55 protein-coding genes (2 of these 55 only partly in view) are annotated in these 55,962 nt (G+C 68.9%); 33 read left to right on the top strand and 22 right to left on the bottom strand.

What is annotated here, in order from left to right:
• The 3 genes from FHY09_RS12555 to lldD all read left to right on the top strand — a co-directional run.
• Positions 1-178, top strand: partial view of an SDR family oxidoreductase gene (locus FHY09_RS12555; RefSeq protein ID WP_166927208.1) — the 3' end only. The gene continues 578 nt to the left of window position 1, outside the view; only the last 178 of its 756 coding nucleotides appear in the window; its start codon lies off the left edge, out of view; its stop codon occupies positions 176-178.
• A gap of 89 nt (positions 179-267) precedes the next feature.
• On the top strand, positions 268-720 hold the full coding sequence (locus tag FHY09_RS12550; protein WP_166927207.1) for an MgtC/SapB family protein: 453 nt from the start codon (positions 268-270) through the stop codon (positions 718-720).
• Between the two features lie 48 nt (positions 721-768).
• On the top strand, positions 769-1,911 hold the full coding sequence (lldD, locus tag FHY09_RS12545; RefSeq protein ID WP_166927206.1) for an FMN-dependent L-lactate dehydrogenase LldD: 1,143 nt from the start codon (positions 769-771) through the stop codon (positions 1,909-1,911).
• Between the two features lie 26 nt (positions 1,912-1,937).
• Here lldD and FHY09_RS12540 read toward each other — a convergent pair whose 3' ends face one another.
• Positions 1,938-2,513: a hypothetical protein gene (locus FHY09_RS12540; protein ID WP_166927205.1), complete on the bottom strand. Its 576-nt coding sequence runs from the start codon at positions 2,511-2,513 to the stop codon at positions 1,938-1,940.
• A 151-nt stretch (positions 2,514-2,664) separates the two neighbouring features.
• Here FHY09_RS12540 and FHY09_RS12535 point away from each other — a divergent pair, with 151 nt between their 5' ends.
• From FHY09_RS12535 to FHY09_RS12525, 3 genes are all read left to right on the top strand, one after another.
• A complete protein-coding gene (locus FHY09_RS12535; protein ID WP_166927204.1) occupies positions 2,665-3,078 on the top strand; it encodes a hypothetical protein in 414 nt (137 codons plus the stop codon).
• A gap of 147 nt (positions 3,079-3,225) precedes the next feature.
• On the top strand, positions 3,226-5,754 hold the full coding sequence (locus FHY09_RS12530) for an ATP-binding protein (RefSeq protein WP_166927203.1): 2,529 nt from the start codon (positions 3,226-3,228) through the stop codon (positions 5,752-5,754).
• Between the two features lie 39 nt (positions 5,755-5,793).
• Complete coding sequence (locus FHY09_RS12525) at positions 5,794-9,171, top strand: response regulator (RefSeq protein ID WP_456362804.1); 3,378 nt, start codon at positions 5,794-5,796, stop codon at positions 9,169-9,171.
• Between the two features lie 31 nt (positions 9,172-9,202).
• Here the strand turns inward: FHY09_RS12525 and FHY09_RS12520 are convergent, their stop codons facing one another.
• Positions 9,203-9,856: a response regulator transcription factor gene (locus FHY09_RS12520; protein ID WP_166927202.1), complete on the bottom strand. Its 654-nt coding sequence runs from the start codon at positions 9,854-9,856 to the stop codon at positions 9,203-9,205.
• A 115-nt stretch (positions 9,857-9,971) separates the two neighbouring features.
• Between FHY09_RS12520 and FHY09_RS12515 the strand changes: the two genes are divergently transcribed.
• From FHY09_RS12515 to FHY09_RS12495, 5 genes are all read left to right on the top strand, one after another.
• The gene (locus FHY09_RS12515) at positions 9,972-10,685 is read left to right on the top strand and encodes a response regulator (protein WP_166927201.1); all 714 of its coding nucleotides are present in this window, start codon (positions 9,972-9,974) and stop codon (positions 10,683-10,685) included.
• A gap of 85 nt (positions 10,686-10,770) precedes the next feature.
• Positions 10,771-10,992, top strand: coding sequence for a hypothetical protein (locus FHY09_RS12510; RefSeq protein ID WP_166927200.1), 222 nt, complete (start codon positions 10,771-10,773; stop codon positions 10,990-10,992).
• A gap of 51 nt (positions 10,993-11,043) precedes the next feature.
• A complete protein-coding gene (locus FHY09_RS12505) occupies positions 11,044-11,970 on the top strand; it encodes a M14 family metallopeptidase (protein ID WP_166927199.1) in 927 nt (308 codons plus the stop codon).
• Between the two features lie 224 nt (positions 11,971-12,194).
• The gene (gene betT, locus FHY09_RS12500; RefSeq protein WP_166927198.1) at positions 12,195-14,174 is read left to right on the top strand and encodes a choline BCCT transporter BetT; all 1,980 of its coding nucleotides are present in this window, start codon (positions 12,195-12,197) and stop codon (positions 14,172-14,174) included.
• Between the two features lie 153 nt (positions 14,175-14,327).
• On the top strand, positions 14,328-16,814 hold the full coding sequence (locus tag FHY09_RS12495; RefSeq protein WP_456362803.1) for a methyl-accepting chemotaxis protein: 2,487 nt from the start codon (positions 14,328-14,330) through the stop codon (positions 16,812-16,814).
• 54 nt (positions 16,815-16,868) lie between these two features.
• On the opposite strand, the gene FHY09_RS12490 is transcribed toward FHY09_RS12495, so the two are convergent.
• The 3 genes from FHY09_RS12490 to fabR all read right to left on the bottom strand — a co-directional run bounded on the left by FHY09_RS12490 (position 16,869) and on the right by fabR (position 19,339).
• Positions 16,869-17,846, bottom strand: coding sequence for a zinc-binding dehydrogenase (locus FHY09_RS12490; RefSeq protein ID WP_166927197.1), 978 nt, complete (start codon positions 17,844-17,846; stop codon positions 16,869-16,871).
• Complete coding sequence (locus FHY09_RS12485) at positions 17,846-18,535, bottom strand: type 1 glutamine amidotransferase domain-containing protein (protein WP_166927196.1); 690 nt, start codon at positions 18,533-18,535, stop codon at positions 17,846-17,848. Before FHY09_RS12485 ends, FHY09_RS12490 begins: the two co-directional genes overlap by 1 nt.
• A gap of 150 nt (positions 18,536-18,685) precedes the next feature.
• Positions 18,686-19,339, bottom strand: a complete 654-nt coding sequence (fabR, locus tag FHY09_RS12480) for an HTH-type transcriptional repressor FabR (RefSeq protein WP_166927195.1) — start codon at positions 19,337-19,339, stop codon at positions 18,686-18,688.
• 91 nt (positions 19,340-19,430) lie between these two features.
• On the opposite strand from fabR, the gene FHY09_RS12475 reads away from it, so the two are divergent.
• The 3 genes from FHY09_RS12475 (at position 19,431) to FHY09_RS12465 (ending at position 22,785) form a co-directional block, all read left to right on the top strand.
• Entirely contained in the window at positions 19,431-20,498 is a 1,068-nt protein-coding gene (locus FHY09_RS12475; protein ID WP_166927194.1) for a ferredoxin reductase, read from the top strand.
• A gap of 13 nt (positions 20,499-20,511) precedes the next feature.
• A complete protein-coding gene (locus FHY09_RS12470; RefSeq protein ID WP_166927193.1) occupies positions 20,512-21,636 on the top strand; it encodes a fatty acid desaturase in 1,125 nt (374 codons plus the stop codon).
• A gap of 150 nt (positions 21,637-21,786) precedes the next feature.
• The gene (locus FHY09_RS12465) at positions 21,787-22,785 is read left to right on the top strand and encodes a glucokinase (protein ID WP_166927231.1); all 999 of its coding nucleotides are present in this window, start codon (positions 21,787-21,789) and stop codon (positions 22,783-22,785) included.
• Here FHY09_RS12465 and FHY09_RS12460 read toward each other — a convergent pair.
• Positions 22,770-23,390, bottom strand: coding sequence for a hypothetical protein (locus FHY09_RS12460; RefSeq protein WP_166927192.1), 621 nt, complete (start codon positions 23,388-23,390; stop codon positions 22,770-22,772). The two genes, FHY09_RS12465 and FHY09_RS12460, sit on opposite strands and share 16 nt — an antisense overlap.
• A 295-nt stretch (positions 23,391-23,685) precedes the next feature.
• Here FHY09_RS12460 and FHY09_RS12455 point away from each other — a divergent pair, with 295 nt between their 5' ends.
• The 3 genes from FHY09_RS12455 to FHY09_RS12445 are packed head-to-tail and all read left to right on the top strand — an operon-like array spanning position 23,686 to position 26,026.
• Complete coding sequence (locus FHY09_RS12455; protein ID WP_456362802.1) at positions 23,686-24,237, top strand: DUF2975 domain-containing protein; 552 nt, start codon at positions 23,686-23,688, stop codon at positions 24,235-24,237.
• Positions 24,237-24,464, top strand: a complete 228-nt coding sequence (locus FHY09_RS12450) for a helix-turn-helix domain-containing protein (protein ID WP_166927191.1) — start codon at positions 24,237-24,239, stop codon at positions 24,462-24,464. The genes FHY09_RS12455 and FHY09_RS12450 overlap by 1 nt, the downstream gene beginning before the upstream one ends.
• Positions 24,465-24,496: 32 nt before the next feature.
• Positions 24,497-26,026, top strand: coding sequence for a TerC family protein (locus FHY09_RS12445; RefSeq protein ID WP_166927190.1), 1,530 nt, complete (start codon positions 24,497-24,499; stop codon positions 26,024-26,026).
• 46 nt (positions 26,027-26,072) lie between these two features.
• Here the strand turns inward: FHY09_RS12445 and FHY09_RS12440 are convergent, their stop codons facing one another.
• The 9 genes from FHY09_RS12440 to mdcA all read right to left on the bottom strand — a co-directional run bounded on the left by FHY09_RS12440 (position 26,073) and on the right by mdcA (position 34,354).
• Positions 26,073-26,792 (bottom strand): GntR family transcriptional regulator, encoded by a 720-nt coding sequence (locus FHY09_RS12440; protein ID WP_166927189.1) that lies wholly within the window; start codon positions 26,790-26,792, stop codon positions 26,073-26,075.
• Positions 26,793-26,880: 88 nt separating this feature from the next.
• Complete coding sequence (locus tag FHY09_RS12435) at positions 26,881-28,239, bottom strand: SLC13 family permease (RefSeq protein WP_166927188.1); 1,359 nt, start codon at positions 28,237-28,239, stop codon at positions 26,881-26,883.
• 90 nt (positions 28,240-28,329) lie between these two features.
• A complete protein-coding gene (gene mdcH, locus FHY09_RS12430; RefSeq protein WP_166927187.1) occupies positions 28,330-29,247 on the bottom strand; it encodes a malonate decarboxylase subunit epsilon in 918 nt (305 codons plus the stop codon).
• Positions 29,244-30,149, bottom strand: a complete 906-nt coding sequence (gene mdcB, locus FHY09_RS12425; protein WP_166927186.1) for a triphosphoribosyl-dephospho-CoA synthase MdcB — start codon at positions 30,147-30,149, stop codon at positions 29,244-29,246. The genes mdcH and mdcB overlap by 4 nt, the downstream gene beginning before the upstream one ends.
• Positions 30,146-30,781 carry a malonate decarboxylase holo-[acyl-carrier-protein] synthase gene (gene mdcG / locus FHY09_RS12420; RefSeq protein ID WP_166927185.1) on the bottom strand — a complete coding sequence of 212 codons (636 nt, stop codon included), beginning with the start codon at positions 30,779-30,781 and terminating at the stop codon, positions 30,146-30,148. The genes mdcB and mdcG overlap by 4 nt, the downstream gene beginning before the upstream one ends.
• Positions 30,782-30,784: 3 nt before the next feature.
• A complete protein-coding gene (mdcE, locus tag FHY09_RS12415) occupies positions 30,785-31,489 on the bottom strand; it encodes a biotin-independent malonate decarboxylase subunit gamma (protein WP_166927184.1) in 705 nt (234 codons plus the stop codon).
• Positions 31,486-32,373 (bottom strand): biotin-independent malonate decarboxylase subunit beta, encoded by an 888-nt coding sequence (locus tag FHY09_RS12410; protein ID WP_166927183.1) that lies wholly within the window; start codon positions 32,371-32,373, stop codon positions 31,486-31,488. Before FHY09_RS12410 ends, mdcE begins: the two co-directional genes overlap by 4 nt.
• Positions 32,370-32,699, bottom strand: a complete 330-nt coding sequence (gene mdcC / locus FHY09_RS12405; protein ID WP_166927182.1) for a malonate decarboxylase acyl carrier protein — start codon at positions 32,697-32,699, stop codon at positions 32,370-32,372. The genes FHY09_RS12410 and mdcC overlap by 4 nt, the downstream gene beginning before the upstream one ends.
• An 11-nt stretch (positions 32,700-32,710) precedes the next feature.
• Entirely contained in the window at positions 32,711-34,354 is a 1,644-nt protein-coding gene (gene mdcA / locus FHY09_RS12400; protein ID WP_166927181.1) for a malonate decarboxylase subunit alpha, read from the bottom strand.
• A gap of 163 nt (positions 34,355-34,517) precedes the next feature.
• Between mdcA and FHY09_RS12395 the strand changes: the two genes are divergently transcribed.
• Positions 34,518-34,811, top strand: a complete 294-nt coding sequence (locus FHY09_RS12395) for a DUF3817 domain-containing protein (RefSeq protein WP_166927229.1) — start codon at positions 34,518-34,520, stop codon at positions 34,809-34,811.
• Positions 34,812-34,833: 22 nt separating this feature from the next.
• Here FHY09_RS12395 and FHY09_RS12390 read toward each other — a convergent pair whose 3' ends face one another.
• Positions 34,834-35,988: an MFS transporter gene (locus FHY09_RS12390; protein WP_166927180.1), complete on the bottom strand. Its 1,155-nt coding sequence runs from the start codon at positions 35,986-35,988 to the stop codon at positions 34,834-34,836.
• 35 nt (positions 35,989-36,023) lie between these two features.
• Positions 36,024-36,806 (bottom strand): DeoR/GlpR family DNA-binding transcription regulator, encoded by a 783-nt coding sequence (locus FHY09_RS12385; RefSeq protein WP_456362801.1) that lies wholly within the window; start codon positions 36,804-36,806, stop codon positions 36,024-36,026.
• A gap of 206 nt (positions 36,807-37,012) precedes the next feature.
• On the opposite strand from FHY09_RS12385, the gene moaA reads away from it, so the two are divergent.
• From moaA to FHY09_RS12330, 11 genes are all read left to right on the top strand, one after another.
• Positions 37,013-37,993, top strand: coding sequence for a GTP 3',8-cyclase MoaA (moaA, locus tag FHY09_RS12380; protein WP_166927178.1), 981 nt, complete (start codon positions 37,013-37,015; stop codon positions 37,991-37,993).
• A gap of 8 nt (positions 37,994-38,001) precedes the next feature.
• Positions 38,002-39,000: a bifunctional molybdenum cofactor biosynthesis protein MoaC/MoaB gene (moaCB, locus tag FHY09_RS12375; RefSeq protein WP_166927177.1), complete on the top strand. Its 999-nt coding sequence runs from the start codon at positions 38,002-38,004 to the stop codon at positions 38,998-39,000.
• Positions 38,997-40,259, top strand: a complete 1,263-nt coding sequence (locus tag FHY09_RS12370) for a molybdopterin molybdotransferase MoeA (RefSeq protein WP_166927176.1) — start codon at positions 38,997-38,999, stop codon at positions 40,257-40,259. The genes moaCB and FHY09_RS12370 overlap by 4 nt, the downstream gene beginning before the upstream one ends.
• Positions 40,259-40,519, top strand: coding sequence for a MoaD/ThiS family protein (locus tag FHY09_RS12365; protein ID WP_166927175.1), 261 nt, complete (start codon positions 40,259-40,261; stop codon positions 40,517-40,519). The genes FHY09_RS12370 and FHY09_RS12365 overlap by 1 nt, the downstream gene beginning before the upstream one ends.
• Positions 40,520-40,521: 2 nt before the next feature.
• Positions 40,522-41,013 carry a molybdopterin synthase catalytic subunit gene (locus FHY09_RS12360; protein ID WP_166927174.1) on the top strand — a complete coding sequence of 164 codons (492 nt, stop codon included), beginning with the start codon at positions 40,522-40,524 and terminating at the stop codon, positions 41,011-41,013.
• On the top strand, positions 41,010-41,771 hold the full coding sequence (gene modA, locus FHY09_RS12355) for a molybdate ABC transporter substrate-binding protein (RefSeq protein ID WP_166927173.1): 762 nt from the start codon (positions 41,010-41,012) through the stop codon (positions 41,769-41,771). Before FHY09_RS12360 ends, modA begins: the two co-directional genes overlap by 4 nt.
• Before the next feature lie 4 nt (positions 41,772-41,775).
• A complete protein-coding gene (modB, locus tag FHY09_RS12350; protein WP_166927227.1) occupies positions 41,776-42,459 on the top strand; it encodes a molybdate ABC transporter permease subunit in 684 nt (227 codons plus the stop codon).
• Positions 42,449-43,123: an ATP-binding cassette domain-containing protein gene (locus FHY09_RS12345; protein WP_166927228.1), complete on the top strand. Its 675-nt coding sequence runs from the start codon at positions 42,449-42,451 to the stop codon at positions 43,121-43,123. Before modB ends, FHY09_RS12345 begins: the two co-directional genes overlap by 11 nt.
• Positions 43,124-43,244: 121 nt before the next feature.
• The gene (locus FHY09_RS12340; RefSeq protein WP_166927172.1) at positions 43,245-43,646 is read left to right on the top strand and encodes a response regulator; all 402 of its coding nucleotides are present in this window, start codon (positions 43,245-43,247) and stop codon (positions 43,644-43,646) included.
• Positions 43,647-43,756: 110 nt separating this feature from the next.
• Entirely contained in the window at positions 43,757-46,039 is a 2,283-nt protein-coding gene (locus tag FHY09_RS12335; RefSeq protein WP_166927171.1) for a PAS domain S-box protein, read from the top strand.
• A gap of 467 nt (positions 46,040-46,506) precedes the next feature.
• On the top strand, positions 46,507-46,821 hold the full coding sequence (locus tag FHY09_RS12330; RefSeq protein WP_166927170.1) for a thioredoxin family protein: 315 nt from the start codon (positions 46,507-46,509) through the stop codon (positions 46,819-46,821).
• Between the two features lie 51 nt (positions 46,822-46,872).
• Here FHY09_RS12330 and FHY09_RS12325 read toward each other — a convergent pair whose 3' ends face one another.
• Positions 46,873-47,043 carry a hypothetical protein gene (locus FHY09_RS12325; protein WP_166927169.1) on the bottom strand — a complete coding sequence of 57 codons (171 nt, stop codon included), beginning with the start codon at positions 47,041-47,043 and terminating at the stop codon, positions 46,873-46,875.
• A 145-nt stretch (positions 47,044-47,188) separates the two neighbouring features.
• Here FHY09_RS12325 and FHY09_RS12320 point away from each other — a divergent pair, with 145 nt between their 5' ends.
• Positions 47,189-48,352: a zinc-dependent alcohol dehydrogenase gene (locus tag FHY09_RS12320; RefSeq protein WP_166927168.1), complete on the top strand. Its 1,164-nt coding sequence runs from the start codon at positions 47,189-47,191 to the stop codon at positions 48,350-48,352.
• A 108-nt stretch (positions 48,353-48,460) separates the two neighbouring features.
• On the opposite strand, the gene FHY09_RS12315 is transcribed toward FHY09_RS12320, so the two are convergent.
• From FHY09_RS12315 to FHY09_RS12300, 4 genes are all read right to left on the bottom strand, one after another.
• The gene (locus tag FHY09_RS12315) at positions 48,461-48,682 is read right to left on the bottom strand and encodes a hypothetical protein (protein WP_166926984.1); all 222 of its coding nucleotides are present in this window, start codon (positions 48,680-48,682) and stop codon (positions 48,461-48,463) included.
• A 70-nt stretch (positions 48,683-48,752) separates the two neighbouring features.
• Positions 48,753-49,619, bottom strand: coding sequence for an SDR family oxidoreductase (locus tag FHY09_RS12310; protein ID WP_166927167.1), 867 nt, complete (start codon positions 49,617-49,619; stop codon positions 48,753-48,755).
• Positions 49,620-49,742: 123 nt separating this feature from the next.
• Complete coding sequence (locus tag FHY09_RS12305) at positions 49,743-50,138, bottom strand: sensory rhodopsin transducer (RefSeq protein ID WP_166927166.1); 396 nt, start codon at positions 50,136-50,138, stop codon at positions 49,743-49,745.
• A gap of 98 nt (positions 50,139-50,236) precedes the next feature.
• Entirely contained in the window at positions 50,237-51,046 is an 810-nt protein-coding gene (locus FHY09_RS12300; RefSeq protein ID WP_166927165.1) for a DUF1264 domain-containing protein, read from the bottom strand.
• Between the two features lie 314 nt (positions 51,047-51,360).
• On the opposite strand from FHY09_RS12300, the gene glgA reads away from it, so the two are divergent.
• The 3 genes in view from glgA to treZ are tightly spaced (at most 56 nt apart) and all read left to right on the top strand, a layout consistent with a single transcriptional unit that may run on beyond the window.
• A complete protein-coding gene (glgA, locus tag FHY09_RS12295; RefSeq protein WP_166927164.1) occupies positions 51,361-52,905 on the top strand; it encodes a glycogen synthase GlgA in 1,545 nt (514 codons plus the stop codon).
• Between the two features lie 56 nt (positions 52,906-52,961).
• The gene (glgB, locus tag FHY09_RS12290; protein ID WP_208407840.1) at positions 52,962-55,163 is read left to right on the top strand and encodes a 1,4-alpha-glucan branching protein GlgB; all 2,202 of its coding nucleotides are present in this window, start codon (positions 52,962-52,964) and stop codon (positions 55,161-55,163) included.
• Positions 55,160-55,962, top strand: the start of a protein-coding gene (treZ, locus tag FHY09_RS12285; protein WP_166927162.1) for a malto-oligosyltrehalose trehalohydrolase. It continues 952 nt past the right edge of the window; the window shows 803 of its 1,755 coding nt (coding positions 1-803); the start codon lies at positions 55,160-55,162; its stop codon lies beyond the right edge, outside the window. Before glgB ends, treZ begins: the two co-directional genes overlap by 4 nt.

Below are 55,962 nucleotides of genomic sequence, written 5' to 3'. Positions count from 1 at the left end.
CCCGTTGCTGCAGTCAATGCCGGCGAAGGCCCGCGCCACGCTGGAAGCTCGGCACGCATTGAAGCGCCTCGGCACCGGTGAGGAGGTCGCGGCGCTGGTGGCCTGGTTGGCCAGCGATGCGGCCTCCTTCGCCACCGGTGGCTACTATCCGATCGACGGGGGCTACCTGGCTGTCTGACCGGGCCGGCATCGAGGTCCCTTCACAGTCCGCCGACACGGCACAGGCAAGCCTTCGCGCCGTCATCAACACGGTGGGAGGACAGGCGGATGGACCTGGGATCGGATTTCAGCATCCTGCTACGGGTGGCCGCGGCGATGCTCTTCGGCGGCATCCTGGGCGTCGAGCGCGAGATCGGTCGGCATGCGGCGGGCCTGCGCACGCACATGCTGATCGCAGGCGCAGCGGCATTGATCGTCGGGCTCGGCGACTCGGTGGCCGAGCACTTCCAGCAGGATCAGTACCGTGACCTGCTGCAGGTCGATCCGATCCGCCTGATCGAAGCGGTGGTGGCGTGCGTGGGCTTCATCGCGGCGGGCACCATCCTGCGTGGCACGCGCGACGGGGAAGTCAGCGGATTGACCACCGCGACCTCGTTGCTGATGGCCGCCTCGATCGGCATCGCCGTGGGAATCGGCGCGTATGTGATCGCAACGGGCGTCACGCTGCTGTGCCTGCTGGTGCTCGTCGGCGTACGCCGCTGGGAGCGCCATCTGGCGTGATCTGGGGCACACTGGCTGCTCTGTCCGCGTGCTGCCGCAGGTTCAGCGATGATCATCTCCGCCTCGACCGATTACCGTATCGCCGCCCAGCGCAGGTTGCCGCCATTCCTGTTCCATTACGTGGATGGCGGGTCCTATGCCGAGCACACGCTGCGGCGCAACGTCGAAGACCTGGCGGACGTCGCATTGCGCCAGCGCGTGCTGCGCGACATGGGTGAGCTGAGTCTGCAGACCGAACTGTTCGGCGAGCAGCTGTCGATGCCGGTGGCACTCGCGCCGGTCGGCCTCACCGGGATGTACGCCCGACGCGGTGAGGTGCAGGCGGCGCGTGCCGCCGACAGCCGCGGCGTGCCGTTCACGCTCTCCACGGTATCGGTCTGCCCCATCGAGGAGGTGGCGCCGGCGATCAAGCGGCCGATGTGGTTCCAGCTCTACGTGCTGCGCGACCGCGGCTTCATGCGCAATGCGCTGGAGCGGGCGCGGGCCGCCGGGGTGACCACCCTGGTGTTCACGGTGGACATGCCGGTGCCCGGCGCGCGGTATCGCGACATGCATTCGGGCATGAGCGGTCCGGACGCCGCGCTGCGGCGGATGGCCCAGGTGCTGGGTCATCCGCGCTGGGCATGGGATGTCGGCCTGCGTGGACGTCCGCATGACCTGGGCAACATCTCACGGTACCGCGGAAACCCCACCGGGCTGGCGGATTACATCGGCTGGCTGGGCGCGAACTTCGATCCGTCGATCGCATGGAAGGATCTGGAATGGATCCGCGAGTTCTGGGACGGGCCGATGGTGATCAAAGGCATCCTCGACCCGGACGACGCGCGCGATGCCGTGCGCTTCGGTGCCGACGGGATCGTGGTGTCCAACCATGGTGGGCGCCAGCTGGACGGCGTGCTGTCCACCGCGCGGGCGTTGCCGGCCATTGCCGATGCGGTGCGCGGCGAGCTCAGGATCCTCGCCGATTCGGGGATCCGCAGTGGGCTGGACGTGGTGCGCATGATCGCGCTGGGCGCCGATGCGGTGCTGCTCGGGCGGGCCTTCGTCTACGCGCTCGCCGCGCGTGGCGAGGCCGGCGTGGCGCACATGCTGGACCTGATGGACAAGGAAATGCGCGTGGCGATGACCTTGACCGGCGCCCGTCGCATTGCCGATATCGGCCGTGCATCACTGGTTGGTACGAGCGGCTGACTCCGCGGACTGCGGCGCGGCGGGTCTCAGGGCAGCAGGTCGTCGCGGTAGCGTTCAACCACATAGCTGAACGCCTGTTGGTTTGGATCGAGCAGCAGCGCGTGCATCTGCAGGACGATCCGACCGTCAGTACCGGCCGAGGGAGGCCAGAAGGTCTGCTCGTGCAGCGTCAAGCGCTTGAACGCCAGCGGTGCCACCACCCGTCCGAACGGTTCGTCGGAGGTGTCGAGTACGACGTTCATGGCCGGTGTCAACCGGGCCGGGAGATACCAGTTGTCGGCCACGCTCAGCACGCGTTCGCCACAGGCAAGCTGCACGCGGCGATGCCGTAACGCGGTCCCGGCCGACGTCTGCAACGCGTCACGGATGGTCGTCGGCGCTTCCTGTGCGGTGACCGGCAGGGCCACGGCCCGCACGCGCGCGGGGATGGCGAGCGCATGCATCGCACACCAGTGTTCGAGCGTTGCCGTGGCACTGTGCCCTTCCAGCAACAGCTGCCGGAGTGTTCGCAGATGCGCCGCCCGCGCGCCATCGCTCGCGGCGGACAGCGCCGGGACATCGGCCTGCCAGCGCGGGCGGTCGGGGCGGTCGAACGGGTTCATGCAGATCCAGCGCCGGAACAAGGTGCAATTCTAGCGTGAAATGTCGTTTTTCCCTGCGCGGCCTGCGGCATGCGGAGGGACCGTCGCCTCTGCCGGTTGCAGGACGCACCAGCGTCATCCACGGTGGGGACCGGTGGGGGAGGGTGTGGTGATGCGCTTGGCCGTTGTCGTCTGGGTCGTGTTGATGGTGCAGGCCGCACAGGCCGCAGCGGCGCCCGCAGGCCGCATCGTGCGCTGCGAACAGGCGGGCGAGGTCATTTACCAGGACACGCCCTGCGCACGGGGCGCGGCGTCGCATGCCTGGCGACCACCGGTGGGGGAACGTGTGGTGCGTCGCCCGGCACATCGGCGGGGACGTGCGCCGGCCCGGGCGCGGCCCGCGGCCCGCACCCGGGCGCGCCGTGCCGTGCAGCGTCCGTTGGCGGTACTGATCCCGCTGCATGAAGATCCCAAGGGCTGTGCGCGTGCGAAGCGCCGGCAGGCCCAACTGCGCCAGGCACAGCCGCACCCCACACTGCTGCAGCAGCGCAGGTGGGACGACGCCGTGCGGGCGGCATGTCGCTGAGGCTCCGGGTTTCAGTCGCGTCCGATAGGGCGCCGTCGCCCGGCGTCCTATCGTGCTCGCTCTCCCGGTGGCAGCGTGCTGCCGGTCCCGTAGTGCACGCCGTGAGCGGTGCCAGGCCCGCACGTTGGCGGGTGGAGGTTTCCAATCATGATCCCCTTGATGCACCGGGTCCGCGCCGCGACCGTGCGCGGGCTGACGCCACTGCGTGCCTTGCGCGAGACCTGTTCGCGCCTGGGGCTGCCTGCGCGCCTGGCGCCGTGGATCACCCTGCTGGCGCTGGGCGTGGTCCTGCTGCTGGCCGATGGCGCATGGCTGGTGCACACCGCGCGCCAGCAGCAGCTTGATCAGTTCCTCCAGGAGCGTGATGCGTTGCAGTCGCACATGCTCCAGCAGCAGCAGGCGCTGATGCGCCTGGCAGATATCGCCGGCTATGGGGGAGCCACCCTTGCCCCTGTCCGGCGAGCCGAGGCGCTGCAGGACGGCGCGGTGTCGTGGGAGGCGCGGCTTCGACTCGCTCTACGCCGGGCTCCCCGCGAGGCGGTCCCTTCGGGCTGGATCGTCTGGGCGGCCATGGACGGTACGCGCGCCGACGTGATCGCCGACACGGCGGTGCCTTCGCTGTCCGAGCCTTCCGGTCCGCCTCCCAGCGAGACGGAGCTGCTGGACATCGCTGCGCGGCTGGCCGCACGTGACGCCTCGCCGGACACCGATCAGATCAACGCTGACGGTCTTGTCGTGGACACCAGCGCAGGCCCGGTGCTGGCGTACCGGCGCACCCTCTGCCCCGGCGGAAAGGGGGGCGCGGTGCTGGTCATCGAACCCCTGCAGGCCGTACTGGAACGCGCGCTGGGCACCGGGTTCCAGCGCAAGGGCCGCATGGTGGCCGAGGCCGACGCGCCGCGCTGGCTGCGCAGTGCCGACGCCGCACAGGTACTGGCTCTGCCGGACCGTGCCCTGGGCCAGTGGCACGAGGGGCGCTGGTGGCTGGCCGCGCGCGTGCAGGGCTGCGATGCGCTGCTGCTGGCGAGCCATCCCTGGAGCGCGCCGTTGCGCAATGACCCGCGCCGGGTGGTGCACGCGCTGGTGCGCTGGGCGATCGTGATGAGCCTGCTCGGCCTGCTGCTGGTGGTGCTCGAGCGCCGCGTGTTGGCGCCGGCGCGCGAACGGGCCGAGCGCCTGCGCGCCAGTGAAGCGCTGGGACGTTCGGTGCTGCACCTTACGCCGGTGGGGTTGTGCCTGCTGGATGCCGAGCGCGGTGTCCCGGTGCTGCAGAACGATCTGCTGCTGCGGCATGTGGCCGCGGCCGAACGTGGCGGGGTGTCGCTCTACGCCGCGCTGTTGCAGGGCTACCAGGCCCGCATGGCCGAACTGCATGACGGGGTGCAGGATATCGAGTTCGACGTCAGCCACCCGGTGCCTGGCAGTGACGGCGATGGGGCAAGCCAGCGCCATCTGCTGGTGCGCATGGCCCGGGGCACGTACCTGCAGCGTCCGGTGCTGCTCTGTGTCGTGCAGGACCTGACCGCTCGCATGGTGCTGCAGGCACAACAGGCGCAGCTGCGCGAAGAAGCTGAAGCGGCCAGCCGGGCCAAGTCACGCTTCCTCGCCACGATGAGCCACGAAATACGCACACCGCTGCACGGCATCCTCGGACACCTGGAGCTGTTCGCCCAGTCCGGCCTCGACGAAGGCCAGCGGGTGCGACTGCGGCGCATGTCGCAGGCGGCGCAATCCCTGCTGCAGATCATCAACGACGTGCTTGACCTGGCACGTATTGAATCGGGCCAGCTGGAAATCGACGTGGGGGTGGTGGGCTTCGAGCCGGTCAGTCTGCTCGAGCGCGTGGCGTTGCTGTACTCGCCGCTGGCCCTGGCCAAGGGCGTGGACCTGGATTTCAGCGTGGATGCCGCCGTCCTGCCGCGTTACCGTGGCGCGCTCACCCGCATCGAGCAGGTACTGCGCAATCTGGTCAGCAATGCGGTGAAGTTCACCTCCTCGGGACGGATAGAACTGCGCGTGCAGCCGGGCAGCCAGGCGGCGCGGCTGCGTTTCATTGTCACCGACTCGGGTGCCGGGCTTACGCCCGCACAGGTGCAGCGACTGTTCCGGCCGTTCATGCAGGCCGATCCGTCCATCGCCGATCGCTACGGCGGCAGCGGCCTGGGTCTGTCGCTGTGCCGGGAACTGTGCCAGCTGATGGGCGGGGACATCGATGTGCACAGCACGCCGGGCGTTGGCAGCCGCTTCGCCTTCGAGGTGGACGTGTCGCCCGCGCGCGAGGGCGGGGGCGAAGCGTGGCGCCCCTTGGCGGGACGTCGGGTCCTGCTGCGCTCGGCCGTACCACCATGGCGCGACGAACTGTGCCGCCGGTTGCGCGCCTGGGGCGCCGATCCGGTCGTGCTGGACACCGATACCCCGGCGGAGCTGGAGGCGGCGCTGGCCGACGGCCCCTTGCCGCTGGTGCTGTTCGAGCGCAATCAGCCGGTGCTGAGCGACCCCGCGCTGCAGGGCTGCGAACGGGTGATCCGGGTGCGTGCCGATGCGCCACTGCAGGGGGTCGAGCGGGACGGGCAGTGGTGGGTGTCCTGCTATGCCGGTCATGCGCTGCTGGATGTGCTGTTGGCGCCAGCCCGTGACCCAACCGCCGACAGGGACGCCCGACGCGCGTTAAGCTAGGCGTCCGCGCACACCGCGCCGGGTCGACAAGGACGCATCGTGGATGGAATTCCTCCAGCGCCGACAGGCGTACCGCCACGTGCGCAGCTCTCCGCGCTGCGCCGTCATCAGCGCCGCCTGCTGTGGGGCGGCGGCGGGCTGATCTCGCTGCTCGTCCTGCTGACGCTGCTGGTCGCGCTGGCGTCGGAAGTCAACGCCTTCCACGAGTCGCAACGGGAGCGTTTCGCGCAGGCACGCGCGTCGATCAATTATTTCCTGTTCCAGCGCGACCGCGCTTATGCCACCAGCATCAACACCAACGATGCGCTGTGGGCCAGCCAGCAGCCGATGCTGCGTGCGCGCGGCGCGGCGCTCGCGGCGCGGCTGCAGGCCCAGGACGGCCAGGTGCTGGTGCGCGATGCAGGACCCACCGCCGTACCCTGGCTGGTGCTGGTGCGTCAACCGCAGGCCCTGCCACTGCCGACCCTGGAGGCCTATCTGGGCATGGTGGCGGAGTACTCCACCTATACCGCTGCCAATGTGTCCGCTCTGCGTTCGGAAGGCCGCGCAACCCTGTATGGCTATGAGCCCGAGGGGCGCCTGATCGCCGTGGCCGGGGTGACCGACGAAGCGCAGCTGCTGCGTGCACTGGGCGTGGGCACGCGCGAGGCGGCCTTCAGCCGGTTGATGGCCATGGAGCCGGCCGCGCGGGCGCGCGAGGTCGGGCCCGGACCGGTGCAGAGCGCGGTCGCCAGCGGCCGCACACTGTCCTACTTCGACACCAGCCCCACCACCGGACAGCCGTCCCTGGTGGGCGTGCAGACCATGAGCGTGGGGCGCGTGCCCTACTTCCGCCGCGTGGTCTTCGAGCCGGTCCAGGGGATCCTGGAGCGCCTGGATGCGCACGATGCCGGCCAGCTGGTGGTGCTGACCGCCGACGGTCGCACCGTGCTGCGCACCGGTGGCATGCCGGTGCCGCGCCTGGACCCGAAGCCGCGCAAAGCGGCGGGGGCCGATGGCGAACCCGTGCGCAGTTACCGGGACGGCCGGTTCCTGCTCAGTGGGCCGCTCGTCGGCGTGGACTGGATGTTGGTAAGCGGCTACGACTGGCACGATCTCTGGGTCGCGCGTGGCGCGCGCATGCTGGCCCAGGCGCTGGCAGCGATATCCATCCTCACACTGCTCTGGTGGCTGCTGCTGCGGCTGCAGCGGCGGGTGTTCGCTCCTGCGCTCCAGGATGCGTCGCAGGTGTATGAGAGCGAGGCCTTGAGCCGGGTGATCATCGATACCTCGCCGATCGGCCTGGTGCTGATGGCGCACGAGAGCGGCGAGCTGCTGCTGGAGAACGCGCTGGCACGCCAGCTGGCCGGCACGCCCGGTGAAAGCGGGGACGCCGATGTCTATGCGCGGCTGCGCACGCACGCCCGCGCTCACGCCACCGACGCCACGCACGAGTTCGCCTGTACCACCACCACTGCCAACGGCGGACTGCGCCGGCTGCAGGTGGCGATGGCGTTGGCCAGCTGGCATCAGCGCCGCGTGTGGGTCTGTGCGCTGCGCGATGTGACCGCACAGGCGGAGCTGGAACGCACCCTGCGGCATGCCCGGCGCGATGCGGAGCGTGCCCGTGCGGCGGCAGAGTCGGCCAGCCTGGCCAAGACGGCCTTCGTGGCCACCATGAGCCATGAAATCCGCACGCCGCTCAACGGTGTGCTGGGACACCTGGAGCTGCTCGGCCGCTCGCCCCTGGCGCCGTCCCAGCGCGAGCGGCTGGACCGCATCCGCCTGTCGGCCGATTCACTGATGGGCATCATCAGTGACGTGCTGGACTTCTCCAAGATCGAAGCAGGGCAGCTGGACATCGTCGCCGCGCCGTTCGCCGTGCGCCCGCTGGTGGAACAGGCAACGCTGCTGTTCTCGGCGCAGGCGCTGCGCAAGGGCGTGAAGCTCTACTACGCGATCGATCCTGCCCTGGAGCAGCCGCTGGTGGCCGACGTACACCGCATCCGGCAGATCCTCAACAACCTGCTCGCCAATGCGGTGAAGTTCACCGAGTCCGGGCGCATCGTGGTGCGTGCGCGCTGGTTGGCCGCCACGGAGGAGGCGCCGGCGCGACTGTCCCTGCAGGTGGTGGATTCGGGCATCGGGTTGAGCGAGGACCAGAAGGCCCAGCTGTTCCAGCCGTTCCAGCAGGCCGACAACAGCATCTCGCGGCGCTACGGGGGCAGCGGGCTGGGGTTGGCGCTGTGCCAGCAGCTGGCGCAGCTGCTGGGCGGGGTGATCACGGCCGACAGCACACTGGGCGTCGGCAGCGTCTTTACGCTTGAGGTGCCGGTCACGCCGGGCGACGCGCGGACCGATGAGCCGGCGGCGCAGGACACGCCGCTGCGGGGGCAACGCATCACGCTGTTGTCCGCCGCTTCGGAATGGCGGACCGAGATCGGGCAGCTGCTGCGACGCTGGGGCGCGGAAGTCACGGTGATCGAACAGCCGCGCCAGGTCACGGACGTGTCGGCAGGCACCACTCTGCTGCTGTACGGCGAACGGCGCGCCTGGGACGTGGAGGAAGAGGACAGCCTGGCAGAGCGCCACGCGCGCACGGTACGCGCACTCCCGCACGGACCGTTGTCGCCGGAAGTGCGCGCCGACGGCGTGCATGTAAGCGCGTACGCCAGCACCGCGTTGCGCGCGGCGCTGGCCGACGACTGGGTGCCGGACGCGGATGCACAGGCGCTGCCGACGCGGCCCGGGCATCGCGGTGACGTGCTGCTGGTAGAGGACAATCCGGTCAACCGCGAGCTCATCCAACAGCAGCTGGAGGAGCTGGGCTTCGTGGTGGAGTCGGCCGGCAACGGCCAGGAGGCCTTGACGGTGTGGCAACCCGGTCGCTTCCAGGCGGTGCTGACCGACATCAACATGCCGGTCATGGATGGCTATCAGTTGTCGATGGCATTGCGCTCCCAGGGCGCCTCCCTGCCGATCCTCGCTGTCACGGCCACTGCGCTGGCCAGCGAACGCGAGCGCTGCCGCCAGGCCGGCATCACCGATCTGCTGCTCAAGCCGCTCAATCTGCTGGCGCTCTCACGCGCGTTGACCCAGCACCTCGGGGAGGCGCCCGCCGCGGAGGTGCCCGACGCCGCGGCCGCCGCGCCGTCCTTGCCGGACAAGCTCAGGCGCACGTTCGTGGACAGTACCCGGGTGGATATCGATGCGCTGGTGCGTGCCGATGCGTCCGGCGACCGGCAGGCGCTGCTGGATCGGTTGCACGCGCTGAAGGGCGTGCTGATGATGGTCGGGGAACGCGAAACGGGGAGCGTCTGCGGGCAGATGGAGGCCCGGTTGCGCGAGGGCCAACCGGCGCTGCCGCTGGCCGGCCTGGATGCGCTGGTGGCGCGCCTGGAGCAGGTGCTGGCCCGGCACGCGGCGCGGCTAGACTGACCCAGGCCCCATTGCGAAGGGGGCAGGGCGCTCAGTCGCCCGTGCCGTCGTCCAGGCCGTGCTCGAGTACGTACTTGTAGAGGTCGGCATCGCGCTCAATCGCCAGCTTCGCCATGGCGTTGACCTTCTGCGTGCTGATGGTCTGCTTGCGACGGCCCAGCCGCTCGGCCACCTCGTTGACGGTCAGGCCGGTGGCCAGCAGGGCGACCACCTCGCGCTCGCGGGGGCAGAGCGCGGGGCTACCGCGCTGGCTGCCGCGTGCGGGGATGAGTGGCAGCACCGACGGTGAAAAGTAGCGACGGTTGACGTAAGCCGCCTGCACCGCATCACCGATCAGTCGATGATCATCGGACTTGCTGACGATGTGGTCGATTCCCGCGGCGTGGATCTCCCGGATCATCGCCGGCTGGTCCAGGCCAGTCACGACCACGATCCGCAGCGCCGGCCAGGTGCGACGCAGCAGCGCGATCAGTGCCAGGCCGTCGCCGTGCTCCCCGCCCGGCATGGCGTAGTCGGTCACCACGACATCGCAGGGATGGGCGTGCAGCAGGGCCAGCAGTTCATCGGAGTTGGCGGCCGAACCCACCAGCGCGTGCGTCGGCGACTGATCCAGCACCGCTTCCATGCCCATCCGGATCACCGGATGATCGTCTGCCACGATTACCTGGATAGGTCTATCCGCCATGAACACTTCCTGTTGTAGGGTCCTTGCAGCTGAGCCAGCCGCTCGCTGACTATATGCCAGTCGCTGGCGCGGCAACAGGCGCCGGCCGGCCCCACTGCCTTTCCAGGAGTCATCCATGAATCTTCGTATCGTGGTCGCCGATGACCATCCCGTGCTCCTGGCCGGAATGGAGCATCTGCTGAATGAGCAGCCGGGCCTGCAGGTTGCCGGGCTGGTGCGCGATTCGACCGCGCTGGTGCAGCTGCTCAGCCAGACCAGCGTGGACGTGGTGATCACCGATTTTTCGATGCCTGAAGGTCGCTACGGCGATGGGGTGGCGCTGCTGCGGTTCCTGCAGCGGCGCTTTCCACAGGTCCGACTGGTAGTGCTGACCGCGATGGAGAGCCCGGTGGTGCTGGCCAGCATTCTCGGCGCCGGGGTGGACTGCATCGTCAGCAAATCCGATCCATTGCTGCACTTGTTGCCGGCGATCGAGGCCGTGGTGGCCGGAGACGGGTATCTTTCGCCGGAAGTGCAGCGGCTGACCGCCGTCGCGGCGGAGGGCGACGCCACGACGGGCGATGGCGCGCTGTCGCGGCGCGAGAGCGAGGTGCTGCGGATGTTTGCCGAAGGGCTGACCGTGATGCAGATCGCCGAACGCGTCGGCCGCAGCCGCAAGACGGTGAGCACCCAGAAGGTATCGGCCAAGCGCAAGCTCGGCCTGACCAGTGACGCGGATATCTTCAAATATGCGATCGCGCAGCGGATGGTGAGTTCGTCCGGACAGGGCATCGAGAACGCGGTGGCACGTACAACCGAGGATGGCAGCGCAGGCCCTGGCAAGAAGTGACATTTGCAGCGCACATACGGCCGCGTCCTATGGAGTGCCGCGCTCAACGGCCTATTGTCGTAACAGGTCTCAACGAGCCACGCACGTGCCAACGTCCAAGGAGTCGAGTGTGGCGCACCTGTTGCTGGAGTTTTCCGGGCTGTCCGGTCCGGCGCAGGCAAGCTTCCTCGACGCACTCAATTACTACATGTATGCCTCGCCCCAGCAGCGGGCGCAGCAGCGCAACGCGTGGCGGTGCCGCTGTGGCGCGCGCAGCCGCACCGCCGAGGGACGCCATCCCGGGGTAGAGGGATCCGACCCCGGCTGAGCCGCTGGGCGGTGGTAAAGTCAGGCGCTGGTCCCCTTCCGTGAGTCTGTCATGCCCGCAGTTGCCTTTTATCCCGTTGGAATCCCCGGTCAGCCGTGGGGGCCGGCCGAACGGGCGCAGTGGCGCGCGCGGCAGCAGGTGCAGCGGCGGCATGCGGAGGACGTGCTGCCACGCATCGAGGGCCTTGCCGCCACCTTCGAACGGATCGAGTACGGAACCGTCAGCCACGACGGTGACCAATGGCCGCTGCTGGCGTTGCGCAGCCGGGCATGGGACGACGGACTGCCGGCCGCTCTGGTCACCGGCGGCGTGCATGGGTACGAGACCAGCGGTGTGATGGGCGCACTGGCGTTTCTCGAGACACGCGCGGCCGGGTATGCGGGTCGCGTGAATCTGCTGGTCGTGCCGTGTGTGAATCCGTGGGGGTATGAGCGCATCAACCGCTGGAACCCCGACGCCGTGGACCCCAATCGCAATTTCCGCCCGGGCGGTCCGGCCGTGGAAGCCACCGCGCTGATGGCGCTGGTCGCGCAGTGGGACGGCCAGTTCCTGGTACACGTGGACCTGCATGAGACCACCGACAGCGACGAAACCGAGTTCCGTCCAGCCCTGGCCGCCCGCGACGGCACTGCCTTCACGCCGGGCCTGATCCCGGATGGTTTCTATCTGGTCGACGACAGTGCCAATCCGCAGCCGGCGTTCCAGCGGGACATCATTACCGCCGTCGAAGCAGTGACCCACATCGCCCCGGCCGATGAGGACGGCACGCTGATCGGTTCGCCGGTGGTGGCTCACGGGGTGATCGAGTATCCGCTGGCTGCACTGGGGCTGTGCGCTTCGATTACCGGCGCCCCCTTCACCACGACCACCGAGGTCTACCCGGACAGCCCGCGTGCGACGCCGGCGCAGTGCGATCTCGCGCAGGTCACGGCGATCTGCGCGGCACTGGACCATGCCCTGATCCACGCCACGGACTGACGCGCTGCCGAGCTCGTCCGCGCGATATGACGTGGCCGGCCTGGCGGGCGGCTGGTCGACACGCTGGGCGAGCTGCGCAGGGCGGATCGACGACGCACTGTGCCGCAATGGCCTACGCGGGATCGAGAGCGTTTCGCCGCATTTTGTGATCTCCAGCACACGAAAAGCTCACGCGGAGCATGAAACCATTTAACGGATGTATCACTGATCCGGATGGCCGCTTCATGGAAGCCCTCGAGCCCCACACCGCACCGGTGCGGACCCTGCGCCCCGTTTTCATTGCCGCTGCCCTGGTGGTCGTCGCTTTCGCGGCGTTCGTCAGCGTATACCCCGCAGGCGCCGGTCGCCTGCTGATGCAGGCGCAGGAGTGGGCCTCGGCCAACGTCGGCTGGTACTACCTGCTGGCGATGACCCTGTACTTGGTCTTCGTGGTGGTGACCGCGTTGTCGCCCTACGGCAACATCAAACTCGGTGCCGACCACGACGAACCAGAGTTCAGCTACCTCTCCTGGGCCGGGATGCTGTTCGCGGCGGGTATCAGCATCACACTGTTCTTCTTCTGTGTGTCCGAGCCGCTGACCCATTTCATGCAGCCGCCGCAAGGACTGGATGCCAACGGTGAGGCGGGGGCACGGCAGGCCATGCAGCTGCTGTTCCTGCACTGGGGCCTGCATGGCTGGGGCGTGTTCGCACTGGCGGCGATGGCCATGGGGTATTTCGCCTACCGCCACAACCTGCCACTGGCCCTGCGCTCGGCGCTGTATCCGTTGATCGGCAACCGGATCAACGGGCCGATCGGCTACACGGTGGATGCGCTGGGCATCGTCGCGACGGTGTTCGGGCTTGGCGCGGACATGGGCTTTGGCGTGCTCCATCTCAACGCGGGCCTGTCCCATCTGTTCGATATACCGCACACCCATTGGGTCCAGATAGCACTGATCGCCGCCATGATGGGTGCCGCGATCGTGGTGGCAGTCTCCGGCGTGGAGAAAGGCGTGCGCTGGATGTCCAACATCAACATGCTGCTGGCCATCTCGCTGGTGCTGTTCATGCTGTTCGCCGGTCCCACGCAGTACCTGCTGGGCACGCTGATGCAGAATGCCGGTGATTACCTGGGCAACGTGGTCGGCAAGAGCTTCGATGTGTACGCCTACGGCGGCCGGCCGGGATGGATGGGCAGCTGGACGGTGTTCTACTGGGCGTGGTGGATCGGCTGGTCGCCGTTCGTCGGGCTGTTCATCGCGCGCATCTCGCGCGGCCGCACCATCCGCCAGTTCGTGTTCGGCGTGCTGTTCATCCCACTCGGCTTCACGCTGGCGTGGCTCTCCATCTTCGGCAACAGTGCGCTGGACCAGGTGCTGCATCATGGGCAGCAGCAACTGGCGCAGCTGGCGATCGATGATCCGCCGATGGTGCTCTATGCGCTGCTCGATACCTACCCCTGGAGCCGCGTGGTGATCGCGGTGACGGTGGCGGTGAGCTTCGTGTTCTTCGTGACGTCTGCCGATTCCGGCGCGGTGGTGCTGTCCACGCTGTCCTCGCACGGCGGCGCGCCTGAGGATGATGGCCCGCGCTGGCTGCGCGTGTTCTGGGGTTCGGTGACGGCGGTGGTGACCGGTGGCCTGCTGCTGGCCGGCAGCATGGATGCGCTCAAATCGGCGGTGGTGCTGGCCTCGCTGCCGTTCTCGGCAGTGCTTCTGCTGATGATGTGGGGACTCATGCGGGCCTTCGCCGACGAGGGCCATCGCAAGCGCGCGCTGCAGTACCGCGCCTCGCCGCTGGTCGGTGCGAGCCGACACCACCAGGGGTGGCGCCAGCGCCTGGGCCAGGCGGTGAAGTTCCCGGTCCGCGACCAGGTCTACCGCTTCATGGACACCGACGTGAAGCCGGCCCTGGAGGCCGTCGCCGAGCAGCTGCGCGAGCAGGGGTGGGACGTGACCACGCGCCTGGAGCCGGGTGACATGGAGCTGGCGGTGGACCATGGCGATCAGCAGGATTTCCTCTACCGCGTGATCCTCACCGGATACCGGGTGCCGTCGTTCGCCTCCCACCAGGCGCGCAACAGCCGCTACTACCGGGCCGAGGTGCATCTGTACGAGGGCAGCCAGGACTACGACCTGGTGGACTACAGCCGTGAGCAGATCATCAACGACATCATCAGCCAGTACGAGCGCCACGTGCAGTTCCTGCACCTGAGCCGCTGACGCGGCCGCGGTGGCCGGGCGCGCGCCGGTCACCCTGGCCGGGCAGGCTGCGGGCCGGAGTCATCAAGCTTGGGCCACTGCGGCCGATAGAGGGGGAAGGCCGTTCGGAAGGACCCGGCGCCGCTGCCCTGGCTCCCCTCCCGAGAAACGCCCATGCGTGCTCCATCCCGCTCTTCCCGCGCCCCGAGCGTCGCCCGCCGGCTGATGCTCGGCACTGGCCTGCTGGCCCTGGCCTGTTTCGGCCTCACCGCGATGATCAGTTACTGGCAGAGCAGCGCCGCGCTGCTGGCCAGCGCGCAGGCGCGGCTGCAGGACCTGGCCGGACAGGAGGCCCAGCGCATTGCCGGGGAGATCAGCGTCGCGGCCGATACCGGTGCCGCGCTGGCCACTACCTTCCGCGTACAGCGCACGCTGGCCGGACTGGACCGCGAAGCCGCCAACCAGGTGGTACGCGCGCAGTTGGAGGCGCACCCGCAGTGGCTGGGCCTGGGCACGCTGTGGGAGCCCGATGCGTTTGACGGGAAGGACGCCGAGTTCGTGGACAGCGACGGGCATGACCCGACCGGCCGCTTCATGACCTGGTGGGCGTGGCAGGACGGCACCCTGGTGCGCGAGCCGCTGCGCGATTACGAAAAGCCCGGCGACGGCGACTGGAACCTCAAGCCGCGGCAAACCCGCGCGCAGGTGGTGGTTGAACCGTATTACTACCCGGTGGCCGGCAAGGACACGCTGATGACCACGGTGGCCACCCCGATCCTGGACGGCGAGCGTTTCCTTGGCGTGGTGACCGTGGATTTCACCTTGGCGGCACTGCAGTCGCGGATCGCGGCGATGCGTCCGATGGAGGTGGGGCACGCCACGCTGCTTTCGCCTGCGGGTGCGGTGATGGCCAGCCGCGACGCTGCCGAAGTGGGCAAGGTGCGTGACGATGCGGGCACCCGGACGATGCTCGCCGCAGTCGCCAGGGGCGAGCTGGTCAGCACCGAGGTCACCATCGATGGCAGGAAGGAACTGCAGGTGTTCGCACCGCTGAAGATCGGTGCGGCGCCGCAGGTGTTCGCGCTCGGCATCGCGGTGCCCAAATCGCACGTGATGGCGCAGGCGCGCACGTTGCTGTGGGTGATCACCGCCGTGGGGCTGGGCTCCGCGCTGCTGCTCAGCGGCGCCTTGTTCCTCCTGCTGCGCCGGCAGGTCCTCAATCCACTGGCCGAAGCCGAGCGCGTCTCCTCGGACGTGGCCGCCGGCCGCCTGGACAGTGCCATTCCGCAGCGCGGCGATGACGAGCTCGGGCGCCTGCTGAGCGCCATGGCAGCGATGCAGCGCCAGCTGCGCGCGGTGATCGACGCGCAGGCCGACATGGCCCGGCGGCATGACGAGGGCCAGATGAGCTACCGCCTGGATGCGGCGGCATTCCCCGGCGAGTACGGGCGCATGGTCGCCGGCACCAATGCGCTGGTGGCCGGCCACGTGGATGTGCAGCGCCGGCTGGTGGAGGTGATGGCGCGCTACGCGCAGGGCGACATGAGCCTCGAGATGGATGATCTGCCCGGTGAGAAAGCCGCCATCACCGATGCGATGCGGGCCACCCGGGCGAATCTGCAGGCGATCAACCACGCCATCCTGCAGCTGGCCAGCGCGGCGGCGGCGGGCGACTTCTCGCAGCGGGGCGACGCAGCGCGTTTCGCGCATGACTTCCGCGGCATGGTGGATGGCCTGAACGTGCTGATGGAAACCACCGATGGCAACCTGGCCGAGCTTTCGCGGCTGCTGCAGGCGATCGCGCGCGGTGACCTGAGCGCGCGCATGCGGGGTCAGTTCCATGGGGTCTTCGCGCAGATGCAGCGCGATGCGGACACTACGGTCGAGCAGCTGTCGACCATCGTGGCCGGCATCCAGCAGGCCAGCGGTGCGATCAGCGGTGCCGCCGCCGAGATCGTCGCCGGCAACGAAGACCTCTCCCAGCGTACCGAGCAGCAGGCCGCCAGCCTGGAAGAGACCGCTGCCTCGATGGAGGAGCTCACCTCCACCGTGCGCCAGAACGCCGAGCATGCCCGCCAGGCCGACACGCTGGTGCAGGGCACCGCCGCAGTGGCCGCGCAGGGCGGTGCAGTGGTCAGCCGGGTGGTGGATACGATGGCCGGGATCGAAGCCGCTTCGCGGCGTATCGCGGAGATCATCACCGTGATCGACGGGATCGCGTTCCAGACCAACATCCTGGCCCTCAACGCAGCCGTCGAAGCCGCGCGTGCCGGCGAGCAGGGACGTGGCTTCGCGGTGGTGGCCTCTGAGGTGCGCGCCCTGGCGCAGCGTTCGGCCGGGGCCGCGCGCGAGATCAAGACGCTGATCGATGATTCGGTGGGGCAGGTGGAGCAGGGCGCCGGACTGGTGCGCACCGCCGGCGGCACCATGGACGAGATCGTCTCTTCGGTGAACCGCATCACCGGCCTCATGGCCGAGATCGCGGCCGCCTCGCAGGAACAGAGCGCGGGCATCGAGCAGGTCAGCCAGACGGTCGTGCAGATGGACGAGGCGACGCAGCAGAACGCCGCGCTGGTGGAGGAAGCCAACGCAGCGGCACGTTCGATGGAAGATCAGGCGCGAACACTGCAGGCGGCAGTGGCGATCTTCCGCCTGCGCTGAGCGCGTGGCACGCCGGGCACTGCGCCGGCAGGACCGGCGCAGTCTCCCAACGGATCAGGGGCGCAGCAGGACCTTGCCCTTGCGCCCGGATTGCAGGCTGGCCTTGGCGGCCCGGGCGACGTCTTCCAGCGCGAAGACCTGCTCCACCGGCAGCGTGAGTCCGCCGTCGGCGGCGCGCTGCAGCAGTTCGCCCACGAGTCGGCGCTTGTCCTCCACGGCCATTGCCTGGCTGACCTTGCTGCCCCAGAACCCCTTCACCACGAGCTGTTTGAAGATCAGATCGCCGGAGGGGATCTGCATCGGCTCACCGCCCATGGAGCCGAACGACACCAGCGTGCCGCCCTCGCCGAGCAGGCCGACCAGCTCACCACTGGCCGCACCGCCGATCGAGTCCACGGCCGCCGTCGCCAGGCCTTCGCCCAGCAACCCGCGGACGCGCGCCTGCCAGCCCTCGTTCGCGGTGGACACGGCGTTCTGGATGCCAAGCACCGCGAGTTCATCCACGCCGTCGTCGCGCCGCACCAGGTTGACCACGTTGATGCCACGAGCGGCAGCCAGCATCGCCAGGGTCTTGCCGACCGCACCGTTGGCGGTGTTCTGCACGATCCACTGACCCGTTTTCACCTGCAGGAATTCCAGCAGCATGAGCGCACTGAGTGGCATGGCGATCAGCTGCGCCGCCGTTTCGTCCTTGATCTGCTCCGGCATCGGGATGACCATGCGCGCCGGGGCGATGAACGCTTCGGCCCAGGTGCCATGCACCGATGCAGCGGCAACGCGCTGGCCTTTCTCCAGCCCGTCCACGCCTTCACCCACCGCGTCGATGATGCCCAGCGCTTCGCTGCCACCGACGGCAGGCAACGGGGGCTTGTAGCCATAGCGGCCGCGCACGGTCCACAGGTCGTGGTTGTGGATCGGTGCCAGGACGGTGCGGATGCGCACCTCGTCGCGACCCGGCTCCGGCAGGTCGGCCTCGCCTGCGGCAAGGACCGCCTCCGGCTCGCCGAAGCGGTCATGCAGGGCGGCGCGCATCACTTCACCAGCCCGAGCAGCGCACGTGCGGTGGCTTCGCTGCTGCCCGGATTCTGGCCGGTGACCAGCCGTCCATCCAGCACCACGTGTTCGGCCCAGTCCGCCCCGCTGCTGTACACCGCGCCGTGGCGCTTGAGCTCGTCCTCTACCAGGAACGGCACGATCTTCGTCAGGCCAACCGCTTCTTCCTCGCTGTTGCTGAAGCCGGTGACGCTGCGGCCTTCCACCAGCGGACGGCGGTCATCGCCGCGCACGTGGCGCAGCACGCCCGGGGCATGGCAGACCAGGCCCAGCGGGGTGTCGTTGCGCGCGGCCTGTTCGATCAATGCGATCGAGTGCGCGTCTTCAGCCAGGTCCCACAGCGGGCCGTGGCCACCGGGATAGAAGACCGCATCGAACTCGGCCACGTTCACCTCGGACAGGCGCACCGTCGTGGCCAGCACCTGCTGGGCGGCGGCATCGCCGGCGAAGCGGCGGGTGGCATCGGTCTGGGCGTCGGGTTCGTCGCTCTTCGGGTCCAGCGGCGGTTGGCCCCCTGCGGGGGAGGCCACGGTGATCGCGGCGCCGGCATCGACGAACACGTAGTAGGGCGCGGCGAACTCTTCCAGCCAGAAGCCGGTCTTCTTTCCGGTATCGCCGAGGCGGTCGTGCGAGGTCAGGACGAGGAGGATGCGCTTGGGGGTCGTCATGGGAGTGCCTGCGGGCGTTGCCCGTTGAAAAGGGAGCGCAAGCGTGTCAGGACGGATGGTAAGGGCAGGTAAAAAAACCGCATGACCCGCCCAGCGGCGGCCGACGCCGTTCATGCAGGCAGGGTGGCGGCCCGCCGGGGCCGCGACAGCTCAGCGCAGGCGTCGGAACGCGGCCGGCGTGCGTGCGCCGACCACGATCATGCGCACCATCGTGGACATCTGATCGACCAGTTCGTCGTCGCGTTCCGGGGGCAGGTCCATCGCCGTGGCGCCCAGCGCGAACACCAGCCGGGTGATGGCCTTGGCGGCCAGGGCCGGGGCGTGCAGGCGTACGCCATCCAGCGCCGCCAGGCGCACCAGGTCCTGCTGCAGCTCGTCTTCGAAATAGTGCAGCTCGCGCTCGACCGCAAGCTTGAAGTCGTCAGACCCCACCGCGCCTTCGCGGAGCAGGACGTGCAGCAGCTTGTCATCGGCACGCAGCTGCTCGACGAAGGTCTCCACCGAGACACGCACCACGCTGGCCGCGCTGCGGGTGGCACGGTGCCGGGCGTGCCCGATGATCGTGCGCAGCGAGCGCCCGGCCAGGTCGATCAGTGCGATGGACAGTTCGTCCATGTCACGGAACTGGCGGTAGAAGCTGTTGGGCGCGATGCCGGCCTCGCGGGCGACCTCGCGCAGGCTGAGCGTGGACAGGCTGCGATGCGGCCCGATCAGCTTCAATGCCGCGGCCATGAGGTCCTCGCGGGTCACCGAGCGGCGGGCCGGGAGAATGTCATCTGGCGGTGGCAGAACGGAGTGGGACATGGGCAGGCCGCTGGGCAATGCTGAATCATACCCTTTTCCGGTGGATATACACCTGTATACACAGGTGTGCATGCGCACGTATAGTTCGCCCATGAACGCTGTCACCCGTCCATCGCCCCTCTCGCCCCAACGCTGGCTGTCGCCTGCCCTGTTCGATTTCTGGGCGGGCCAGGTCAATCCGCTGTGGACGCTGCGCCAACCGCTCGCCCGCCTGGTGCGCCGCGAGCCGGCCGGCGAGGGCGCTGTCACTCTGGTGCTGCGGACCAACCGGCACTGGCGTGGCATGCAGCCCGGCCAGCACGTCACGTTGGGCGTGGAGATCGACGGACGCATCCTGCAGCGCAGCTACAGCCCCACCGAGATCGGTCCACGCACGCTGGCGATCACTGTCAAGGCGGTGGACGGCGGGGTGGTGAGCCGGCACCTGGTGCAGGTGGCACGCCCGGGTACGCTGCTGCAGATCGGACCGGCCTTCGGCGACTTCCATGCACCGGGCGCGGCGCCGTTGCTGCTGCTCGCCGCCGGCAGCGGCATCACGCCGATGCGGAGCCTGCTGCGTGCGCTGGCACGGCGACCGCTGGCGGCGCCGGTGGACCTGTATTACTGGGAGCGCAGCGCAGCCGGTTTCAACTTCCGCGAGGAACTGCAGGCGCTGGCTGCTTCGCAGCCTGCATTGCATGTGCATCTGCTGGCCACGCGCGATCCGGCAGCGCCTGCGCTGCGCGTGGGCGAGATGTCCTTTGACGATCTGCCTGATGCGCCCCTGGTACAGCGGCACGTGCTGGCCTGCGGCCCGGATGGTTTCGTGGCGGCGGCGCGCGAGCGCCTGCAGCACCGGGTGGCGGGGTTCCAGGCCGAAGCATTCACCCCGCCGGCCCGGGCCGGCGGCGCCGACGCCGAGGGCACCGTGCAGGTGACCCTGGCACGCAGCGGCCGGCAGTTGACCGTGCCGCGCGGACGCTCGCTGCTCGAAGGCCTGGAGGCCAATGGCCTGGCGCCCCGGCACGGTTGCCGCATGGGCATCTGCAACACCTGCACCTGCATCCGTGCCAGTGGCGCGACCCGCCACCTGCGTACCGGCGAGCAGCAGAACGAACCGGCGCAGCCGGTGCGGATCTGCATCAGCGCGCCGACCACCGACCTGATCCTGGATCTCTGAGGAGCCTGCCCTGATGAGCCGCTCGACCGACCGTGTGCTTTCCCCCTCCGAGTTGAATGCCTTCGGCGCCGAGCTGGACGCGATCCGCGACCGTGTGGTCGGCCAACTGGGTGCCGCGGACACCCGCTACATCCGCCGCGTGGCCGCGGCCGTGCGCTGGTCGGGCCTGCTCGGCCGGGTGCTGCTGTTCGCTGGCGCCTTCTCTCCGCTGTACTGGGCGCCGCTGCTGTGGCCGGCCTGCATCGCCGGTACGCTGCTGCTGGCGCTGTCGAAGATCCTGGAGAACATGGAGCTCGGGCACAACGTGATGCATGGCCAGTACGACTGGACAGGCGATCCGAAGCTCGACGGCAACCGTTACGAGTGGGACATCGTGGCCACCAGTGACAACTGGCGGAAGACGCACAACTTCAAGCACCACACCTATACCAACGTGCGCGGCATGGACGATGACATCGGTTACGGCCTGCTGCGCATCTTCCCGGAACAGCGCTGGCGCCCGTTCTACCTGCTGCAGCCGGTCATCGCACCGGTCTTCGCGCTGATGTTCCAGTGGGGCGTGGCGATCCAGGACCTGCGCATCGGTCGCTGGCTGAAGGGTCGCATGACCGGGCGCCAGCTCTGGTCGGAAACGCGGCCGGTGGCGCGCAAGATGGGGCGTCAGCTGGGCAAGGACTACCTGCTGTTCCCGCTGCTGGCCGGTCCGTTCTTCCTGCCGGTGCTGCTGGGCAACATGGTCGCCAATGGGATGCGCAACATCTGGACATACGTGATCATCTTCTGCGGCCATTTCACGGCCGAGTCGGAGACGTTCTCCAAGGACTGCCTGCGCAACGAATCGCGCGGACACTGGTACCTGCGCCAGCTGCGCGGCTCGTCCAACCTCACCGGCGGCTGGGTGATGAACGTGCTGTCGGGCAACCTGAGCCACCAGATCGAGCACCATTTCTATCCCGACGTGCCGGCCAACCGCTATGCGGCGATCGCAGTGGAAGTGAAGGCGATCTGCCAGCGTTACGGCCAGCATTACAACACCGGCTCGCTGCCGCGCCAGTTCGGGCAGGTGGTCTGGCGCATCATCCGCCATGCGTTTCCGAGCCGTCCCGCGCGCATGGCGGTCCCGCAGCCAGCAGGCTGACGCCTGTACGGCGGCCGTCATCGCGCTATGCAAAGCGGGAATGATGGCTGAGAATCCTGCGGATTGAATCGCAGCAGTCAAAGGTCACGTGTGAACAGTGCGGCACTCTCCGCGGTCTCCCAGGAGCCGCCTTCCACGCGTGAGCCTGATCTGGCAGCACCTGCCCTGATCGTCGCCGATGTCGGCGGCACCTTTGCCCGGCTCGCCTGGGCTGACGGTGACCTGGAAGCGCTCTCGGTGTTCCGGAGCTACCGCTGCAACGAGTACGCCAGCCTTGGCGCCATCCTCGCCGACTTCGCCCGCGCGCGTCCGCAGTCCGGCGTGCGTGCGGTGGTGGCCATCGCCGGCATCCTGCAGGGCGACACACTGGTCAATGCGAACCTGCCCTGGCCGGTGTCGCGCCACGCGACCGAACGCGAGGCGGGCCTGCGCGAGCTGCAGCTGATCAATGATTTCGAGGCCGTTGCACTGGCCATTCCGCATGTCCGCGCCGATGCACTGGTGCCGCTGCTGGGCGGGCCGGTGCATCGTTTCGCCTGGCCGGCGCTGGTCCTGGGCGCGGGGACCGGCCTGGGCGCCGCGCTGCGTTTCGCCGATGGCGAGCGGCCCGTGCTGCCCATCGAATCCGGGCAGGCCTCGCTGGCGGCCGGCACGGCACTGGAGCTGGACGTCCTGCGCGTGCTGCTGCAGCGCACCGCGCACGTGGAAAACGAACGCATTCTGTCCGGCACCGGCCTGCTCACGCTTTATCGCGTGCTGGCCGAGCTGCGCGCGGTCGCACCGCGCCTGACCTGCACCGAGGACCTGGTCGCCGCCGCCCGCGGTGGTGAGGATGCACTCGCCGTGGAGACCGTGCAGGTGTTCTGCGGGTGGCTGGGCAGTTTCGCCGGCGACCTCGCCATCGCGCTGGGTGCGCGCACGGTGTATCTCGCCGGCGGCATCGCCACGCATATCGCTGGATGGCTCGGGGACGGGCGCTTCACGGCGCGCTTCCTCGACAAGGGCGTGATGCGCCCGTTGCTGGAGACCGTGCCGGTATGGCGGGTGGAGCACGGGGCGCTGGGCCTGGTCGGTGCCGCGGCCTGGCAGCGGCCGTGCCCGGCGCAGGGCGACGGGCAGGCCACCCGGCACCCTCACGGCGCCGGCTGAGGCAGGTGCGCCGCCTGCCGCGTTGAAAGCCGCAGCAGCATCGCCGAGATGATCAGGGCCGTCGGTACGCCGTGCCACGGGTCCCGCAGGGAGTCCTCGTAGTAGCTGTCCAGGAACACCGAGGCGATGATCCACAGCCCGGTGACCTGGGCGGCGCTGAGCCAGCGCCGTGGCCGGATGCGGTCGGCCAACGGGGTCCAGCAGGTCACCACGAGCAGCAGCAGGGACAGGTAGCCGAACGACCCGGGCGCGTTGTCAAGGAACGTCCGTTCCGGCCAGAACGCGGTGTTGACCATCCCGAGCGTGAGAATGAAAAGACCGTGCACGAAATGGGAGAACGCAAAGCAGAGGCCGAATGTGCGGCGCTGGTCGACCAGGTAATCCGTGACCGGCCCCGGCCAGCGCGTGGCGAGCGCGGAGGTGGTGAAGACGATCAGGAACAGGACGAACGAGGCGCGCGCGGTGGCACGCAGGGCAACATGCAGCCGTTCGATCGGATCGGCGACGCTGAAGGTGGCCGCTGCCGCCAGGACCAGCAGCGCGGCGGCGATGGGGAGGAACAGGCGGGCTCCGCGGAGTGGGAGCAGGGTGTGTTCTGAGCTCATGGGGGTCCTCGTGGGTGAGTGCGCCGCAGGACTGGCACGGTTCACCCTCGCACTCCGGGTGCGCCCGGCGCAGCCCGGGGCCTGCGAAGTGGCCGTGTGCGCGCGTCGGCGTCGCTGGCACGCCTGGTGGGTTGCCAACAGCAGTGCCAGCTGCGGCTGGCCGTAGGGCAGGTCCGCGTTGAACGGCAGGCAATGTCTGGAGAGCGGTTTGCGGCTGGCAACGCGTATCACCGGTTGTTTATCGTTTATCAATATGGAATGATAAGGGCGATCGCCGTGACTGAAGGATTACCCTGTGTCGAGCCACGCCTGCCGCACCGATGCCACGCACGGCCTGTTCCGGTTGACCCGCGCGGCCATCGCGGCAGTTCTGGCGGCGTGCTGGGTGGGCATGGCAGCGGCGCTAGTGGCATTGCCGGTGGTGCTGCTGCAACCGCCACGGCTGCTCGCGGCGGTACCGCCTTCGGTGGTGGACGCGCACGGCGATGGCCCGCATCTGCTGCTGCACTTCAGCGCCGGCCTTTCGATGATCGTCGTGCTGCTCGCGCTCGGCGCGGTGTTCCTGCGCCACCTGCGGCGCTTTGTCGGCGCCGTCGGCCAGCGCCAGCCGTTCACCCCCGGCAATGTGCAGCGGCTGCGACGCATGGCCTGGCTGATGCTGGCCATGGAGCTGCTTTCGATCGTCATCGGACTCTACGCGGACTGGATGGGGCCCCCGTTTGGTTGGATGGAAGTGGGCGGCGGGATGTCCGTGACCGGGCTGATCGCCGTGCTCATGCTCTTTGTGATGGCGCGTGTGTTCGCGGTCGGTACGGCGATGCGCGAGGACCTGGACGGCCTGGTCTGATGGCCGTGGTCATCACGCTTGATCGCATGCTTGCCGCGCGCGGCATGACGCTGTCCGAACTCGCTGCGCGCGTGGACATCACGCTCGCCAACCTGTCCATCCTCAAGACCGGCAAGGCGCGCGCGATCCGTTTCTCCACCCTCGATGCCATCTGCCGGGAACTGCGCTGCCAGCCCGGTGATCTGCTCGGGCATGACCCGTCCCTCCCGCAGGACGAGGCCGGCTGAGCCGCCTTCTCCTCTACTGAAGAATCACACGCATGGAATGGTTGGCCGACCCCTCGATCTGGATGGGGCTTGCAACACTGGTGGTGCTGGAGATCGTGCTCGGCATCGACAACCTGGTGTTCATCGCGATCCTCGCCGACAAGCTGCCACCGCATCAGCGCGACAAGGCGCGGGTGATCGGGCTGCTGCTGGCACTGGTGATGCGGCTTGTGCTGCTGGCCGCACTGGCCTGGATCATGAAGCTCACCGAGCCGTTGTTCAGCGTGGCCGGCCAGGCATTCGCCGGACGTGACCTGATCCTGCTGCTGGGCGGTCTTTTCCTGTTGTTCAAGGGCACCATGGAATTGCACGAGCGGCTGGAAGGCCGGTCCCACGCCGATGAAGGCAGCCGGCCGCACGCGCGCTTCGGGCTGGTGGTGGCGCAGATCGTGGTGCTTGATGCGGTGTTTTCGCTGGACTCGGTGATCACGGCCGTGGGCATGGTCGAGCATCTCGGCGTGATGTACGCGGCGGTGACCATCGCGATGGCGGTGATGCTGCTGGCGAGCAAGCCACTGACCCGTTTCGTGAACCGCCATCCCACCGTGGTGGTGCTGTGCCTGGGCTTCCTGCTGATGATCGGCTTCAGCCTGGTGGCCGAAGGCCTCGGCTTCAAGATTCCGAAGGGCTATCTGTACGCAGCCATCGCGTTCTCGGTGCTGGTGGAATCGTTCAACCAGTGGGTCCGCTTCAATCGTGAGCGCGATGCCGCGCGCCTTCCGTTCCGGCAGCGCACGGCCGAGGCGGTGCTGCGCATGTTCGGCGCTGCGCAGGCGGACGCCGACGACGTGGCTGGCGAGCCGTCGGGGCGTGGCGATGCCGAGCGCCTGCAGCCGGCCGAGCAGGACATGATCCGCAGCGTGCTCACGCTGGCCGAGCGGCCGGTGTCCAGCGTGATGACGGTGCGCACCGACGTGCAGTGGCTCGACATCGCGCGGGCGCCGGAGGACATCATTGCCCGGCTGATCGCCTCGCCGCATACGCGGTTGCTGGTCGCCGAGGGGGAACTGGACCAGCTCCGCGGCGTGGTGCAGAGCCGTGACCTGCTGGCAGCGCTGCTGCAGGGAAGGTCCCTGCGGCTGGACGACCACCTGCGCGAGGCGCAGTTCGTGTCATCGTCGGCGAGCGCGCTGCAGGTGCTCGAACTGATCCGGCAGCATCCGGTGCCGCTGGCGGTGGTCGTGGACGAGTATGGCGGCGTGGAGGGACTGGTCACCGCCAACGATCTGCTGGCGGCGATCGCCGGCGACCTGGCTGACACGCAGGATGCGCGCTACGGCATCACCGAAGTGGCCCCGGGCCATTGGGAGGCCGATGGCGCGCTGACGCTGGAGGATCTGCAGCGACAGGCAGGCGTTCGTTTCCCGCGCGATGCGGACTACCGGACCCTTTCCGGATTGATCCTGCATGCCCTGGAACGGATGCCGCTGCAGGGCGACCGGATCGAGCACGAAGGCTTTGCGCTGCGCGTGCTGTCGATGCAGACGCGGCGGGTGGGACGGGTGGCGATCCAGCGACTCTGAAGGCGCGTGCCGATGGGCGCCCGGCGGCCGGCAGCGTGGTGCGCCGTCACAGACCGCCCTGGCGCGGCAGCGGGGCAGGCACGTTGAGCTGCCCGCCGGCCGCCACGTAGGCGGCCAACGCTTCGCCCTGGCTGAGCAGGTGGCGGTTCATGGTCTGCTCGGCAGCGAGAGCGTCACCCCGCCGGATGCAGTCCATCAGTTCGCGGTGTTCGGCCAGCGACTGGGCCATGCGCCCGGGCGTCAGCAGCTGGCGGCCGCGGTGCATCTTCAGGATGCGGTGCAGGTCGTGGGTGACGCGGATCAGCCACGGGTTTCCGGCATGCGTCTGCAGGGATTCGTGGATCAGGTAGTTGTTGCGGTAGTACTCGGCGAGATTGCCCACCGCCGCAGCGGCCTCCATGGCATCGTGCAGTGCCTGCAGGCTGGCCACGCCGGCGGCGTCGATGCGGCGCACCGCTTCGTGTGCGCACCGTCCCTCCAGCATGGCCATCACCGGGAACAGCTGGTTGAGGTCTTCCAGCGTCAGCCGGGTCACCCGGCTGCCGCGCCCGGCATCGATCTGCACCAGGCCTTCGGCGGCCAGCAGCTTCAGGCTTTCGCGCAGCGGCGTGCGGCTGATGCCCAGTTCTTCGGCCAGCGCCGGCTCATCGATCCACTCACCCGGCGGCAGGGCGTAGTCGTAGATCTTCTGCCGCAGCTGCTCGGCCACTTCTTCATAGAGCGGCACGCGCCTGCTGCTTTTACGGGGGCCGGGGGCCAGGGTCATCGGATCATGCCGTGCGGGGACCGCTCCATTCTACGGCCCGTACGCAGGGGTGACGAACGTGCGCCACCCCTGCGCCTACGGAGCCGCCTTACATCCAGCCCGGCACCACGAACAGCGCCCAGGCCAGCAGCGGTCCGAACACCACCACCAGGCCGCTGTAGACCAGGAAGCGGCGGAACAGCGCTTCGCGTTCTTCCTTGGCCGCCGAGGCCACCACAAGCGCGCCGTTGGTCGAGAACGGGCTGACGTCCACGACGGTGGAGGAAATCGCCAGGGCGCAGATGACGCCTGCAGCGCTGAGGTGTCCCTGCATCAGGAAAGGGACTGCCAGCGGAATCGTGGCACCCAGCACGGCGGCCGAGGACGCGAACGCCGAGACGATGCCGCCCACATAGCACACCAGCAGTGCGCCCAGCAGCGGGATGCCGATGCTGCTCACGCCGTTGCCGACGAAATCCACCGCGCCGGCTTTCTGCAGCACCGCCACATAGGTCACCACGCCACTGATGAGCAGCACCGTGGACCAGCTGATGCCATCCACCGCGCCTTTCTGCGCCGAGGGCGAGATCAGGGCGAGGATCACCGCCACGGTGATCGCCACCAGGCCGACGTTGAGATCGTAGGCCAGCGCCGCCACGCCCAGGCCCAGCAGCCCGAACAGGGTGATCAGGCGGTCGCGGGTAAGGCGGACCTCGTCGAGGGCTTCGGGATTGGTGGACAGCGTGCCACCACCAGCGCTCACCAGCGCGCCGTGACCTTCAATGGCGAACTGCCGCGAGGAGGCCTGTGCAGCGCCCGCCATCATCATGGCCGGCGCCGGCTCGTCCCGCGCGGGGGCACGGCGCATCAGCGCGATGCCACCGAAGGCGCAGAAGCAGATGATGCCCATCAGCAGGTTGAAGCCGAGGCTGGTCAGGAACACCGCCATTTCCGTGACTTCCAGCCCGGCCTTGGCCACCACCTGGTTGGTGATGCCACCGTACACACTGATCGGCGAGAAACCGCCGGCCTGGGCGCCGTGGATGACCAGCAGGCCCATCATCAGCGGATTGATCCGGTACTGTTTGGCGAAGCGCAGCGCGACCGGACCGATGATCGCCACCGCCGCCGGGCCCAGCGCCCCGAACGCGGTGAGCACGGCCGTGACCACGAACATCACCCAGGGAATGGCCACGATGTGGCCGCGCACCGCTTTGACCGCCCAGTGCACGAGCAGATCGATGGTGCCGTTCTTCTGTGCGATGGCGAACAGGTACGTGATGCCGACCAGCGTCAGGAACAGGTCGGCCGGGAAGCCTGCCAGCACCTCCTTGCCCTCCATGCCGACCCAGATGCCGCCGACGATGAAGGCCAGCGCGAAGGCGACCGCACCCATGTTGATCGGCAGCGCGGTGGCCACGATGAACATGACCACCAGGCCGATGATTGTTGCGATTTCAGGACTCATGCTCCCTCCCAGGATGCGTGCACTGCGGTGGTGAAACGGATGGCCACCCCCCATCCCGGGGTGTCGCGCCGCATGGCTGCGGTGTGCTGCTCAGGCCCGGGCGCATGCCGCTGCGACCCAGTCCGAGACGCCTTGCAGCGTCTGGAAATCATCAACGGATCGCGCCTGCAGGCGCGGTTGCAGGTCCAGCACGCGGCGCGCCAGCGCGCTGCCCGGGCCGAGTTCGAGAAAGACCCGGCCACCGCGCTCGACGGCCTGCGCGATCACGGCCTGCCAGTGCACGGTCTGTTCGATCTGCGCGCCCAGGGTGTCCACCACGGCCGCTGCGCTGCCAACGCGGCGGCCATCGATCCCGGCCAGCAAGGGCAGGGTGGGGGCCTGCAGGCGCTCGTCCGCCAGCACGCGGGAGAACTGCACGGCGGCATCGTGGAGCAGCGCGGTATGGGCAGGCACGTCCACCGGCAGGGGCACGCAGCGCGCACCCGACTGCATTGCCTGCGCCTGCAGCGCCTGCAGCGCCAGCCGGCGCCCGCCGAGCACCACATGATCCGGCCCGTTGACGATGGCGACGGCCACGCCGTGCGCGGTGCACAACGCATCGACGGTCCGGCGGTCCAGTCCCAGCACGGCGAGCAGGCCGGCATCGCCGGGGCTGGCGGCGTCCATCAATCGTGCGCGCTGCACGGCAAGCGAGAGGCACTGGGTGGCGCTGAAGCTGCCGGCGACCGCGTGTGCCGCCAGCTCCCCGGCACTGTAACCGGCCACGGCGAGGGGGCGCGGCAGGGCATCGCGCAGCGCCAGCCAGTGCGCCAATGCGCCGCCGCAGACCAGCGGCTGCGCACGCATGTTGCAGAACCGTTCCGCGCCCGCGGCGATGTCCGGCGCCGGTGCGCCCAGCACCGTGGCCAACTGCTGCAGCACCGGCTGCGCGGCGGCGTGCCCGCGCACGCGATCGAACATCGCGGGGTGCTGGCCGCCCTGGCCCGGGCACAGGAGCACGAGGCTCATGCCGTGCCCCCGCCATGCAGCCGGGTGGCACCGTCAGCAGACTGTTGCGCGAGCAGGAACAGCGCGCAGGCGAGCAGGTCGGCACTGCCACCCGGGCTCAGGCGCCGGGCTTCGAAGCGGCGCGAAATACGTGCCACCTGCGCACGCCAGTCCGGCTGCCGCACGCTGCCCTGCGCGAGGAAACTGGCCGCCTGCGCCTGCGCCAGCCGCAGGCCGGCCATGCCGCCGCGGTGCAGCAGGTTGAGATCATCGGTGACGGCAACCAGCGACATCAGCGCATGCACGCGGGCCGCCTCCTCATCACTGCCGTGCAGGCGCGCATCGCGCAGGGCCGGCACGGCGACCTCCCGCAACAACGGGAAGCCACGCGCGGCCTGTTCGCGGACGCCTTTGACGCCGTGCGCGCGGCAGGCGCGCTGACCCGGGCTGAGCGGATCCAGCGGGGCGCCGAGCAGCGGCTGCTGCCAGTCGCTGACCGCGCGGCAGATCTCGTCCGCGCACGCGGGACGGCCATACCGGGCCTCCAGGCGGGCGGCACGGGCGACCAGCAGGCCGAGGCTGAAGATCGCGCCACGGTGCGTGTTGACGCCGCCGGTGGCGGCGAGCATGCGGGCTTCGGCGGCCAGTCCCAGCGCCCGCAGGGGCTCGAAGTCCGGTGCGCGTGCGCCCTGCGCGGCAACGGCGGTGAAATAACCGCGCAACGCGAACAGGCTGCGCAGGAACGTGGCCGCGTCCATGTCGTGGTGGCTGCCGCGGCTGAAGGGGGTGACCAGGCCGGGTTTCGGGCTGCAGCTCAGTTCGGCGTGCAGACTGGCCACGGCCAGGCGCCCGAGCCGACCCGTAGCCGGTGTGGACAGCGCAGGTGCGCTGCGTTGCACCCACGCCAGCGGCAGGGTGCTCATGCGGTGCACCGTGGAGCGGGCAACGCGCTGCGCGGTGACAGCCAGCAGTCCGCATCGCTCTTGACCAGCAGCATGCGCGCTTCACCGGCATATTCGCGCCACTGCACGGCGCGCTGCCCGGGAAAGCGCAGCTCGCCATCGGCGCGCAGCGCGCCGGCCGCCTCCCAGTGGCGCAGTCGTGCGCATAGCGCGTCGGCCTGCACGGTGTCCTGCACCTCCCACAGCAGGTCGAGATCGGAGTCCGGACGCAGGTACGTGGCGCCCGTCAGTGCCTGCCAGGCATAGCTGCCAAACACCCGCGCGGGCGCGAGCTCGCTCGTGCTGGCCTGCAAGGCGAGCAGCGGCGGTCGCAGCGCAGCGGGCAGGGCCTGGATCACGGCAGCCAGCGTCGGCGGTGGGGTGTGCTTGACGATGCCGTCCGGCGTGCAGCGCAGTGCCAGGCGCTGCCGGCCTTCGGCCAGCGGCAGGGGTACGCCCAACCGTTGCTGCTTGCCATCGGTGCCCGGGTCGCGGCGCGCCACCACCAGCGGATGGCCTGCCTGCAGCCACGCCTGCAGCCGCGCACCCGCGCCGGGGGTGAGCGGCGTCCAGTCCGCTCGTGGATCCACCCAGACCAGATCGTGGCGGTGCATCGCTCAGGCCTGGCCTGCGGCCACGGCGGCGGCGATGTCATGCGCGAGCAGTCGCCCGCCGCGCGCCTTGCCGCGTTCACGGCGCAGGTCCGCCGGCACGGGCAGGGCAAGGGCCTGCTCCAGTGCCGTGGCGAGGTCACCGTCCCAGACCGCTTCCACCGCGCCCATGGCCACGTAATTGTCCACGCCGGGTGCGAACACCGGCGAACTTGCGCTGAGCGCCTGCAGCTTCTCCAGCGGTTGCTTGGTCACGCGCGCCATCGCACGCAGGTCCATCACGCGCACCTGCGCATCGGGCAGGGCGAAAATGCGGTCGGCCATCAGCCCGAACGACAGGAACCCGCCACTCACCGAATCGCCGTACACCAGGCTCAGCAGCCGCGCGCCGCGCTGGCGCGCGAGGTCGAGGCTGCCGGCCAGGTGGGCGAAGCAGCCGTTGATCCCCAGCAGTTCATCGCGGCGCGTCAGCCGCTGTCCGGCCGTATCGACCAGCATCACGATGGCCCGCTGCGGATGTTCGCGGGTACTGCGCAGCACGCAGGCTGACAACGCCAGGGCGTGGTCAACGCCTACTTCGAGCTTGTTGGTCGTGCCGATGACCGTCACCTCGCCGGCGGAGGTGGTTGCGGTGCCGGTCAGTACGTCATCGTGACGGGCGACCGCGTGGCCCTGCGGGAAGAGGGCATCGAGCAGGGTGTCGAGGGTCATGGCAGGCTCCGGTCCGCGACGGCCGCGAGAAAGGTGGGCGTGTCGAGCAGGGGCAGGCGCGCGGGCGCGTCGATGCCGAGGCCGGCCCAGACGTCCAGCCCATCCCGGCAATGGCCGAAGCGTTCGACGCGCGCTTCCAGATGGGACTGCGCCTGTTCCAGTGCGAGCAGTGGATCAGTGGCTTGCGCGGGGGTGGCCAGGGCCGCCGCGGCTGCTTGAGCGAAGGCGTCCATGTCGTCGGCCACCAGCACCTGCGCCTCGTTGATCAGGAAGCGGTGCTTGCCGCCGGTGACGCGCCATACCAGGCCCCGGTCGCGTGAGTCGAACTCCTCCACGCCACGCACGGTCTCGATCACTTCCGGCCCGGACAGTGAAAGGCGACCCTCCTCGGACATGATCACGGTGGTGCAGCAGCGCGCGACGATGCCCATGCCGCCGAACGCGCCGTTGCCGCTGCCGATCAGCGCCAGCACGGGCACGCCCGCCGCCCGCGCGGCCAGTGTGGCGCGCATGATTTCCGAGATCGCGATGAGGCCCGCGTTGGCTTCGTGCAGGCGCACGCCGCCGCTGTCGAGCAGCAGCAGCACGCCTTCCGCACGCGTGGCCACGGCCCGTTCGAGCAGGCCGACCAGCTTGGCGCCGTGCACTTCGCCCACGCCGCCGCCCATGAACTGCCCCTGCTGCGCGGCCACCAGTACCGGGCGTTGCCGCAGCAGGCCTTCGCCAACCACGATGCCGTCGTCGAAGGCGCCCGGCACATCAAGCTGGGCCAGGTGCGGGCTGACGGTGCGACGGCGCGGGCCGACGAATTCGTTGAAACTCCCGGCATCGAGCACGCCGGCAATGCGTTCGCGCGCGTCGGCTTCATAGTAGCTGTGGCTCATCGCACGTCTCCCGGCGAATCATCCTGCAGGCTCTCCAGCGCCTGCTGCAGGCGCAGGCTGACCACCGCCGGCGTCGCGCCGGCATCGTTGATGGACAACCGCACGTCGCGCAGGGGATGGCGGGCGGCGAAGTCGGTGAGCACCGCTTCCCAGATCGCGCCAAAGCCACGCGCGGAGGTGATGACCTCGATCTCCATGGCGCCCTCCAGCGCGGCCGGTTCGAGCATGACTTCCAGGTTGCCCGAGGCCACCACCCCGACCAGGGCGTGGCGTTGCGCATCGTTGAGGCGCTGGTGTCCGGGGAAGCGGTAGCGAAGGGTTTCCATGGTCGTCTGCCTTACCAGTTGCGGAAGCGTTGCGGCGGCTCGTACAGGCCTTGGGACCAGTGGACGAGATCCTTGACCGAGCGTGCGGCGAGCAGGTCGCGGGTGGCGTCGCGGGTGCGCACGCCAAGGTCCTCGGCGCGGCGGATCACCCCGCGGTCGCGCAGGTTCTCGACCATGGCCTTGTCACGCGCCATGCCCACCGCCGTATAGCCGGCGACCCCGCGGATGGCCTGTTCGCGTTCCTCCGGCGTACGGCACAGCAGCAGGTTGGCGATGCCTTCTTCGGTCAGCACGTGGGTGACATCGTCGCCGTAGATCATCACCGGCGGCAGCGGCATGGCCGCGCGTTCGGCCAGTTCCCACGCATCCAGGCGCTCGACGAACGCCGGTGCCATGTGCTCGCGGAAGGTCTCCACCATCTGCACCACAAGCTTGCGGCCACGGGGCATCTGCCCGGGCAACGCGGCCTGTTGCCCGGCCTTCAGCCAGGCTGGGCTGGCATGGCGCCGGCCGCGGGCGTCGGAGCCCATGTTGGGGGCGCCGCCGAAGCCGGCGATGCGGTCACGCGTGGCGGTGGAGCTGTTGCCCTGAAGATCGATCTGCAGCGTGGAGCCGATGAACATGTCACAGGCATACAGACCAGCGGTCTGCGAATAGGCGCGATTGGAGCGCATGCTGCCGTCGGCCCCGGTGAAGAACACATCCGGCCGGGCCTGGATGTAGTTTTCCATGCCGAGCTCGGAGCCAAAGGAATGCACGGACTTGACGAAGCCTGATTCGATGGCCGGAATCAGCGCCGGGTGCGGGTTCAGCGCCCAGTGGCTGCCGATCTTTCCCTTCAGGCCGAGGGATTCGGCATAGGTGGGCAACAGCAGTTCGATGGCCGCGGTATCGAAGCCGATGCCGTGGTTGAGGCGCTGCACGCCGTACTCGGCGTAGATGCCCTTGATCGCCATCATGGCCATCAGCACCTGGATCTCGGAGATCTGCGCCGGATCACGCGTGAACAGCGGCTCGATATGGTTCGGGCGCGGCGCCAGGGTCACGAAATCCACCCAGTCGGCGGGGATGTCCACGCGCGGCAGGGTATCGACGATTTCGTTCACCTGCGCGATCACGATGCCCCCACGGAAGGCGGTGGCCTCCACGATCACCGGGGTGTCTTCGGTGTTGGGCCCGGTGTACAGGTTGCCGTGGCGGTCAGCGGCCTGTGCGGCGACCAGCGCGACCTGCGGCGTGAGATCGATGAAGTAGCGCCCGAACAGTTCCAGGTACGTATGGATGGCGCCGATCTCGATCCGGCCCTCGGCGACCAGATTGGCCAGCCGGGCCCCTTGCGGTCCGGAGAAGGAGAAGTCCAGGCGCCTGGCAATGCCGCGCTCGAAGACATCGAGGTGGGAGGGCAGCGAGAGCACGGACTGCACCATGTGCAGGTCGTGCACGTGGGCCGCATCCAGCTCGGACAGGGTGTCGGCGAGGAAGTCGGCCTGCTTCTGGTTGTTGCCCTCCAGGCACACGCGATCGCCCGGTTGCAGCACGGCATGCAGCAACGCGCGTGCCTGCCCGTGGTCGACCTGGCGCCCCAGGCCGGCCTCGGCGACGCGCTGCAGGCGGTCCTGTCGCTGTTCTGCAAGGGTGTTCCAGCCACCGGTCATGCGCGACGCCTCTGTAATTACGTAGTAATTACGACGCTATCACCGCTGCGGCCGCCGGTGCAAGTGCAGCCGCAGCAGGCCCGGCGGGGTGCGGATGCGTATGCTGTAACGCCTTTCAGCCGCGCCGGATGCCCATTTGAACGCCGTACTCCCCCTCAGCCCCATGGGCCGCCTTTTTGCCTGGGTCGCATTCGCCGAGGCCTTCACCTGGGCCGGCCTGCTGGTCGGCATGTGGCTGAAATACGGCCTGGCCACGACGGAGATCGGGGTGTGGCTGTTCGGCCGCCTGCACGGCGTCGCGTTCATCGTCTACGCGGTGGTGGCGGTGCTGGCCGCCGTGCGCCTGCGCTGGCCGTGGTGGGCGGCCCTGCTGGCGGTCGCCGCTGCGGTTCCGCCGCTGGTGACCGTGCCACTGGAAATGTGGTTCCGCCGCCGCGGGCTGCTCGCTGCGCGATGAGGCCGGCGCCCGGGTGTGCCGCTCAGGGCGAGGCCAGGCGGACCCAGTGCGCCGTCGCGCCGACCAGCAGCAGCGACAGGGCGACCAGCGCCAGCGCCCACCCCAGGCTGCTGGCCTGCGCCGCAAAGCCGACCAGGGCCGGCCCAGCCAGCACGCCGGCGTAACCGAACGTGGTGACCGCCGGGATGGCGAGGCGTTCGGGCATCACGGTCTGGCGCCCGGCCAGCGAGAACAGCACCGGCACGATGTTCGCGCAGCCCATGCCGATCAGCACGCAACCGACCAGGGCCCAGCCCAGGCCCTGCCCAAGCAGCAGCAACGCAAAACCGCCCGCACCCACCAGTGCGCCCAGCAGAATCGCGCGTTGGCCCCCGACGCGGGCCACCACCGCATCGCCGAACAGGCGGGTCACCGTCATCGCCACCGAGAAGGCGAAGAAGCCCAGTCCGGCCCGGCCGACATCGACGCCCCGCACGTCGTGCAGGAAGACCGCGCTCCAGTCCAGCATCACCCCTTCGCCAAGGAAGGCCATCAAGCACAGCACGCCGATCAGCAGCACGATGCCGCGCGGCACGGCGAACACGGGCGCATCGGCCGGCGCCCGGTCAACGCGCCAGTGCGGGGCGGCCAGGGCCATCACCGCAAGCATCAGCGCCACCAGCAGCGCGGACGCCAGCCACGGCATCAACCCGAGCATGAGCAGGCCGGTCATCGCTGCGGCGCCCAGCGCACCGCCGATGCTGTACCAGGCATGGAATCCGGACATCATCGGGCGTGCCGCATCACGTTCCACCATCACCGCCTGCAGGTTCATCACGCAGTCACAGGCCCCGATTCCCGCACCGAAGGCGAACAGCACCGCGCCCAGCAGCCACGCCGAAGGGGCCAGCGCAAGCAGGGGCAGCATGGCGCAGGCCATCAGCAGGGTGGCCAGCATCACCCCACGGCAGCCCAGACGTGCGGCGGCGGCACCGGCCAGCGGCATGGCCACCAGCGAGCCGGCACCCAGGCAGAGCAGGGCCAGGCCCAGCGTGCCTTCGTCCAGCCCGGTGCGTGCCTTGGCGAAAGGCACCAGCGGTGCCCAGGCGGCAAGGGCGAAGCCGGGGAGCAGGAAGGCGGCGCGCGTGGCGTGCTGTTGCCGGCGGGCGACGTGCGCGGTGGTAGCGGAGGCAGGCATCGGGGCTCGCTGGCAGCTGGAATGGGAAGGTCGGGTCAGGCGGTCGCGGCGGGAGCGCGCAGGACCTGCAGGCCCCGCGCCTGCAGGGCGTCGACGAAGGCGGCGGGTGCATCGTGTTCGCAGACCAGGATGCTGCGCTCGTCGAGCTCACCGATCCGGAAGCTGGCCACCGCACCCAGCTTTTCGTTGGCCACTACGACCAGATGACGGTCGGCACGCGCGCGCATCTCACGCTTGAGCACCGCCTCCTCGGCATCGATCGCCCACAGCCCGCCTGCCACGTCGATCGCGCAGGCGCCGACGCAGGCGATGTCCGCACGCAGCATCTGCAGGGCCTGCAGTGCCTGCGCACCGAGCAGGGCGCCGGACCGCTTGTGCAGGCGGCCGCCGAGCAGGGTCACCTCAGGCCCCGGGTGGTCGAGCAGGCGCAGCGCGATGTCCGGCGCATTGGTCACCACCTGCAGTGCGGCGCCCGGCGGCAGCGCGCTGGCGAGGGCGCTGTTGGTGGAACCCGCATCGAGCAGCAGCGACTGCCCGGCGCGCAGCTGTGCCACCGCGCACCGGGCGAGCGCGTGCTTGCGGCAGGCCGCCTGGTCATGGCGTTCGTGCAGGGGCGCGTACTGCGGGGTGACGGGCAGCGCACCGCCATGGACCCTGCGGCACAGGCCCTGCGCGGAAAGGTCGCGCAGGTCGCGGCGGATGGAATCTTCGGACACGCCGAACTGCACCGCGAGCGCGGCCGAGAGCACGCGCCCTTCGTTTTTCAGCTGCTGCAGGATGCGGGCGTGGCGTTCGCTCGGTAGCGCTTCGGTGCTCATGGCGACCATTTTTCAGCAACGTGCAGAAGCGTGCAACAACACGCATAAAAGCGCATGCAGCATGAGGTGAGGCCGGCGATCCGGCGCGGAAGTCATGCCGCCGTCGCGCCGATCCCGGTAGGCTGCCTGCAATGAACACGCACGATCAGGGGCGGCCCGCACGGCCGGCACGAGACCATGACCAGCCGCTCTCCGTTGGAACGCACATGAGCCCACTCACCGATGGCTTCGGGCGCAGCTTCCCATACCTGCGCCTGTCGCTTACCGAGGCGTGCAACTTCCGCTGCACGTACTGCCTGCCCGACGGCTACCAGGCCGACGGCCGTCCGCAGTTCCTCGCCGTGGATGAGATCCGCCGCCTGGTGCGCGCCTTCGCCACGCTGGGGATGCACAAGATCCGCCTGACCGGCGGGGAGCCGAGCCTGCGGCGGGATCTGGACGAAATCATCGCCACCGTCGCGGCCGTGCCGGGGGTGCGCAAGGTCGGCCTGACCACCAACGGCACGCTGCTGCCGCGCCGCCTGCCGGGCTGGCACCGCGCTGGGCTGACGGCGCTGAACATCAGCATGGACAGCCTGGACCGGGGGCGCTTCCTGGCCATCACCGGCCACGACCGCCTGCCCGAGATCCAGGAAGGCATCGACATGGCCGCGGAGCTGGGACTTGAGGCAGTCAAGCTCAACGCCGTGCTGCTGCGCGGGCTCAATGACGATGAACTGCCGCAGTGGATGGCATTCCTGCGCACCCGCGCGGTCAGCGTGCGCTTCATCGAGTTGATGCGCACCGGCGACAACGAGGCCTACTTCAAGCAGCACCACCTGCGCGCCGAGCACATCACCCACCAGTTGACGGCGGCCGGTTGGCATGAACGGCCGCGGCGTGCGGACGCCGGCCCGGCGCGTGAATACACGCACCCCGATCATCGCGGCAGCGTCGGCATCATCGCGCCGTATTCCAAGGACTTCTGCCGGGGCTGCAACCGGCTGCGGGTGACCGCGCGCGGTGACCTGCGGCTGTGCCTGTTCGGCGATTTCGGCATCGCGCTGCGGCCACTGCTGCAGTCCGATGATGACCATGACGCGCTGCTCGCACGCATCACCACCCAGCTCGGCCTGAAAGCGGCCGGGCACGGACTGCACCAGGGCCAGACCGGGCTGACGCCCCATCTGGCTTCCATCGGAGGATGAAACACAGCATGACGGTTGAACCAGGCGCGGCCTTCCACATGGCCGATGTGCGCGACAAGCGCGTGACCCGCCGACGCGCTGTCGCTGTCGGTGAACTGATTGCCGGGCCGCTGGCCTTTCCCTTGATTGTCGAGCGCCGACTGCCGAAGGGCGATGCGCTGGTGATGGCGGAGATCGCCGGCCTGCAGGGCGCGAAGATGGCTTCGGCGCTGATGCCGCTGTGCCATCCGCTGCCGCTGGAGCTGGTGCGGGTCTACTGCGCACCGGTGCCGGAGCGGCATGCGATCCGGGTGTGGTGCGAGTGCGCGAGCGAGGCGCGTACCGGCGTGGAAATGGAGGCGCTGGCCGGCGTCAATGCGGCCCTGCTCACGCTGTACGACCTGAGCAAACCGGTCGAGCCCGGGCTGGAGATGTCCGGGATCCGCCTGTTGTTCAAGGAAGGCGGCAAGCGCGGCGTGTGGGAGCACCCGCAGGGCATGACGGTGGCTGAGCGCGAGCGGTTCCGCCCGCGCGCGCCCAAAGGGTTGCAAGGGGCACGCTGCGCGGTGGTGACGCTCAGTGATCGGGCCAGCACGGGGGGCTATGAAGACGCGTCCGGGCCGGTGCTTGCCGCCGGCCTGCAGGCGCTGGGCGGTGACGTGGTGCAGCAGGTGATCCTTGCCGATGGCATCGAGCCGCTCGCCGCTCAGCTGCGGACGCTGGCCGGTCAGGGCGTGCAGCTGTGCCTGTGCACCGGGGGTACGGGGCTGGGGCCGCGCGACCTGACGCCGGAAGCGCTGCAGTCGCTGGGCGGGCGCAGCGTACCGGGACTTGCCGCGATGGTGCGCACGCTCAGCGCCCAGCACACGCCGATGGCGTGGTTGAGCCGCGCCGAGGTGGTGCAGGTGCAGGACATGCTGATCGTCGCGTTGCCCGGCAGTCCGCGCGCGGCCGCGCAGTGCCTGGACATCCTCGCGCCCGTGCTGGGCCATGCGCTGGCGATGATGGCGGGCGGTGGCCACGCATGATCGCGTATGAAGAGGCGTTGCAGTGCCTTCTGGAACAGGCGCGCGACCACGGCATGACCGCCGTGGAGCAGCTGCCCACGCAGCAGGCAGCCGGCCGTGTCAGTGCCGCCGCCGTGCACAGCAGCCAGTGCCTGCCGCCGTTCGACAATTCGGCGATGGATGGCTTTGCGCTGTGCCTGCAGGGCCACGTGACAGCGCCGGGAACGGAATGGGCGGTCACCGGCTGGCAGGCGGCCGGCGATGCCGCCGCCGAGGGCGCCAGCGGCGCCTGGGAAATCATGACCGGGGCGCGGCTGCCAGCAGGCCTGGACAGTGTGGTCCCGGTCGAGCAGGTCGAGGTTCTCGTGCGTGATGGTGCGCGCCCGTTGCGCATCCGGTTGCGCGCGGCCGTGCAGCCGGGGCAGTTCGTGCGCCTGCGTGGCCAGGACGTGGCGACGGGTGAAGAGGTCCTCGGCACCGCCGCGCGGCTGGACACCAATGCCATCACCCTGCTGCACGCGCTGGGCGTGGGCAGCGTGCCGGTACGGGCTCGGCCCCGTGTGGCGGTGATCGCCACCGGCAAGGAACTGGTTGGCACGGCGGCGCAGGCACTGGAGAGCGGCCAGATCCGTGACAGCAACCGGCCTTACCTGGTGTCGCGCCTGCAGGCGGCCGGCGCCGACGTGGTGCTGCAGGACACGGTCAGCGATGAGGTGGCCGCCTTCGACGCGGCCCTGGACGCGGCCCTGGCAGCGGGCGCACGGGTGGTCGTGAGTACCGGCGCGGTCTCCGCCGGGCGCTATGATTTCATTCCCGACGCATTGCGTGCACGCGGTGCGCGCGTGTGCTTCCACAAGGTGGCGATCCGGCCCGGCAAGCCCATCCTGTTTGCCCGGCTGGAAGATGGCGCGCTGTACTTCGGTCTGCCGGGCAATCCCGTATCGACCGCGGTGGGGCAGCGCTTCTTCGTCGAACCGGTGCTGCGCGTTCTGCTCGGCCTGCCGCCGGAGACGCCGCTCACGGTCCCGTTGGCACACGCGGTGGAGCCGCCGGCCGGCATGCGCTGGCACGCGCGCGCGCAGGTCCGCCTGGACGCGCGCGGCCAGCTGAGCGCGCACATCGGCAGCGGACAGGAATCGTTCCGCCTGGCGACCACGCTACACGCCAATGCCTGGGCGGTGATGGAACCGCGCGAGGGTCCGGCGCCGGCGGGGACGCACGTGCAGGTGCTGGGCTGGGGCCATCACGAGCCGATCCATTTCGATTGTCAGGAGACGTGATGACACAGGTAACGCTGCAACTGTTCGGCGCGTTCTCGGACCTTGATCCGGCGCGCGAGATCCGCGTGGAGGTCGACGGTGGGCAGGTCGCCGACCTGCGTGCGGCCCTGCGCCGGGTGCTGCCCGAGCGCTGGCCGGGGTTCCGCGCGGGGCTGCTGGATTACTCCGCGTTCGCCGATTCCCAGCGCGTGCTGCGCGACCACGAGCCCTTGCCGGCCGATGGCCGGGTGGCGATCCTGCCACCGGTGAGCGGAGGATGAGCATGAGTGCGCAGTCACTGTGGAAAATCGTCGAGCGCGCCGAGGGGGCGATCGATCCGGCCGAGGCCATCGCATTCGTATCCGATCCGGGTTTCGGTGGCCTTGATGTGTTCATCGGCAAGGTGCGCGATCTCAACCAGGGCAGGGCGGTGCGGGGGATTACGTATGATCTGTTCGAGCCGCTGGTGATGGCCGGGTTCGAGCGCATGGCCGGCCAGGTGCAGGCCCGCTTTGGTCCACGCGTGAAGCTGTACATCGCACACGCCAAGGGTCGCCTGGCGGTGGGCGATGTCGCCGTGGTCGTCGCGGCGGGTACGCCACACCGCGGCGAGGCCTTCGCCGCCTGCCGCGAGCTGATCGAGGTGGTCAAGCACCACAGCCCGGTATGGAAACAGGAACACTACGAGGACGGCGACAGCGTCTGGAGCGAGGGCTGCACCCTGTGCCACGCCGAGGATCTGCCGGTGGCCCCCGAGGAGGGCGGCCAACCATGATCAGGCGTGCGCGGCTTGCATTCGCGTGGCTGTCCTTCGCGTTGCTGACAGGCGCCCTGCCGGCGTCGGCTGCCACGCTGACGGTCTCTGCGGCATCGAGCCTGACCGAGAGTTTCCGGGAGGTGGCCAGCGCCTACGAACAGGCCCATCCCGGCACCCGGGTCGACCTCAACTTCGCCGCTTCCGGCGTGCTCCTGCAGCAGATCGGCCGCGGTGCGCCGGTGGATGTCTTCGCATCGGCTGACATGCCCACGATGGACCGAGCCGGACAGCGGAGCCTGCTGTTGCCCGGCAGCCGCCACGTGTTCGCCCGCAATACGTTGTGGGTGGTGGTGCCACCGCGCGCCACCGCACCGCCGCGCCGCCTGCAGGACCTTGGTGCACCGGGCATGCAGCGGATCGCGCTGGGCAACCCGGACAGCGTGCCGGCAGGCCACTACGCGTTGCAGGCCCTGCGGCGCGCCGGCCTGTGGACTGCGCTGCAGAGCCGGGTGATCCGCACCCAGAACGTGCGCCAGTCACTGGATTACGTGGCCCGCGGCGAAGTGGATGCGGGCTTTGTCTACGCCACCGATGCGCAGGCGATGCCCGCTCGGGTGAGCCGGGCGTTCGAGGTGCCCGTAGAAGGCGGGATCGCCTATCCGCTGGCCGCGCTGAAAGACACGCGCCAGCCTGCCGAGGCGCAGCGTTTCATCGCCTTCGTGCGTTCCCCGCAGGGTCAGGCGATCCTGCGCCGGCATGGCTTCAGCGCCCCCTGAGCTCATGGACCTGGACTGGACCGCACTGGGATTGTCATTGAAAGTGGCCGGCTGGGCCACGCTGATCAACCTCGTGCTCGGCGTGGGGCTGGGTGCGCTGCTGGCGCGCCGTCGGTTTCCCGGGCGCGAGCTGCTCGATACGGTGCTGACACTGCCCATGGTGCTGCCCCCGACCGTGCTCGGTTACTACCTTCTGGTGCTGATCGGACGCAACGGACCGCTGGGCGGCTGGCTGCAGGCCACGTTCGGGGTCAATCTGGTGTTCACCTGGCAGGCGGCGGTGATCGCCGCGGCGATCGCCTCGTTGCCGCTGGTCTTCAAGCCCGCACGCGCCGCGTTCGAAGGTGTGGACCGCCAGCTGGAACAGGCCGCGCGCACGCTCGGGCTGACCGAAGCAGCGGTGTTCTTCCGGGTGACCCTGCCCCTTGCCTGGCGCGGCATACTGGCCGGCGTGCTGCTGGCCTTCGCGCGGGCGATGGGCGAGTTCGGCGCCACGCTGATGGTGGCCGGCAGCATCCCGGGGCGCACGCAGACGCTTTCCATCGCCATCTACGAGGCGGTGCAATCAGGGCAGGACGGGCGTGCCAACGCGTTGGTGATCCTGACCTCGGTGGTGTGCATCGGGGTGCTGTTGCTGGCGTCACGGCTGGTGGGCGGACGCCGCCGCGGGGTGCGTGATGTGGCTTGACGTGGATATCCAGCGGCGGATGCGCGCGGCGGGGCAGGTGTTCGATCTGCAGGTCGCGCTGTGCTGCACGGCGCCTCAGGTGGTGCTGTGCGGTCCCTCCGGCGCAGGCAAGAGCCTGACGCTGCGCGCCGTGGCCGGACTGCTGCGGCCGGACCACGGGCACGTCCGGCTGCACGGCGAGGACGTCTTCAGACGGACAGGGCAGGCACGGGTGGATGTCCCCGCGCGGCGGCGGCGCATCGGCTATGTGTTCCAGGATTACGCCCTGTTTCCGTTCCTGAGCGTGCGCCAGAACGTAGCCTTCGGCCTGCAGGGCGGGTGGCTCAACCCGTCGCCGGACCGGCGCGACGAACGGGTGGAGCGTTGGCTGCACGCGTTGCGCATCGACGGCGTGGCCGATTCGCTGCCTGGCGAGATCTCAGGGGGGCAGCGGCAACGCACGGCGCTGGCCCGGGCACTGGCGCCGGGGCCGCAGGCCCTGTTGCTGGACGAGCCCTTCGCCGCGCTCGACCACGCCCTGCGCGAGCACCTGCGCAGCGAACTGCAGGACGTGCTTGCGCAGGCCGGCATCCCGCTGCTGCTCATCAGCCATGACCCGCAGGACGTGGCGATGTTCGGCGGGCAGGTCATCCAGGTCGACCGGGGCAGGGTGGTCGGCACCTGAGGTGCCCGTGGGCGTGGGGCGCGGCACGCCCCTCACGCACCCTTGCCCTTCGCTTCGTGCATCATCGCGGCCACATTCGCACGAATCCCCCCTGCGGGGAGCAGCTATCCAAGGAGTCGAGGTGGGTCAGGAACGCAATACGCCAGGCGGTCTCAGTGGCGCGAAAGTGCTAGTGGCCGAGGACGAATACACGATCGCCATGTTCCTGGTGGATTTCCTGGAGATGAAGGACGTGCAGGTGATCGGGCCGGCCGGCAACCTGAAGGCGCTCGGTGAACTGCTTGATGCTGAGCAGATCGATGTCGCGCTGCTGGATATCAACCTGGGGGGCGAGCTGGTCTATCCGGTGGCCGATCGCCTGCGCGAGAAAGGCGTGCCGTTCCTGTTGACCTCCGGCTACGACGACAACGTCCCGGCGCGCTTCAGCGATGTTCCGCGCTGTGCCAAGCCGTACCGGTTGGAGGCCCTCGCGCGTGCGCTGGAAGAGACCCTGGCGCAGGGCCGGCGCCCCGGCCCGCACTGACGGCCGCGTCGATGCACGCCCCCTCTCCGCCCCCCGCCGGGAACGTTTCCACGCTCATGCCGACGGTACGGGCTGCGGGTGCCGGCGGACCTGGCAGTGCGCCCGCGGGCATGCGGGAACGCATAGCGCGGCACGATTGGGCGGCCACGCCTCTGGGCGACCGGACGGGCTGGTCGCCCGCGTTGCGGGCGAACGTCGACCTGATGGTGGCGCACGGCTTTCCCATGATCGTGCTGTGGGGACCGGAGCTGATCCAGCTCTACAATGATGGCTATGCCGAGATCATGGCGGACAAGCATCCCGGCGGCCTGGGCGTGCCCACGCAGCAGTGCTGGCCCGAGGTCTGGCACATCAACGGTCCGATCTACGATCAGGTCTGGACGGGACAGACGTTGACCTTCCGGGATAAATGCTACCCGCTGGTGCGCAACGGTGTGCTGGAGGAGGTCTGGTTCGCCATCACCTACAGTCCGCTGCACGGTGCAGACGGCGCGGTGGAGGGCGTGCTGGTCACCATGTTCGACACCACCGGGGAGCAGCGCCAGCGACGCGAGCGCAAGCTGGCTGAGCAGGAGCAGCGCCGCAGCGAGGAACGGCTCGCGCTGGCGTTCAAGATGCTGCCGGTGGGCATTGCGATCATCGGCGCCGACGGTGCGGTTGCGATGTCCAACGATGTGATGGACCGCTACCTCCCCACACGTCAGATCCCCTCGGACGATCCGGGCAACGTGGCGCGTTGGCGCAGCTGGGACGAGGCTGGAAACCCGGTCCCACCCGACGCGTTTCCCGCCGCCCGGGCGCTGCGTGGCGAGACCGTCGACCCCGGTGTGGAGTTCCTCTGCCGGCACCCAGACGGCCATGAGACCTGGACCCGCGTTGCCGCCGCACCGATGCGCGACGAGCAGGGCGCGATCACCGGCGTGTTCGTGGTCATCGTGGACATCGACGCGATCAAGCGCGCCAACGAGCGCCTGCGGGAGAAGGAAGCGCGCTTCCGGCAGTTCGCTCATGCCTCCTCGGACGTGCTGTGGATACGCAGCGCCGATACGATGCAGGCGGAACTGTTGAGCACCGCGTTCGAGACCGTTTACGCGGTGCCGCGCGAAGCCTGCATGGGTGACCTGCGCAACTGGTCGGCCCGGGTCGTGGTGGATGACCGGGAGGCGGCCATGAAGACGCTGGCCGAGGCGCGCGACGGCAACCGCCGCGTGCACGAGTTCAGGATCCAGCGCCCGGACACCGGTGAATTCCGTGTCCTGCGCGATACCGTGTTCCCGTTGTTCGATGCCCGCGGGCAGGTGACGCGGATCGCGGGCATCTGCAGCGATGTCACCGAAGAGCGGCTCTGGGCGCAGCGCCAGTCGGTGCTGCTGGGCGAACTGCAGCATCGCGTCCGCAACATCATGGCGCTCATCGCGTCCATTGCCTGGCGCACGCGCGAGAGCGTCACCAGCGTAGATGACTACGCCAAGCGGCTGTCGGACCGGGTGATGTCGCTGGCGCGGACCCAGGCATTGCTGACGCGCGCCGCCAATGCGGGGATCGCACTGCACGCGCTGCTTGAAGAGGAGCTGTCCGCGCAGGCCGAGCGCACCCAGTACACGCTGCAGGGCCCTGATGTGGTGGTGCCGCCGAAGGCGGCTGAAGTCCTTGCACTCGCGCTGCATGAGCTGGCCTCCAACGCGCTCAAGCACGGGGCCCTGGCCGACCCGGAAGGGCGCATCGTGATCACCTGGTCGCTGGCCGAGGCGGAAGGCGCGCCCTGGCTGGACATCCACTGGGACGAGCAACGTCCTGCGGTCGCCGGCTGGACAGCACCGGTGCGGCGAGGCTTCGGCACGGCCCTGGTCGAAGCGCGGGTGCCGTACGAACTGGGTGGCGTCGGCCGGATCGAGGTGCGGCCGGACGGTGTGACTGCGCGGATCGGGTTGCCATTGCGTGCCCAGGACAGCCTGCTGCAGACCGACGCACCCGTCACGCAGAAGGTCGGGGGCGGGTCCTGCGATCTGTCCCATACCCTTCGCCTGGACCAGCGGCGGGTGCTGGTGCTCGAGGACGATTTCTACCTGGCCCACGATACGGCGGCCGCGCTGCGCAGTACCGGGGCCGAGATCATCGGTCCGGTATCGAGCGTGGAGGAGGCGCTTGCCATGCTGGGCGAGGGCGGCGTCGACGCTGCGGTGGTCGATGTCAATCTCGGGCAAGGGGCCGCCTTCGAGGTCATCCGGGCGCTGAAGGCCGCCGCGCTCCCGTTCGTGGTCGTCACCGGCTACGACGACACGGCATTCCCTGCCGACCTGTCCAGCGTGGTGCGTGAGCGCAAGCCCGCGACGCCGGCCGCCATCGTGCGTGCGCTGGCCAACCAGCTGCCTGCCGCCGTCGAGGCGGCCTGAGTGCCCGGATTCTGCAAGCCTGCCTGACGCAACGCTGCTCTAATCGTTTTGCCCCTTCGGGGGTGTCCCAGATGCAGTCGTTGGCAACGGGTCATGGCTGTATGAAGCGAAGAGGAGGCGTTGCGGACGCGGGTTCGATTCCCGCCAGCTCCACCATCCACGCATTGGCGACAGTGCCGGGATGAAGGGGCTGCATCGGTTTCGACGTGGCGAGCAATCCAAGTGGACAGCCCGGGAGGCGACCGACGTTAACGGCGCAAAACCACAATCGCCAGCAATGACAGCGATTATCGGGTCCTGAAAGCGGCCTGATCCACGCAAGCGCACGTGGTCACCCAACGCGCATGCCACCCCACCGGCAACGGTGGGGTGGCTTTCCGTCTTTACGAACGCCGGTTTCGCACCGCGACAACGTGGACAGCGGCACGCTCCCACGGGTGTCTGGAGATGCCCGATGGAGACTGCATATGTGTGAGGAAGAACCTGACGCCCATGAGGTGACCGGCCTGACCGGCTGGACGTTGCTGGACTTCGGCACGGCATGGTGTGGTCACTGCCAGCGGGCGGCGCCGCTGGTCACGCGCTTCGTGGCGTCCCATCCCATGTGCCACGTGGGGGTGGAAGACGGCCGTGGCAGGCCACTGGGGCGTGCCTATCGGGTCAAATTGTGGCCAACGCTGGTGCTGCTCAAGGATGGCATCGAGCAGGCGCGCGTGGTGCGCCCGCAGGTTGACGCTGATCTTGCACCGCTCGCTGCGGCAATGGGCGCCCAGCGCCATTGAGGCGTTCCCCGCAGGCGCCGACGGGAACGGCGCCCTGCGGGGCGTGGCGGCTCAGCGGTCCGTGGGCAGCCGCTCGTAATCTTCCGGAACCGCTCCCTTCTTCTGTTCGGGCATGTCCTTGGAGGTCCACTTCGCCTCGTCGTTGCGCAGCTTGTCCGGCGTATGTCCCTTGGCCTGGTCGTCGGCATCGGTGGTCGGGTTGAGCGGGAGCTTGTCGTTCATGCGGTTCTCCTGAGGGAGGCCCGAGCATGCGGCGCGTCCGGTTAACGGCGTGGAGGTGCCATGTCAACGGCACCCACACATGCAGGTCACCACGGCCTACACCCGGTGGCGTATCACGGGACTGTCTTCCCACAGGAGTATCCCGATGCAGGCACTGACCTACCACGGAAAGAAAGACGTGCGGGTGGAAACCGTTCCCGATCCCATTCTTGCCGCTGACGACGACCTGATCCTGCGGGTCACAGCGACTGCCATCTGTGGCTCGGACCTGCACCTCTATCACGGCAAGATCCCCGATCTGCACACCGGTGATGTGCTCGGGCACGAGTTCATGGGCATTGTGGAGGAGGTGGGTTCCGGCGTGACACAGGTAAAGCGCGGCGATCGCGTGGTGATCCCGTTCGTGATCGCCTGTGGCGGCTGCTTCCATTGCCAGCTCGCCGAGTATGCGGCCTGTGAAACCACCAACCCCGGCCCCGGCGCGGCCCTCAACAAGAAGGGCATCATGCCGCCGGCCGCACTGTTCGGCTACAGCCACCTCTACGGCGGCGTGGCGGGTGGCCAGGCGGAGTATGTCCGCGTGCCGAAGGCCAACGTGGGCCCGCTGCGGATCCCGGAGGGCATGCCGGATGAACAGGTGCTGTTCCTCTCCGACATCCTGCCGACCGGGTACCAGGCGGCGCTCAACGGTGGCGTGAAGCCGGGCTCCACCGTGGCCATCTTCGGCGCCGGTCCGGTTGGACTGATGAGCGCGGCCTGCTGCCGGCTGCTCGGCGCCGAGACGATCTTCATGGTGGATCACCTGTCGTACCGGCTGGAGTTCGCGCGGCAGACCTATGGTGTGACGCCGATCAACTTCAGCGACGTCGACGATCCCGCCGAATGGATTGTTTCCCAGACCAGCGGCCGCGGCGTGGATACCACGATTGAGGCGGTCGGCTTCGAGGCCGAGGGCAGCGCCCTGGAGACCACCCTGGCTGCGCTCAAGCTGGAGAGCAGCACCGGGATCGCGATCCGGCAGTGCATCGCGGCGACGCGGCGCGGCGGTACCGTCAGCATTCCGGGGGTCTACGCCGGCTTCGTGCACGGCTTCCTGCTGGGTGATGCCTTCGACAAGGGACTGACCTTCAAGATGGGGCAGACGCATGTGCAGGGCCTGATGCCGGAGCTCCTCACCGCGATCATGGAAGGCAAGCTGGATCCGGGCGTGATCATCTCGCACCGCATGCGGCTGCGCGACGCCGCCGAAGGCTATGCGACGTTCGATGACAAGCGCGACGATTGCCGCAAGGTCGTTCTCACCCCGTAACGCAAGGGCGGCGAGGGCAGCGCAGCGGCTGCCCCCGCCTCACTGGAAGACGGTTCAACGTACTAAAAAGGCCGCCGGCGAAATCGCCGGCGGCCACGTGCGTGCAGGTCAGGACGGATCCTTTCCCTGGTTGTTGGTCTGGCCGAAGTTGGGCTGGGTGCTGCCGTCGTCCTCCTGATGGCCACCGGGCTCGCCTTCGCCGAGCTTGCCGCCCTTGCCATGGCCATGCTGGTTGTAGCCGGCGTTCTCGACGGTGTCCGCGTCAGGCATGGCCGTACCCGGCGCGCGCTCATGCTCGGCGTTTTTCTTGCTCTGGGGGAGATCAGTCACGTAGATGTCCTCTCGATCGTGTCAGTTGCTCAATTCAGGGCCGGAGCCCGGCTCGTCAAAGCCCTGGTTGTCAGAGCGTTGCCGCACCACCGGAGATGGTGAGCAGGGCGCCGGAGGTATAACTGGCGGTGTCCGAGGCGAGCATCACATAGGCCGAGGCCAGCTCCACCGGCTGGCCAGGCCGCCCGAAGGGCGTCTGCGAACCGAACTCCTTCACTTCTTCGGCCGCCATTCCGGCCGGAATGAAGGGCGTCCAGATCGGGCCCGGCAGCACCGCATTGACCCGGATACCCTTGTCGGCAAGCAGGCCGGCCATGCCGATCGTCAGGTTGGCCAGAGCGCCTTTGGTCGCGCCGTAGGGCAGCAGGTTCGGTGTCGGCTTTTTCGAGTTGACCGAGGCGGTATTGATGACCGATCCACCCCCCTTCATCAGCGGCACGCACAGACGGGTCAGGTTGAACACGGCGTGGACATTGGTCTCGAAGTGGCGACGCCAGGCCTCCATGGTGATGTCGTCGAAGTTTTCGTAGAAGGCCTGGTAGGCCGCGTTGTTCACCAGCACGTCGATGCCGCCGAGTGCCTTGTTCACATGGTCCACCAGCGCGGCGGCCTGCTTGTCATCGCTCACGTCGCATGCCACGAGCACCGCCTTGCGACCCGCGGCCTCGATCAACCCGCCGATACGCGCCGCATCTTCTTCCTCGCCCTCAAGGAAGGCGATGGCCACATCGGCGCCCTCGCGGGCATAGGCGATGGCCACTGCGGCACCGATGCCGCTGTCACCGCCGGTGATCAGCGCCTTCTTGCCTTCGAGCAGGCCGTGGCCCACATAGCTGTCTTCGCCATGGTCCGGGCGCGGATCCATTTTCCCGGTCTTGCCGGGAAACGACTGCTGCTGTTCCTTGAACGGGGGGCGGGGATAATCGGGCAGGGCCATGCGGGTGTCTCCTTGGGAAGGGGGAAGCCGCAGTCTGCGGTTGACCGGGTAAACCACCTGCGCGCGTGGCGTGTCGGGAGTGTGCACGCCGCGGCACCGGCAGCGGCCCGAGCGCGGCCGAGCTCAGCCGGGTGCGGACAACGGGTGGGCGATGGTGGTCATGATGCTGTTGGCCGCCTGTCGCGAATCCAGGCGTGTGTGCTGGACGACGATGGGCCGGTCCGAATCGATCACGGTGGCGAAGGCCACGCCGCGCGGCACCGCCTCCGGCTCCTTCAGGTCGTTGAAGCGCAGATGGAGGCTGCGGCGTGCGGGCACGGTGACCCGGTAGGGACCCACAGGCTCGCGGTCCTCGAAGTAAAGCGTGAGGGTCACCGCTGCGTCTTCGTCATTGGTGTTGAGCATGCAGCAGGTCTCGTGGCTTTCGAGCTCCGGTTCGGGGCCGTTGCTCCACGACGGGATATAGCCTTCAGCCAAGGCCCAGCGTCGGGATCCGGTATGCAGGGTAGATAGTGTCATGGCGCCTTCTTAACGTGTGTGGTGTTGCCACGCTGTCCACGCCCTGCGCGTTTCTGGTGAGGGCAGTACGTCTTTCCTGCATCCTGCCCAAGGTAGATTCAGCGTGCCATTGCATCAGACTGCTCGACCCCGTCCCACGGTGTTGCCTGCGGGAAAGCAGCGCGCAGGGCGTCCACGCCCCGCTGCGGGCGCGCCAGCGGCAGCAGGTCGCGGCGGTTTTCGCGGCGCTCGGCGGTGGAGATGGTGCTGGCCCCATCACGCCGCGCGATGAGCGGCGGCTCGATCTCGCCTTCGCGGTTGAATGACCAGGCCAGCTGCGGCTGGCCCAGCGGCAAGGCGGTATCGCCGGCATGCCATGTATGCCAGGTCTTCCCGTAACTGTTCATCTTTCGCTCCATCAGCGCATGTTCCGCAGGCGGGGGCAGGTTCGGTGCAGAGAGCTGGCCAGAAAGGATTTCCCCATTATGCGGGTGCCAGAATTCGTGCTCCTGTGGCGGGAGCTGGGCGAACAGGCGCTCGGAGATGATGTACTCGATTCCCACCAGGCGTGCATCGTTGCGATCGCTGTCAAACAGCGCGCACTGGGCGAGATCTTCGTTGAGCTGATGGCAGTAATGGTGCGCCTCCATCTGCTCCCGTGGCGCGTTCTTCATCGGGTGGAAGCCCACCAGGTGGATATCCAGTTCGCCTGCGGGCCCGGCGGGCTGCAGGACTCGAGCGCCGGCCTGCAGCGCCGTGGTCGTGGCAGCCTTCGGCGCGCCCGCGACGGGCCCAGGTGGCGTCGTCGGCTGGCATGCCGCCAGCGATGCGGCGAGCACCAAGGGCAGGGCGGTGCATGCCGCGGCGGCGTGAGGTTTCCGCGCGATGTCAGCGCGCGGCGGGGGACGTGCGTTGGAAGCAGATCGCATGACGAAATCCTTTCTTGAACGGTTTACCCAACGTCGCAGATGCCGGCGCGCCCCCGCGTGGATAGCGTGTGCGGCTGCGATGAACACGTCACCCGCAGCGCGCTTCATGCATGAACCATGCCTTGTCACGCAGATTCCTCCGACTTTTCACGATGGGTTGATCGGGCAGGGGTATAGATTCCCTACACAGCACTCGCTGACGTCCCCCACGTCCATGCGCTGACCACTGCCCCGTCACTCGCCACACCTTCCGTGTGACGGGCCGGACCTGTTCAGGCCTCGATCGCCGAAGCCACCTGCCTGTGAGCACCTCCATGAACGCCGTCGTCGACCCCGTTATCGACCTGGAATCCGCCGCACTGCGCCTGCGCGGGCGCACGCCTGCGCGCGCGCGCGACACCCGGGGCCGCTTCACGCCCCAGCCGCTGGCCTACCGCGCCGGTGACAACGTGTTGTTCGTGGTCTCCGAAATGGCCGATTTCATCAAGGCGGGCGGGCTGGGTGACGTTGCTGCGTCGCTGCCACGTGCGTTGCGCAACAGCTGCGACGTGCGTGTGCTCATCCCCGGTTACCCGGACGTGGTGAGCCGTCTGCGTGGGCTGCGCATCGAGGGCGAGACCGCGCCGCGCGGCGACCTGCCGGCCTGCCGCATCGGGCGTGCGGTGCAGGAGGACGGGCTGCCGGTATACGTGCTGCTCAACGATGCCTTGTTCGACCGCAGCGGCACGCCGTACGTGGACAGCGTCGGCAACGAGTGGAATGACAACGCCGTGCGGTTTGCCACCCTTTCGCATGTGGCGGCGGAGATCGCTGCTGGACGCGCCGGCCTGGACTGGTCGCCGCAGCTGCTGCACCTCAACGACTGGCCCACTGCGCTGGCCGCGGCCTATGTCCGCTGGAACGGCACCGAAGTCGCCACGTTGCTGACCATCCACAACCTCGCCTACCAGGGTGTCTACCCCTACACGCTGGCCGCAGCGCTGGGCATTCCCCAGGCGCACCTGGACGAACTGCACTTCCACGGCAACATGTCCTTCCTGCAGGCCGGCATCAGCAATGCGACCCGCCTCAACACGGTCAGCCTGCACTATGCCCGGCAGATCACCGGACCGGCCGATGGCTGCGGCCTGCACACCCTGCTGGCGCGCCGTGCAGCGGGTGGCCACCTCAGCGGGATCGTCAACGGCATCGATGCCAGCTGGGACCCGCGCAACGATCGCCACCTCAGCTCGCACTTCAGCATCGACCGCTTTGACGGACGGCGTGCGAATGCGGACAGCGTGCGGCGGGCGTTCGGACTGCGCACCGGTGCCGGCCCGCTGTTCGCGGTGGTCAGCCGCCTTGTGCACCAGAAGGGGCTGGACATCACCTGCGAGGTGGCGCCGCAGATCATCGCCGCCGGTGGGCAGCTGGTGATCATCGGGGGCGGCGAGCCGCAGGTGGAAGCGCAGGTGCGCGCTCTGGCGCGCCGCTTCCCGGGCCAGGTGGGTGCATTCATCGGTTTCGAGGAAGGACTGGCGCGGCAGATGTTCGCCGGCGCGGACTTCCTGCTGATGCCGTCGCGCTTCGAGCCCTGCGGACTGAGCCAGATGTATGCACAGCGTTTCGGCTGCCTGCCCATCGCTCATGCCACGGGTGGACTGGTCGACACCGTGGAAGACGGCGTGACCGGCTTCCTGTTCAACGAGCCCACCGCCGACGGCATGCGCCGCTGCGTGGAGCGCGCCCTGCGCACCTTCCGCCGGCCCGAACTGCTGGCGGCGATGCGTCGCGCCGCCATGCTCAAGCCCAGCGGGTGGGACGTGGCCGGACAGCAGTACCTGGATCTCTACCGCGAAGCCTGCGGAGTGGCTGCATGACGGTGCTGGAGAACGAATTGAAGCACGACGTGCGATTCCTGCAAGGCAATGAAGTGATGGACAGTTCGAGCGCCGCCCCGCCGGCGCATGGCGACGATGCACGGCTCACCGCCCTGGCACGTGCGGCCCCCGCCGATGCATTCGCACTGCTCGGGCCGCACCCGCTGCCCGACGGTCGCTGGCGGTTGCGCGTACTCGCCCCCGGTGCCCGCGCCGTGCAGGTTCTGCACGAGGGCACGCAGGTCCCGCAGGCCTTGGCGGCCACGGCCTGTGAGGGCATCTTTGAAGCGATGCTCGCCTCCGACCCGGGCCGCCCGCTGCTTCGGATCGAGTGGTCCGAGGGTGTCGAGGAGGTTCGTGATGCCTACAGCTTCGGGCCCCTGCTGAGTGCGGAAACGCTGTGGCGCCTGCGCGATGGCGACGCGGCGGCGATGCGTGAGCTTGGCGCCGTGCCCATGCAGGTGGATGGGGTGGACGGTGTGCGCTTCGCGGTCTGGGCGCCGAACGCGCAACGTGTGTCGGTCGTGGGCGACTTCAACGGCTGGCACGGCGCGCGTCACCCGATGCGGCTGCGCCATGACGCCGGCGTCTGGGAAGTGTTCCTCCCCGGGGTCCCGGTGGGCGCACGCTACAAGTACCGCATCACCGGTGTCGACGGTGCGGTACTGCCCGACAAGGCCGATCCGATGGCGCGCTGGGCGGAGCTGCCGCCGGCGACCGCATCGCGTGTGGCGGACATGCAGCCCCTGGCATGGCACGACGCGGTGTGGATGGCCGGGCGCGAGCAGCGTCGCAACGCGCCCTTGTCGATCTACGAAGTCCACGCGGCGTCGTGGCAGTTCGATGAGCAGGGCAATGTCTTGGACTGGGATGCGCTGGGTGACCGGCTGATCCCGCACGTGCAGCGCCTGGGTTTCACGCATATCGAACTGCTGCCGGTCAGTGAGTATCCGTTCGGCGGGTCCTGGGGCTATCAGCCGCTGGGGATCTATGCGCCGACGGCGCGGCACGGCACCCCTGAGGCGTTCGGGCGCTTCGTGGATCGCTGCCACCAGGCCGGTGTGGGCGTGATCGTGGACTGGGTGAGTGCGCATTTCCCCAGCGACCCGCACGGACTTGCACGCTTCGACGGCACCGCCCTGTATGAGCATGCCGACCCGCGCGAAGGGTTCCACAACGACTGGAATACCTTGATCTACAACTACGGCCGCAATGAAGTGGCCGGGTACCTGCTCGGCAGCGCCCTGGAATGGGTGGAGCGGTTCCACCTGGACGGACTGCGCGTGGATGCGGTGGCCTCGATGCTCTACCGCGACTACAGCCGCGCCGACGGTGAGTGGGTGGCCAACGAGCATGGTGGGCGTGAGAACCTGCAGGCCGTTGCGTTCCTGCAGCGTATGAATGCCACCCTGCACACGCAGTGCCCCGGAGTGATGGTGATCGCGGAGGAGTCCACCGCGTGGCCGGGCGTGACCCAGCCGGTGGAACAGGGCGGGCTTGGCTTCACCCACAAGTGGAACATGGGCTGGATGCATGATTCGCTCAGCTACATGCAGCGCGACCCCGTGCACCGGCCGTATCACCACAGCGAAGTGACGTTCGGGCTGGTGTATGCCTTCTCCGAGCGCTATGTCCTGCCCTTGTCCCATGATGAAGTGGTGCACGGAAAGCGGTCCCTGCTGGGCCGGATGCCGGGCGACGACTGGCAGCGTTTCGCAGGCCTGCGCGCTTACTACGGCATGATGTGGGCGCACCCGGGCAGCAAACTGCTTTTCATGGGCGCTGAGTTCGGTCAGTCCACGGAATGGAACCACGACGCCGGCCTGGACTGGGCGCAGGCCGGGAACCCGCTCAACCAGGGGCTGATGCGCCTGGTCGGCGATCTCAACGGCGTGCTGCGCGCGCAGCCTGCCTGCCATGTCGCCGAGCAGGATGACCGCAGCTTCGAATGGAGCGTGGGTGACGACAGCAGCAACAGCGTCTTTGCGTTCGTGCGTCGTGACCCCAGCGGCCTCGCGCCGGATGTGCTGGTGGTGAGCAACATGGCCCCGGTGGTTCGCGAGGGCTACCGTGTCGGCGTACCGGTGGCCGGTCGCTGGCGCGAACTGCTGAACACCGACAGCCATTTCTATGGCGGCAGCAATGTCGGCAATGCCGGCGCTGCGGCGACCCAGCCTCTTCCCCTGCACGGTCACGCGCAGTCGCTGCAGCTGACCCTGCCGCCGCTGTCTACGGTGTACCTGCAGGTCCAGGCATGAATACCGCGCCAGCGGGCCGCTGGGGCGCGCAGGCGCTGGAAGATGGCCGCTATCGATTCGGCCTGTGGGCTCCGGCCGCCTCCGCAGTCGATCTGGTGGTGGACGGTGTGGTGCAGCCCATGCAGCGGCGGGACGCGGGGTGGTTCGAAGCGGAAGCCGCCTGTAGCCCCGGCTGCCCCTACCGGTTCCGCCTCGACGGGACCGACGAGGTGCCGGACCCGGCGTCGCGCTGGCAACCGCATGGCGTGGACGGCGCCAGCGCGGTGCTCGATACCCGGGATTACCCGTGGACGCAGGACACATGGCAGGGCCGCGCCTGGCAGACGCTGGTGATCTATGAGGTCCACCTGGGCAGCAGCGGCGGTTGCGCCGGATTGCAGGCGCAGTTGCCGGCGCTGGCCGCCATGGGCATCACCGCGATCGAGCTGATGCCCGTGGCCCAGTTCCCTGGACGCCGCAACTGGGGCTATGACGGGGTGTTTCCGTTTGCTCCCGCTGAAGCCTATGGCACCCCGGACGCGCTCAAGCGCCTGGTGGACGAGGCGCATCGCCACGGCATCGCGGTCCTGCTGGACGTGGTCTACAACCACTTCGGCCCGCAGGGCAACCACCTGCATCGCTACGCTCCTTCCTTCTTCGCGGCCGACACCCACACCCCATGGGGGGCGGCGATCGATTTCACGCAGCCGGCGGTCCAGCAGTTCTTCATCGACAACGCGCTGATGTGGCTGCACGAATACCGCTTCGACGGGCTGCGGCTCGACGCCGTGCATGCAATCGCACCGCAGGCCTTCCTGCA

Source organism: Xanthomonas sp. 60 (assembly GCF_011761925.1).
This window is presented reverse-complemented; position numbering and strand designations above follow the sequence as displayed.

Excerpts from the sequence above, each read along its gene's own strand:
- FHY09_RS12460 (WP_166927192.1), bottom strand. The coding sequence starts at position 23,390 with ATGAGCTCAGAACACACCCTGCTCCCACTCCGCGGAGCCCGCCTGTTC.
- FHY09_RS12345 (WP_166927228.1), top strand. The coding sequence starts at position 42,449 with ATGTGGCTTGACGTGGATATCCAGCGGCGGATGCGCGCGGCGGGGCAG.
- betT (WP_166927198.1), top strand. The coding sequence starts at position 12,195 with ATGGAAGCCCTCGAGCCCCACACCGCACCGGTGCGGACCCTGCGCCCC.
- FHY09_RS12305 (WP_166927166.1), bottom strand. The coding sequence starts at position 50,138 with ATGACACTATCTACCCTGCATACCGGATCCCGACGCTGGGCCTTGGCT.
- FHY09_RS12450 (WP_166927191.1), top strand. The coding sequence starts at position 24,237 with ATGGCCGTGGTCATCACGCTTGATCGCATGCTTGCCGCGCGCGGCATG.
- mdcH (WP_166927187.1), bottom strand. The coding sequence starts at position 29,247 with ATGAGCCTCGTGCTCCTGTGCCCGGGCCAGGGCGGCCAGCACCCCGCG.
- FHY09_RS12365 (WP_166927175.1), top strand. The coding sequence starts at position 40,259 with ATGACACAGGTAACGCTGCAACTGTTCGGCGCGTTCTCGGACCTTGAT.
- FHY09_RS12505 (WP_166927199.1), top strand. The coding sequence starts at position 11,044 with ATGCCCGCAGTTGCCTTTTATCCCGTTGGAATCCCCGGTCAGCCGTGG.
- moaA (WP_166927178.1), top strand. The coding sequence starts at position 37,013 with ATGAGCCCACTCACCGATGGCTTCGGGCGCAGCTTCCCATACCTGCGC.
- FHY09_RS12320 (WP_166927168.1), top strand. The coding sequence starts at position 47,189 with ATGCAGGCACTGACCTACCACGGAAAGAAAGACGTGCGGGTGGAAACC.
- FHY09_RS12370 (WP_166927176.1), top strand. The coding sequence starts at position 38,997 with ATGATCGCGTATGAAGAGGCGTTGCAGTGCCTTCTGGAACAGGCGCGC.
- FHY09_RS12435 (WP_166927188.1), bottom strand. The coding sequence starts at position 28,239 with ATGAGTCCTGAAATCGCAACAATCATCGGCCTGGTGGTCATGTTCATC.
- FHY09_RS12535 (WP_166927204.1), top strand. The coding sequence starts at position 2,665 with ATGCGCTTGGCCGTTGTCGTCTGGGTCGTGTTGATGGTGCAGGCCGCA.
- mdcE (WP_166927184.1), bottom strand. The coding sequence starts at position 31,489 with ATGACCCTCGACACCCTGCTCGATGCCCTCTTCCCGCAGGGCCACGCG.
- FHY09_RS12490 (WP_166927197.1), bottom strand. The coding sequence starts at position 17,846 with ATGCGCGCCGCCCTGCATGACCGCTTCGGCGAGCCGGAGGCGGTCCTT.
- FHY09_RS12390 (WP_166927180.1), bottom strand. The coding sequence starts at position 35,988 with ATGCCTGCCTCCGCTACCACCGCGCACGTCGCCCGCCGGCAACAGCAC.
- FHY09_RS12530 (WP_166927203.1), top strand. The coding sequence starts at position 3,226 with ATGATCCCCTTGATGCACCGGGTCCGCGCCGCGACCGTGCGCGGGCTG.
- FHY09_RS12410 (WP_166927183.1), bottom strand. The coding sequence starts at position 32,373 with ATGAGCCACAGCTACTATGAAGCCGACGCGCGCGAACGCATTGCCGGC.
- FHY09_RS12385 (WP_456362801.1), bottom strand. The coding sequence starts at position 36,806 with ATGAGCACCGAAGCGCTACCGAGCGAACGCCACGCCCGCATCCTGCAG.
- mdcC (WP_166927182.1), bottom strand. The coding sequence starts at position 32,699 with ATGGAAACCCTTCGCTACCGCTTCCCCGGACACCAGCGCCTCAACGAT.
- FHY09_RS12515 (WP_166927201.1), top strand. The coding sequence starts at position 9,972 with ATGAATCTTCGTATCGTGGTCGCCGATGACCATCCCGTGCTCCTGGCC.
- mdcB (WP_166927186.1), bottom strand. The coding sequence starts at position 30,149 with ATGAGCACCCTGCCGCTGGCGTGGGTGCAACGCAGCGCACCTGCGCTG.
- FHY09_RS12550 (WP_166927207.1), top strand. The coding sequence starts at position 268 with ATGGACCTGGGATCGGATTTCAGCATCCTGCTACGGGTGGCCGCGGCG.
- FHY09_RS12540 (WP_166927205.1), bottom strand. The coding sequence starts at position 2,513 with ATGAACCCGTTCGACCGCCCCGACCGCCCGCGCTGGCAGGCCGATGTC.
- FHY09_RS12445 (WP_166927190.1), top strand. The coding sequence starts at position 24,497 with ATGGAATGGTTGGCCGACCCCTCGATCTGGATGGGGCTTGCAACACTG.
- lldD (WP_166927206.1), top strand. The coding sequence starts at position 769 with ATGATCATCTCCGCCTCGACCGATTACCGTATCGCCGCCCAGCGCAGG.
- FHY09_RS12495 (WP_456362803.1), top strand. The coding sequence starts at position 14,328 with ATGCGTGCTCCATCCCGCTCTTCCCGCGCCCCGAGCGTCGCCCGCCGG.
- FHY09_RS12360 (WP_166927174.1), top strand. The coding sequence starts at position 40,522 with ATGAGTGCGCAGTCACTGTGGAAAATCGTCGAGCGCGCCGAGGGGGCG.
- FHY09_RS12470 (WP_166927193.1), top strand. The coding sequence starts at position 20,512 with ATGAGCCGCTCGACCGACCGTGTGCTTTCCCCCTCCGAGTTGAATGCC.
- FHY09_RS12395 (WP_166927229.1), top strand. The coding sequence starts at position 34,518 with ATGGGCCGCCTTTTTGCCTGGGTCGCATTCGCCGAGGCCTTCACCTGG.
- modA (WP_166927173.1), top strand. The coding sequence starts at position 41,010 with ATGATCAGGCGTGCGCGGCTTGCATTCGCGTGGCTGTCCTTCGCGTTG.
- FHY09_RS12485 (WP_166927196.1), bottom strand. The coding sequence starts at position 18,535 with ATGACGACCCCCAAGCGCATCCTCCTCGTCCTGACCTCGCACGACCGC.
- glgA (WP_166927164.1), top strand. The coding sequence starts at position 51,361 with ATGAACGCCGTCGTCGACCCCGTTATCGACCTGGAATCCGCCGCACTG.
- FHY09_RS12440 (WP_166927189.1), bottom strand. The coding sequence starts at position 26,792 with ATGACCCTGGCCCCCGGCCCCCGTAAAAGCAGCAGGCGCGTGCCGCTC.
- moaCB (WP_166927177.1), top strand. The coding sequence starts at position 38,002 with ATGACGGTTGAACCAGGCGCGGCCTTCCACATGGCCGATGTGCGCGAC.
- FHY09_RS12330 (WP_166927170.1), top strand. The coding sequence starts at position 46,507 with ATGTGTGAGGAAGAACCTGACGCCCATGAGGTGACCGGCCTGACCGGC.
- FHY09_RS12335 (WP_166927171.1), top strand. The coding sequence starts at position 43,757 with ATGCGGGAACGCATAGCGCGGCACGATTGGGCGGCCACGCCTCTGGGC.
- FHY09_RS12325 (WP_166927169.1), bottom strand. The coding sequence starts at position 47,043 with ATGAACGACAAGCTCCCGCTCAACCCGACCACCGATGCCGACGACCAG.
- FHY09_RS12475 (WP_166927194.1), top strand. The coding sequence starts at position 19,431 with ATGAACGCTGTCACCCGTCCATCGCCCCTCTCGCCCCAACGCTGGCTG.
- mdcA (WP_166927181.1), bottom strand. The coding sequence starts at position 34,354 with ATGACCGGTGGCTGGAACACCCTTGCAGAACAGCGACAGGACCGCCTG.
- fabR (WP_166927195.1), bottom strand. The coding sequence starts at position 19,339 with ATGTCCCACTCCGTTCTGCCACCGCCAGATGACATTCTCCCGGCCCGC.
- mdcG (WP_166927185.1), bottom strand. The coding sequence starts at position 30,781 with ATGCACCGCCACGATCTGGTCTGGGTGGATCCACGAGCGGACTGGACG.
- glgB (WP_208407840.1), top strand. The coding sequence starts at position 52,962 with ATGGACAGTTCGAGCGCCGCCCCGCCGGCGCATGGCGACGATGCACGG.
- FHY09_RS12300 (WP_166927165.1), bottom strand. The coding sequence starts at position 51,046 with ATGCGATCTGCTTCCAACGCACGTCCCCCGCCGCGCGCTGACATCGCG.
- FHY09_RS12520 (WP_166927202.1), bottom strand. The coding sequence starts at position 9,856 with ATGGCGGATAGACCTATCCAGGTAATCGTGGCAGACGATCATCCGGTG.
- modB (WP_166927227.1), top strand. The coding sequence starts at position 41,776 with ATGGACCTGGACTGGACCGCACTGGGATTGTCATTGAAAGTGGCCGGC.
- FHY09_RS12310 (WP_166927167.1), bottom strand. The coding sequence starts at position 49,619 with ATGGCCCTGCCCGATTATCCCCGCCCCCCGTTCAAGGAACAGCAGCAG.